The sequence below is a fragment of the Rhodanobacter ginsengiterrae genome (genome assembly GCF_050026815.1).
GTDB lineage: Bacteria > Pseudomonadota > Gammaproteobacteria > Xanthomonadales > Rhodanobacteraceae > Rhodanobacter > Rhodanobacter ginsengiterrae.
In genome coordinates this window covers 1-41,330 of record NZ_JALBWO010000039.1, presented here as the reverse complement: position 1 = coordinate 41,330, position 41,330 = coordinate 1, and the positions used below count along the sequence as shown (strand labels likewise).

General features: G+C 66.9%; 30 protein-coding genes. 16 read left to right on the top strand and 14 right to left on the bottom strand.

The genetic code is table 11. The features are described from left to right. Positions 1–303: 303 nt before the first annotated feature. Positions 304–1,515, bottom strand: coding sequence for a tyrosine--tRNA ligase (tyrS, locus tag ACQGNJ_RS02615; RefSeq protein WP_426687675.1), 1,212 nt, complete (start codon positions 1,513–1,515; stop codon positions 304–306). 181 nt (positions 1,516–1,696) lie between these two features. Between tyrS and ACQGNJ_RS02610 the strand changes: the two genes are divergently transcribed. Together ACQGNJ_RS02610 and ACQGNJ_RS02605 are read left to right on the top strand one after the other, a co-directional pair. Continuing rightward, the gene (locus tag ACQGNJ_RS02610) at positions 1,697–3,142 is read left to right on the top strand and encodes an OapA family protein (RefSeq protein ID WP_426687674.1); all 1,446 of its coding nucleotides are present in this window, start codon (positions 1,697–1,699) and stop codon (positions 3,140–3,142) included. 13 nt (positions 3,143–3,155) lie between these two features. After that, a complete protein-coding gene (locus ACQGNJ_RS02605) occupies positions 3,156–4,289 on the top strand; it encodes an anhydro-N-acetylmuramic acid kinase (RefSeq protein ID WP_426687673.1) in 1,134 nt (377 codons plus the stop codon). Here ACQGNJ_RS02605 and ACQGNJ_RS02600 read toward each other — a convergent pair. The 3 genes from ACQGNJ_RS02600 to ACQGNJ_RS02590 form a co-directional block, all read right to left on the bottom strand. Further along, the gene (locus ACQGNJ_RS02600) at positions 4,259–4,570 is read right to left on the bottom strand and encodes a hypothetical protein (RefSeq protein ID WP_426687672.1); all 312 of its coding nucleotides are present in this window, start codon (positions 4,568–4,570) and stop codon (positions 4,259–4,261) included. The genes ACQGNJ_RS02605 and ACQGNJ_RS02600 overlap by 31 nt on opposite strands. Positions 4,571–4,723: 153 nt before the next feature. Further along, entirely contained in the window at positions 4,724–6,034 is a 1,311-nt protein-coding gene (locus ACQGNJ_RS02595; RefSeq protein ID WP_426687671.1) for an AmpG family muropeptide MFS transporter, read from the bottom strand. Next, a complete protein-coding gene (locus ACQGNJ_RS02590; RefSeq protein WP_426687670.1) occupies positions 6,024–6,794 on the bottom strand; it encodes an exodeoxyribonuclease III in 771 nt (256 codons plus the stop codon). The genes ACQGNJ_RS02595 and ACQGNJ_RS02590 overlap by 11 nt, the downstream gene beginning before the upstream one ends. A 222-nt stretch (positions 6,795–7,016) precedes the next feature. On the opposite strand from ACQGNJ_RS02590, the gene pyrE reads away from it, so the two are divergent. Beyond that, positions 7,017–7,664, top strand: coding sequence for an orotate phosphoribosyltransferase (gene pyrE / locus ACQGNJ_RS02585; protein WP_426687669.1), 648 nt, complete (start codon positions 7,017–7,019; stop codon positions 7,662–7,664). 127 nt (positions 7,665–7,791) lie between these two features. After that, positions 7,792–8,439, top strand: coding sequence for a DUF4124 domain-containing protein (locus ACQGNJ_RS02580; RefSeq protein ID WP_426687668.1), 648 nt, complete (start codon positions 7,792–7,794; stop codon positions 8,437–8,439). A 109-nt stretch (positions 8,440–8,548) separates the two neighbouring features. On the opposite strand, the gene ACQGNJ_RS02575 is transcribed toward ACQGNJ_RS02580, so the two are convergent. The 3 genes from ACQGNJ_RS02575 to coaBC all read right to left on the bottom strand — a co-directional run bounded on the left by ACQGNJ_RS02575 (position 8,549) and on the right by coaBC (position 12,610). Then, the gene (locus ACQGNJ_RS02575; protein WP_426687667.1) at positions 8,549–10,888 is read right to left on the bottom strand and encodes a phosphomannomutase/phosphoglucomutase; all 2,340 of its coding nucleotides are present in this window, start codon (positions 10,886–10,888) and stop codon (positions 8,549–8,551) included. Between the two features lie 61 nt (positions 10,889–10,949). Next, positions 10,950–11,408 carry a dUTP diphosphatase gene (gene dut, locus ACQGNJ_RS02570; protein ID WP_426687666.1) on the bottom strand — a complete coding sequence of 153 codons (459 nt, stop codon included), beginning with the start codon at positions 11,406–11,408 and terminating at the stop codon, positions 10,950–10,952. Then, on the bottom strand, positions 11,405–12,610 hold the full coding sequence (gene coaBC / locus ACQGNJ_RS02565; protein WP_426687665.1) for a bifunctional phosphopantothenoylcysteine decarboxylase/phosphopantothenate--cysteine ligase CoaBC: 1,206 nt from the start codon (positions 12,608–12,610) through the stop codon (positions 11,405–11,407). Before coaBC ends, dut begins: the two co-directional genes overlap by 4 nt. A gap of 98 nt (positions 12,611–12,708) precedes the next feature. Here coaBC and radC point away from each other — a divergent pair, with 98 nt between their 5' ends. The 4 genes from radC (at position 12,709) to ACQGNJ_RS02545 (ending at position 17,069) form a co-directional block, all read left to right on the top strand. Continuing rightward, on the top strand, positions 12,709–13,380 hold the full coding sequence (gene radC / locus ACQGNJ_RS02560) for a RadC family protein (RefSeq protein ID WP_426687664.1): 672 nt from the start codon (positions 12,709–12,711) through the stop codon (positions 13,378–13,380). Positions 13,381–13,892: 512 nt separating this feature from the next. Further along, complete coding sequence (argS, locus tag ACQGNJ_RS02555) at positions 13,893–15,581, top strand: arginine--tRNA ligase (RefSeq protein WP_426687663.1); 1,689 nt, start codon at positions 13,893–13,895, stop codon at positions 15,579–15,581. Beyond that, positions 15,581–16,282, top strand: a complete 702-nt coding sequence (locus ACQGNJ_RS02550) for an SPOR domain-containing protein (protein WP_426687662.1) — start codon at positions 15,581–15,583, stop codon at positions 16,280–16,282. Before argS ends, ACQGNJ_RS02550 begins: the two co-directional genes overlap by 1 nt. A gap of 31 nt (positions 16,283–16,313) precedes the next feature. Next, positions 16,314–17,069 carry an SDR family NAD(P)-dependent oxidoreductase gene (locus ACQGNJ_RS02545; RefSeq protein WP_426687661.1) on the top strand — a complete coding sequence of 252 codons (756 nt, stop codon included), beginning with the start codon at positions 16,314–16,316 and terminating at the stop codon, positions 17,067–17,069. A 90-nt stretch (positions 17,070–17,159) separates the two neighbouring features. On the opposite strand, the gene ACQGNJ_RS02540 is transcribed toward ACQGNJ_RS02545, so the two are convergent. Beyond that, positions 17,160–17,948 (bottom strand): 3-hydroxybutyrate dehydrogenase, encoded by a 789-nt coding sequence (locus tag ACQGNJ_RS02540; protein WP_426687660.1) that lies wholly within the window; start codon positions 17,946–17,948, stop codon positions 17,160–17,162. A gap of 110 nt (positions 17,949–18,058) precedes the next feature. Beyond that, a complete protein-coding gene (gene speA, locus ACQGNJ_RS02535) occupies positions 18,059–19,948 on the bottom strand; it encodes an arginine decarboxylase (RefSeq protein ID WP_426687659.1) in 1,890 nt (629 codons plus the stop codon). A gap of 281 nt (positions 19,949–20,229) precedes the next feature. On the opposite strand from speA, the gene speE reads away from it, so the two are divergent. Then, positions 20,230–21,099 carry a polyamine aminopropyltransferase gene (gene speE / locus ACQGNJ_RS02530; RefSeq protein ID WP_426687658.1) on the top strand — a complete coding sequence of 290 codons (870 nt, stop codon included), beginning with the start codon at positions 20,230–20,232 and terminating at the stop codon, positions 21,097–21,099. A 90-nt stretch (positions 21,100–21,189) separates the two neighbouring features. Here the strand turns inward: speE and ACQGNJ_RS02525 are convergent, their stop codons facing one another. Further along, positions 21,190–21,384 (bottom strand): antitermination protein NusB, encoded by a 195-nt coding sequence (locus tag ACQGNJ_RS02525; RefSeq protein WP_426687657.1) that lies wholly within the window; start codon positions 21,382–21,384, stop codon positions 21,190–21,192. Between the two features lie 159 nt (positions 21,385–21,543). Between ACQGNJ_RS02525 and ACQGNJ_RS02520 the strand changes: the two genes are divergently transcribed. The 4 genes from ACQGNJ_RS02520 (at position 21,544) to ACQGNJ_RS02505 (ending at position 25,880) form a co-directional block, all read left to right on the top strand. Further along, a complete protein-coding gene (locus ACQGNJ_RS02520) occupies positions 21,544–22,575 on the top strand; it encodes a hypothetical protein (protein ID WP_426687656.1) in 1,032 nt (343 codons plus the stop codon). A 149-nt stretch (positions 22,576–22,724) separates the two neighbouring features. Next, complete coding sequence (locus ACQGNJ_RS02515; protein ID WP_426687655.1) at positions 22,725–23,357, top strand: nucleotide-binding protein; 633 nt, start codon at positions 22,725–22,727, stop codon at positions 23,355–23,357. 58 nt (positions 23,358–23,415) lie between these two features. Then, positions 23,416–23,889: a SixA phosphatase family protein gene (locus ACQGNJ_RS02510; RefSeq protein ID WP_426687654.1), complete on the top strand. Its 474-nt coding sequence runs from the start codon at positions 23,416–23,418 to the stop codon at positions 23,887–23,889. 116 nt (positions 23,890–24,005) lie between these two features. Beyond that, on the top strand, positions 24,006–25,880 hold the full coding sequence (locus ACQGNJ_RS02505) for a phospholipase D-like domain-containing protein (RefSeq protein ID WP_426687653.1): 1,875 nt from the start codon (positions 24,006–24,008) through the stop codon (positions 25,878–25,880). A 91-nt stretch (positions 25,881–25,971) separates the two neighbouring features. Here ACQGNJ_RS02505 and ACQGNJ_RS02500 read toward each other — a convergent pair whose 3' ends face one another. After that, entirely contained in the window at positions 25,972–26,511 is a 540-nt protein-coding gene (locus ACQGNJ_RS02500; protein ID WP_426687652.1) for an energy transducer TonB, read from the bottom strand. Between the two features lie 15 nt (positions 26,512–26,526). Further along, entirely contained in the window at positions 26,527–27,813 is a 1,287-nt protein-coding gene (locus ACQGNJ_RS02495) for an acetyl-CoA C-acetyltransferase (protein ID WP_426687651.1), read from the bottom strand. 217 nt (positions 27,814–28,030) lie between these two features. Here ACQGNJ_RS02495 and ACQGNJ_RS02490 point away from each other — a divergent pair, with 217 nt between their 5' ends. Next, the gene (locus ACQGNJ_RS02490) at positions 28,031–29,173 is read left to right on the top strand and encodes a hypothetical protein (protein WP_426687650.1); all 1,143 of its coding nucleotides are present in this window, start codon (positions 28,031–28,033) and stop codon (positions 29,171–29,173) included. Positions 29,174–29,294: 121 nt separating this feature from the next. Then, on the top strand, positions 29,295–31,802 hold the full coding sequence (locus ACQGNJ_RS02485) for a sensor domain-containing protein (protein WP_426687649.1): 2,508 nt from the start codon (positions 29,295–29,297) through the stop codon (positions 31,800–31,802). Positions 31,803–31,850: 48 nt separating this feature from the next. Here ACQGNJ_RS02485 and ACQGNJ_RS02480 read toward each other — a convergent pair whose 3' ends face one another. Beyond that, entirely contained in the window at positions 31,851–32,324 is a 474-nt protein-coding gene (locus ACQGNJ_RS02480) for a GNAT family N-acetyltransferase (RefSeq protein ID WP_426687648.1), read from the bottom strand. A gap of 156 nt (positions 32,325–32,480) precedes the next feature. Between ACQGNJ_RS02480 and ACQGNJ_RS02475 the strand changes: the two genes are divergently transcribed. Beyond that, entirely contained in the window at positions 32,481–41,123 is an 8,643-nt protein-coding gene (locus ACQGNJ_RS02475) for a glycoside hydrolase family 94 protein (protein ID WP_426687677.1), read from the top strand. Between the two features lie 28 nt (positions 41,124–41,151). Here ACQGNJ_RS02475 and ACQGNJ_RS02470 read toward each other — a convergent pair. Further along, a partial coding sequence (locus tag ACQGNJ_RS02470; protein ID WP_426687676.1) for a tyrosine-type recombinase/integrase occupies positions 41,152–41,330 on the bottom strand: 179 nt, incomplete at its 5' end.

Genomic DNA, 41,330 nt, shown 5'->3' with positions numbered 1-41,330 from the left:
TGTCAAAGATCGTTCGCTTGCATCCCGTTTCCGGTTTGCGCCCCAAGACGTTTCGTCCTAGGTGAGCCGCCCATTCTACATCGCTTTTCCCTACCGTCAACACCCTCGGTGACGCTTTTTTCGAGGTCCCGGCGGTCCGTCTTGCGACGTCTGGGCGACTGCGGGCCGCGAATAATACGACGTGGGCGTGTTTTGGCAAGGGCTTGTGTAGAGAAATTTCACGAAACAAGCGCAAGTTGTTGTCAAGGATGGCAATTTTTCTTCAATGCCGCCCTGCCATCAGCGCCTCAACCAGGCCTGTGATCACTGCGGATCGAGCTTTATCCGCGCGAAGTTGCGCTTGCCGACCTGGAGTACGCCCTCAAAGCCGGCGTGAAATACCCGTTGCGCGTCTTCCACCACTTCGGCATCGATGCGCACGGCACGTTCCTTCAGCTTGCGGCTAGCCTCGGAGTTGCTGGCGGTCAGTCCCGCTGCGGTGAGCAGCGCAGCCAGGCGCAGCCCCTCTGGCGAAACGGACAGACATGTCTGCGGCAACAAGGAGGTATCGCCCTCGCCGCGCACCACGGCATGCCAGCCGGCAACCGCCCGCTCGGCGGCCTCCCCACCGTGGAAGCGTTCGGCCAGTTCCCGCGCCAGCCGCAGCTTGGCATCTCGCGGGTTGAGTGTCCCGCTGGCCACTTCGCTCTTCATCGATGTCAGCTCGTCCAGCGCCACATCGAAGCTCAGCAGCTCAAACCAGCGCCACATCAGGTCGTCGCCGATCCTCATGGTTTTGGTGACGATGTCGATGGCCGGCTCGTTGATGCCGATGTAATTGCCCAGGGATTTGGACATCTTGTTGACGCCATCCAGCCCTTCGAGCAGCGGCATGGTCAGCACGATCTGCGGCGGCTGGCCGTGATGCTCCTGCAGCGCCCGTCCCATCAACAGATTGAATTTCTGATCCGTACCGCCGAGCTCCACGTCAGCCCGCAGGGCGACCGAGTCATAGCCCTGGACTAGCGGATACAGGAATTCGTGGATCGCGATCGGCTGCTGCGCCGCATAGCGCCTGGTGAAGTCGTCACGCTCAAGCATGCGCGCCACGGTGTGCTGGGCTGCCAGCCGGATCATGTCGGCGGCGCTCATCTGGCCGAACCACTCCGAATTGAAGCGCAGCTCGGTCTTTTCCCGGTCCAGCACCTTGTAGACCTGTTCGGCATAGGTCTCGGCGTTGGCCAGAACGTCCTCGCGGGTCAGCGGTTTGCGCGTGACGTTCTTGCCGGTCGGATCGCCGATCATCCCGGTGAAGTCGCCAATCAGGAAGATCACCTGGTGGCCGAGGTCCTGGAACTGCCGCATCTTGTTCAGCAGCACCGTATGTCCGAGGTGCAGATCCGGCGCGGTCGGGTCGAAACCCGCCTTGATTCGCAACGCACGACCGCTCTTGAGGCGCTCGGCCAGGTCTTCCCGCTTGATGATCTCGTCGGCGCCACGCGCGATGGTGGCCAGCGCCTGCTCAAGCTCGCTCATGAAGAATTTTCTCTGTGTTGATGGAAATGGGCGGCGGCCGACAATGTGACCGTGCCGTCAACGTTAATTGTGTGTTAACAAGGAATGTGTTGCAAACCCTTGATGGAAAAGGCGTTGACGCCCTTTGCACATGACCGTTATGGTACGTCCAGTTCGTACTTTGTAACGTGGGCGATACAGCATGGCAGAAGAAAAGCAGGGGGCGCGGCAAACCCGCAAGCAGGCGATCTGCCGCAAGGCACAGCGTCGACACTCCAACTTCTACGAACGCTGTGCCCATTGGTCGTTCAATCGTTCGGGCGAGATCGAGCCGATCCGCTGGCATCGCGAACGGCTGGTACTGGCCGGCACCGCCTTGCTGATCACCGTGTTGTCCGGCTTCATCATGCCGGCCTGGGCCAGCGCGATGCGGCCCGCACCCACTCCAGAAATCCATTCGCTGCTTCCGCTGGCCTTGCCCAAGGTGGCAGCGGCCAGCATCACCACGCCGACCGTGGATGACTGGCAGGTGGTACGCGTGCAGCCGGGCCAGACGCTCTCTGACATCTTCAATGCGCGCGGCCTCGGCATGACCGATCTGCAGCGCGTCCTGGACGCCGCCGGCACGGCGAAGTCCGCGTTGCACAGCATCCGTCCGGGTCAGGAATTCGACTTTCTGCTCGGCAGTGACGGCAGCCTGAAGGGTTTCCGGTTCGACCAGGACCAGGCCAGCCGCGCGATCATCCGTCTTGATGGCGCACAGCCCACGCTGGCGATCCAGCAGCGTGACATGGACCTGCGCGAACAGGTTGCGCACGGCGTCATCCGCAGCAGCCTGTACGCTGCCGGCGATCAGGCGGGCATGGACGCGGCGATGGTCGGCAAGCTTGCCGACCTGTTCAAGTACGACATCGATTTCGTGCAGGACCTGCGCGAAGGCGACAGCTTCACCGTGATTTACGACGACATCTATCGCGATGGCGTGCGTTACGGCCAGGGCAACATCATCGCGGCCGAATTCGTCAACCAGGGCAAGCGCTACACTGCCTATCGCTTCAAGAAGGGTGATGGCAGTTACGGCTGGTACAGCGAGGACGGCCGGCCGATCCAGAAGTCATTCCTGCGCATCCCGGTCGATTTCACCCGGATCTCGTCCACCTTCAGCACGGCGCGCCTGCATCCGATCCTCGGCCGCATGCGTGCGCACAAGGGCGTCGACTATGCCGCGCCCAGCGGCACGCCAATTCACGCCGCCGGCGACGGCGTGATCAAGTATCACGGCTGGGAGCGCGGCTACGGCAACTTCGTGGTCATCCAGCACGACAAGACCATCAGTACCGCCTACGGCCACATGTCGCGCTTCGTGAAAGGCCAGCATGTGGGCGAGCGGGTGCGGCAGGGCGAGGTGATCGGCTTCGTCGGCATGACCGGGCTGGCCACTGGCCCGCATCTGCACTATGAGTTCCGCGTCAACGGCCAGCAGCGCAATCCGCAGACGGTGACCCTGCCCAAGCCGGAACCGCTACCCGCCGCGCAGATGGCGCGGTTCAAGGCCGAAGTGGTCAAGCCGCAGTTGGCGCGCCTTACCGAGCTGGACAGCCGCATCAAGCTGGCGCGCGCCAGCGCACCCGCCAATCACGACAACTGAGCGGCCACAGCCCGTGGGTGACGATGCCTCGGCAACCTACCTCGGACTGATCTCCGGTACCAGCGCGGACAGCATCGATAGTGTGCTGGTCAGCTTCCATCGTGGAGTGCCGCGCTTGCTGGCCAGCCATTCGCATCCGTGGCCGACTGCGTTGCGCGAGCGGATGCTGACGCTGGCGCAAGGTGAGTCCGCCCTCGAACTGGACGCTCTGGGACGGCTGGATGTGGAGATCGGCCACGGCTTTGCCGACGCCGCACTGGATCTGCTCGAACAAAGCGGCACGCCGGCGGCGGCGGTCCGCGCGATCGGCTCACACGGGCAGACCCTGCGTCATCGCCCCACCGGCCGATATCCGTTCACCCTGCAACTGGGGGATCCCAGCATCATCGCCGAGCGCTGCGGCATCGAGGTGGTGGCCGACTTCCGTCGCGCCGACGTGGCCGCCGGCGGGCAGGGCGCGCCGTTGCTGCCCGCGCTGCACGCCATGTTGCTGGCCCAGCCGGGCCGCACGCGGGTCGTGCTGAATCTCGGCGGCATCGCCAACATCACCGTACTGGGTGCCGATGGCAGCGTGCTTGGCTTCGATACCGGCCCTGCCAACGGCCTGCTCGATGCCTGGTGTCTGCGCCAGCGCGGCGAATCGTTCGATCGCGATGGGGCGTATGCCGCCAGCGGACGACACGACGAAGACCTGCTCAACGAATTGCTCGGCGACACTTACTTCGCGCTGGCGCCACCGAAGAGCACGGGGCGTGAGTACTTCCACCTTGGCTGGCTGGCAACCCATTCGCGGCTGGCGGCACTGGTACCGGCCGACATTCAGGCGACCTTGCTGGAATTGACGGCGCGCAGCGTAGCCATGGCCATCGCGCAGCATGCACCCGACGCCCAGGAAGTGCTGGCCTGTGGCGGCGGCGTGCACAACGGCAGGCTGATGCAACGGCTGGCCGAAGTGCTCGCCCCCAGCACGCTGTTGAGCACATCGCGTTATGGCGTCGACCCCGACTTCCTCGAAGCGACCGCCTTCGCGTGGCTGGCGCGCCAGCGCCTGCTGGGACTGCCGGGCAACCTCCCTTCGGTGACCGGTGCCCGTGGACCACGAGTACTGGGCGCGGTTTATTCCGCGCCGACGGCAGGTTCGTCGTAACGAATCCGCTCCGGCGCCAACTGGGTCGGCCGCGTACGCGCCAACGCGCGCAAGGCTTCCTGGAACACCCCTTGCTCGGCGTCTTCCCAGTGCCCGTCGAGCGTACCGAAGGTATCCGGATCGCGCTGGCTTTCGCTGAATTGGTGGGCAGCCGAAATGCCCAGCCCACTGCGCAATGCCTGCAGCATCACGTCATTGATGGAACAGTGGCGGTGTTTGGCCAACGCCCTGATGCGCTCGGTGAGCAGGCTGTCGACATGCTGCAAGATCAGGTCCGGCACAAGCGTCACTCCATGTTACACATGCCCTGTGTGGCCGATGTTGGCACGGCTCTGGCGCGACGCGCTGTGCTGACGCCCGAATCCGTGGACTAATTCGCAGTTGCCTTGTGCGCGGTGTCGCGCCGGGACGTCTGCCGACGCAATCTTCAGCCGCTAACGCTCGCTGGTCAGCCGTACGCGTTCGACGCCGCGAAAATATCGCCACAGCCACGCAAACAACATCATCGACGGCAGCACCGCCAGCACGGTGATCACGAAGTAGCCGCCGTATCCCGTCGCTGTGGCAATGCCTCCGGCGAAAAAGCCAAGCAGCTTGCCGGGCAGGTTGACCAGCGAACTGAGCAACGCGTATTGGGTTGCCGTGTGCTGCCGATTGACCAGTGACGACAGGAACGCCACGGTCGGCGGCCCCAGCATGCCCAGGGTCAGGTTTTCGCCGGAGATCACCAGGGTCAGCACCAGCAGGTTGCCCGGATGGGCGATCAGCAGCAGGTAGAGCAGATTGCTGCAGCCACACAGCACGATGGTGACGCCCAACGGGCGCCAGGCACCCCAGCGTGCCACCGCAGCGCCGCCGAGAAACACGCCGACAATACCGATCCAGATGCCGTAGATCTTGGTGATCGTGCCGATCTCGGTCTTGGAGAAGCCCATGTCGCGGTAGAACGGGCTCATGATGCCGCCGATGGTCGCCTGCTCCGGCATCTTGAACAGCAGCAGGAACAGCAAAGTGACCAGGGCCAGCACCCAGCCGTAGCGACGGAAGAAGTCGGCGAACGGGTCGATCACGCTTTCGCGCATCGCATCACGCCAGCGCGCTGCCCGCACGCGCAACACGTCGGGTTCGCGCGCCATCAGCGTGGTCGCCACTGGCACCGCCATCGCCAACGCCATCAGCGCGTACACCGTGCGCCACGACAGGTGGTCAGCCAGGATCAGCGCCACCGCGCCGGCCAATAGCAAGCCGATCCGGTAACCCAGCGAATAGGTCGCCACCAGCGCACCCTGTGCCTCGATCGGCGCGATTTCGATCCGGTAGGCATCCACCGCGATGTCCTGGGTCGCGCCGAAGAATGCCACCACCAGCGTGGCCACCACGAACGGAACCAACTGGACCGGGGTAAGCAATGCCATCGCCAGCAACCCGACCACCACGCCAAGCTGCGCGAACAGCAACCAGCCACGACGCTGACCGAGCCGCGCGAAGCCGGGAATCCGACCGTGGTCGAGCAGAGGCGCCCAGACAAACTTGAACGCGTAGGTCATGCCGGCGCTGGCGATCATCGTGATGTCGGCCAGCTTGATGCCATTTTCCTTCAGCCAGTAGGCCAGAGTGCCGGCCACCAACAGGAACGGCAATCCCGAGGAGAAGCCGAACAGGAACATCGTCCACGCCGCCGGCTGGGCAAAAGCACGCCATACCGATGGTTTGGCCGGACGTGCCGGCGCGGACTCAGTCGGCATAGTCGACGATGTAAGGCGCGTGGTCGGAGAAGCGTTCGTCGCGATAGATCGAACACGCCTTCAGGCGTTCGCGCAGCGACGGCGTGACCACCTGGTAGTCGATCCGCCAACCCACATTGTTCGCACGCGCCTGACCGCGGTTCGACCACCAGGTGTATTCGACGGCGTCCGGCTTGATCGCGCGGAAGCTGTCGACCCAGCCGCGCTGCTGGAACAGCAGATCAAGCCATGCGCGCTCTTCCGGCAGGCAGCCGGAGTTCTTCTGGTTGGACGACCAGTTCTTGATGTCGTTCTTCGTGTGCACGATGTTCCAGTCGCCGCAGATCACGTAGTCACGACCGCTCTTCAGCCATGCATCGAAGATCGGCGTGATCCACTCCATCGCCCGGAACTTGAACTGCTGGCGCTCGTCGCCGGAAGAACCCGAGGGGAAGTACAGCGACACCACGCTGAGGTTGCCGAAGCGGGCCTCGATGTAGCGGCCTTCGTTGTCGAATTCGTCCCAGCCCAGTTCAGTCAGCACCTGGTCGGGCTCGCGCCGGGCGTAGATCGCCACGCCGCTGTAGCCTTTCTTGCTGGTCGCATCGCGGTAGAAGCAATGATGACCGTCGGGGCGGAACATCGGGTCGCTCAACTGCTCTTCCTGCGCCTTGGTTTCCTGCAGGCAGACCACGTCCGGGTCCTGAGTACGCAACCAGTCGAACACGCCCTTGGTCGCGGCCGAGCGGATACCGTTGGCATTGAGGCTGATGATGCGCATGGATGCTCCCGAAGCGAATGAGCCATCATAACAATCATGCATGCCGACCCTGCCATCCGCGTTGCCCGGCCGATGCCGTCGGTGCACCGCGCGCCGTTGACCGTGACCCGCCGGAATGCGGCGGCTTCACCGTCGACGCCGCGCGGTACCATTGCGGCCGCTCCGGGCCACGGCATCCGTGGTGCCGCGAGCTGCCCTGAACCCGACTTGCGCGAGATGACCATGCACGCTTATCAACGCGACTTCATCGAACTGGCCTTGCAGCGCGACGTGCTGCGCTTTGGCGAGTTCACCCTGAAGTCCGGGCGGCTCAGCCCATATTTCTTCAACATGGGCCGGATGGATTCCGGCGCCGCACTGGCCCGGCTCGGCCGCGCCTATGCCGCCGCCCTGGTGCAGGCCGACATCGGCGTGGACATGTTGTTCGGACCGGCCTACAAGGGCATCGCGCTGGCCGCCGCCACCGCCATCGCGCTGGCCGAGCAGCACCAGCGCGACCTGCCCTGGGCCTACAACCGCAAGGAAGCCAAGGCACATGGCGAGGGAGGCATGCTGGTGGGTGCACCGCTCAAGGGCCGCGTGCTGATCGTCGACGACGTGATGACCGCCGGTACCGCGGTGCGCGAATCGCTGGAACTGATCCACGCCCACGGCGCCACACCCGCCGGAGTGTTGATTGCGCTGGACCGGCAGGAACGCGGCCTGGGCGAACGTTCGGCCGCCCAGGAAGTTGCCGCCGATCATGGCATTCCGGTCATTGCGATCACCTGTCTCGATGACGTGCTCGCCTATGCCGGCGAGCATCCGCAGTTCGCCGCCGAGCACGCGCGGCTGCTCGCCTACCGCGAGCGCTACGGGGTTCAGCCCTGAGTTCACACACCGCCGATAGACTGCCGCGACACCGATCACAACAGCCGCGCTTGCCCCGGCATCCTGCCCGGGCACCGGCTATCCAGTGCGGTGGCCACGGCTATACTGGCCGGCAAGAGGGAAATCCATGCGCAAACCATTGCTCATCATTGCTGCGATCGTTCTTGGCGCGAGCCTGACGGCGCACGCCCAGAACAACGGCAGTCTTCGCTACAAGTGGCACGACGGCCAGGGGCTGGCGCATTTCAGCGACAGCCTCACCGCCGAGGCGATGAAATATGGCTATGAGCTGGTCAACGACCGCGGCATGGTGGTGCAGCGCGTATCGCGCCAGCTGAATGCGCAGGAGCGCGCCGCCGCCAACAAGCTGGCCGCCGAACAAGCCGCGAAAGACCGCGTCATCCAGGATCGCGCGAACGCCGACGCACAGATGCTGGCGGCCTATCCGGATGAAGAGTCCTATCAGATCTCGCTGCAGCAGGGGCTGGACACCATCGACCAGCAGATCCACACCACCCAGATCAATCTGCGCAGCCAGGAAAAAGCACTGACCGATCTGCTCAGCCGTGCCGCCGACATCGAGAACGGCAAGGACACCGTGCCGAAATTCCTGGCCGACAGCATCGCCAAACAGCGCAATGTGGTGGCCGAGCTGCGTCAAACCATGCAGCGCCAACAGGCGCTGCGCGCGCAATCCGTGCAGCAGCAGACCCAGTTGATGGCCCATTACCGCGAGGTCAAGGCGGCGCAGGACAAGCAGCGGTCAGCCGAGTAGGGCACCCCGTCTTGCGATCGTTTCAGGTGCCACCGCGATGCCTGGCTGCACGCACGGCACCGCCGCCATCCCCCGTCCCGTCGCTGCGGGATGAGCAGGGTTTGTCGAGCTAGAACGGCAGCTTCAGCTTGAGGTCCACCGCCAGCAGCTGCTGGCGGAACACCTGCTGGATGCGGGCAAGCGCCGCGGCGTTGTCCGCCTCGAAGCGCAGCACCAGCACCGGCGTGGTGTTGGACGCACGCACCAGACCCCAGCCGTCGGGCCAGTCCGCGCGCACGCCATCGATCGTGATCAGCGAGGCATCCTCGAAGTTCGCCTGCTGACGCAGTTTGTCCATGAACCGGTACTGCTCGCCCTCGGCCAGCTCGACCTTCAGTTCCGGCGTCGACACGCTCTTGGGCAAGGTGGCGAAGATCTGCTCCGGACTGCGCCCCTGCAGGTCGCCGGCAAGGATCTCCAGCAGCCGCGCAGCCGCATAGATGCCATCGTCGAAGCCGTACCAGCGCTCCTTGAAGAAGAAGTGCCCGCTCATCTCGCCTGCCAGCTCCGCGCCGGTCTCGCGCATCTTGGCCTTGATCAGCGAATGCCCGGTACGCCACATCAGCGGACTGCCACCGGCATCGAGCACCTGACCCTTCAGATGGCTGGTGCACTTCACGTCGTAGATGATCGTGGCGCCGGGCTGGCGCGACAGCACATCACGCGCGAACAGCATCAGCAGACGATCGGGATAGATGATCTCGCCTGCCTGCGTCACCACGCCGAGGCGGTCGCCATCACCATCGAACGCGATGCCCAGGTCGGCGCCGGTTTGCCGCACGGCAAGGATGAGATCTTCCAGATTGGCCGGCTCGGAAGGGTCCGGATGATGGTTCGGAAAGCTGCCATCGACGTCGCAATACAGAGGAATCACGTCGCAACCCACGCCTTCCAGTACCTGCGGTGCGATCGCGCCGGGAATGCCGTTGCCGCAATCGACCACGATCTTCAAGCGACGTTCGGCGAGCACGTCGGAGACGATCTTCTCGATGTAATCCGGCGCCACGTCGACCTGGCGCAGGCCGCCGGCGCCACCGCTGGTGAGTGCCCCACTGGCGATGCGCTGGTACAGGTCCTGGATCGCACCCTCGGACAGGGTCTCGCCGCCCACCACGATCTTGAAGCCGTTGTAGTCGGGCGGGTTGTGGCTGCCGGTGACGGCAACGCCGCAACCGGTGTTGAAGCGGTAGGCGGCGTAGTACACCAGCGGGGTCGGCACGGCGCCCACGTCGATCACATCGATGCCCGCCTCGCGCAAGCCATCGGCGAGGGCACCGGCCAGCTCCGGCCCGGATAGCCGACCGTCACGGCCGACCACGATCTCGCGCAAGCCCTTTTCGCCCATCAGCGTGCCGATCGACTGGCCAAGCACATGCGCCACCTCCGCACTCAGCGTCTTGCCCACCACGCCACGGACGTCATAGGCGCGGAAAATGCCGGGATCCACGCGGGTCGAGGCGCTGACCGGGGGCGCCGATGGCGCCGGCGGCGGCGCGGACGGTGGGCGAACCCGTGCCGCCACATCCGACGCAGTTGGTAGGGCCGAGACCAGCGGCAAGTCATCCACCGGCTCCGCCACCGCCACTTGCTGGCGGCGCAGGCGCAGCCAGCAGAGGTAGCCGCCGCCGCCCAGTCCGATCAGGGCGAGCAGGGCGCTCAATACGGTGGAGCGCGGCAACACGATGAACGCGCGGGGAAGGCCTGCGCCCACGCTGAACGCGCTGCCGGCGACCGGCTTGCCGGCCGTCTCGATTTCAGCCGAGGCTGAGCCATTGGAAAAAAGTTGTATGTAGCCGCTGTCGTCGCCCTGGCGCAGCTCGAGTCGACCGCCAGCGGGAGAGATCGCGTCGAAGCGCCGCTTCATCGGCGCGAACGGCAATTCAACCCAGGCCCAGGCCTGGGTCTGCTGCGGCAATCCCAGCGGAATCACCAGGCTCAGGCGGCGGTCGCCGCCGCCGTAGGAAACACTCTGCGCTGGCGGCAGGCCATCGGCACTTTGCGCCGCCATCAACTGGGCGGCCTTGGCATAGCCGAACTCGCGATAGTTCGCGCGCAACACTTCGGCCAGGTCACCGCTGTACAGCTCAAGCTTCTTCGCCTGCGGCAATTGCTGGCGCAACGCGGCGGCCGATTGCGCCGGGTCGCTCATCAACGTCGTCGGGTCCACCCCGGCCAACACCTTTTCAACCGAATGGCGCTGGTTGGCGATCTCTGCGGACATCGCCTTCACCGCCTGCTCCTGGGCCTGGTGGACACGGTCGATCGCACTGCCCTCGTCGGCAATCAGCCAGGTCTGCCAGGTACAAAACAGGCCGATCAGCAGAAGCACGGTGGCACCGGCAAGCGGCAACAATGTCGACCAGTCGACCCTGAAGTTGCTGAAGCGCTCTTTCGCGATGTTCAACGCCATATTCCGCCCCTGCGGCTGAAGCTGCAAAGCGGGTTCGATGTTCTCGAACCGGCTCGTCGGTCTATCGGGTGCCGGTCGAACCGAACCCGCCGTCGCCACGCTGGCTGGGTGCGAACTCGGTGACGATGTTCAGTCGCGCCTGCGCCACCGGCACCAGCAGCAACTGCGCAATGCGGTCACCTACGGCGATGGTGTACGACTCACGACCGCGATTCCAGCACGAAATCATCAAGGGTCCCTGATAATCGGCATCAATCACCCCGACCAGGTTGCCCATCACCAGCCCATGTTTGTGGCCCAGACCCGAGCGCGGCACGATCAGCGCGCACCAGTTCGGGTCGTCGATGTGGATCGCGATGCCGCTGGGCACCAGTGCGCTGTCACCCGGCGCCAACGTCAGCGGCTCGTCCAGCGCAGCGCGCAGGTCCATGCCCGCGCTGCCGGACGTGGCCGCCTGCGGCAACGGAATGCTGTCGCCCAGACGCGGGTCGAGGATCTTCATCGCCACATCGATGTTCATGCGCGAGTGGCCCGATAGCGCTCTGCCACCCGGGCGATCAACTGCCGCGCCAGCTCCGCCTTCGCCGCCCGCGGCAACTCGACCGAACCGTCGGACCAGTAAAGTGTCAACGCGTTGTCGGCCGCCTCGAAACCGAGACCGCCGCCCACCTGATTCGCCGCAATCATGTCCAGCCCCTTGTGGCGCAGCTTGCCCTGCGCATACGTGGACACATCATGCGTCTCGGCGGCAAATCCGACCAGGAACGGGTGCGCGGTTTGCGTCGAAAGGCTGGCCAGGATGTCGGGGTTTTCGCCGAGATGCAGCACCAGCTCGCCGCCGTCGCGCTTCTTCAGCTTCTGCGCGGAGACCGCCTGCGGGCGATAGTCGCCGACCGCCGCCGCGCCGATATAGATATTCGCCTGCGCTGCGGCCTCCAGCACTGCCGCATGCATCTGCGCCGCGCTGCGCACGTCGACGCGTCGGCTGACCCCCCTCGGTGTGGCCAGACTGACCGGCCCGGCCACCAGGGTCACCTCGGCCCCCGCTTCGATCGCTGCCGCGGCAACGGCGAAGCCCATCTTCCCCGAGCTGCGGTTGCCGATGAAGCGCACCGGGTCGATGTCCTCGTAGGTCGGCCCGGCACTCACCACCACCTTGAGCCCGGCCATGGAGCGATCCCCGAACGAGGCGGCCAGCGCATCGCGCAATTCGTGCGGTTCCAGCATGCGACCGCTGCCGACGTCGCCACAGGCCTGATCGCCCACCGCCGGTCCCAGCAGTTGTGCGCCGTGCTGGCGCAGGGTGGCGATATTGGCCTGCACCGCCGGATGCGCCCACATTTGCTGGTTCATCGCCGGCGCCAGGTACAGCGGCGCGGCGCTGGCCAGGCACAGCGTGGTCAGCAGGTCGTCGGCCATGCCGTGTGCCAGCCGCGCCAGCAGGTCCGCACTGGCTGGCGCCACCAGAATGCGTTCCGCCCAGCGGGCCAGTTCGATATGACCCATCGCCGCCTCCGCCTGGGCGTCCCACAAGCTCACCCGCACCGCCTGGCCGGACAGCGCCTGGAAGGTGGTGGGGCTGACGAAGTGGGTCGCACCCTCGGTCATCACCACGCGGACCTCGGCATCGAGGTCGCGCAGGCGACGAACCAGCTCGCAGGATTTGTAGGCTGCGATGCCGCCGGACACTCCCAGCAGGATGCGACGTTGGGCAAGACTCATATGTAAGGCGGGCCTGACAGACGGGCAGAGGCCTAGCTTACCGGATTCACCCCCGCCCACCGCTGCCTGGTTCGGAGTCGCTCCGGCAAGTTCATCGCATGAGTATCCGCGACTGGCCCGAGGGTGAACGTCCCCGCGAAAAACTGCTGGCGCGCGGCAGTGCGGCACTGTCCGACGCCGAACTGCTGGCGGTGTTGCTGGGCAGCGGCAGTCGCGGCAAGGACGCCCTGGCGCTGGGCCGTGAGTTGCTCGCCAACGCCGGCAGCCTGGGCACGCTGCTGGCGCGCCCGGAACAGCAGATCCGTGCTGGCGGGCTGGGTCCGGCCAAGCGCGCGCGCATCGCCGCGGCGCTGGAACTGGCCCGGCGCAGCCTGGCTGAACAGCTGCGGGACAAGCCGAGCCTGGGCAATCCGCGCGACAGCGGCGACTACCTGCGTGCCCGCCTGCGCCATCTGCCGTACGAGGTATTCGGCTGCCTCTATCTGGACAATCGCCACCGCGTGCTGGCCTTCGAGGAGTTGTTCCGCGGGACCGTCGACGGCGCCAGCGTGCATCCCCGCGAGGTGGTCCGCGCCTGCCTGCAGCACAACGCCTGCGCGGTGATCTTCGCCCACAACCATCCTTCCGGCGTGGCCGAACCCAGCGCCGCCGACCGGGCGATCACCCATGAGCTGCGCGACGCCTTGCAACTGGTTGGCGTGCGGGTGCTCGACCACCTCGTCATCGGCAGTGGCGAGCCGGTCTCGATGGCCGCCCGCGGCCTGATCTGAAGCCCGCCCGGGCGCTGCCGCCGACCCACAAAAAGACGGCGTGGCACAAGCCACGCCGTTAGGCCGATTGGGGGAGAAGGAGAGAGCGGCGTCTCCGTTTGCCAGGATCTGGAGGGGAGGTCATCTCATGGCCAGGCTAGTGTCGCAGCGCCGCATGACAAACCGGAGACACTTCACCCGATCAAAGGTGCCGCCAAGTTGTCGAAACTTATGCACAAAACGGTGACATGGGCCTCTGGCAGGCACGCCCTCATTACCACCTGAACTTCTTCACTCAAACTACTGAAATATTTCAATAATTTCTTTTGTCAGCGATATGGATGGCGGCCAACGGCAAACAGCGGGCCGCGGCGAGCCGCTTTCCCCACAGACTTATCCACAAGCATGCACGCCGCGCCGCAACAAGCGCGGACGCTTGCCCGCGCACGGCGGCTGCCAGCCCATACGGGCGCGTTTCGGCGGCATGGCGGTCTGTTAGGATTGGCGGTTCCATCACGAAACCGACTCCACACGTGAAAGAACAGCTGCGCGAACTGGTGCTGCAGGCGATCAAGTCCCTGCAAGCCGATGCCACCCTGCCGACCGACCTCGACCTGCCAGGCTTCGTGATCGAACGCGCGCGCAGCCGGGAACACGGCGATTTCGCCTGCAATGCGGCGATGCTGCTGGCCAAGCCGGCGCGCGCCAAGCCACGCGAACTGGCGGAGAAACTGGTCGCTGCACTGCCGGCCAATGCGCTGGTGGACAAGGTGGAGATCGCCGGCCCTGGCTTCATCAATTTTTTCCTGACCGCCGGCGCCTGTCACGCCGAAGTGCGCCGGGTCATGGACGAGGGGGATGCCTACGGGCGCAACGCCAGTGGCGCGGGCAAGACCGTCGGCGTGGAGTTCGTCTCGGCCAACCCGACCGGCCCGCTGCACGTGGGCCACGGCCGCGCCGCCGCCATCGGCGACTGCCTCAGCCGCCTGCTCGATGCCACTGGCTGGAACGTCAAGCGCGAGTTCTACTACAACGACGCTGGCGTGCAGATCGCGAACCTGGCAATTTCAGTCCAGGCGCGTGCCCGCGGCGTCACCCCCGAGGACAGCAGCTGGCCCGAGAACGGCTACCGCGGTGACTACATCGCCGACGTGGCGCGCGCCTACCTTGATCGCGAAGCGGTGGTCGCCGACGGCGAAACGGTGGTCGGCGCCGGCGATGTGGACGATATCGATGCGATCCGCCATTTCGCCGTGGCCAGCCTGCGCCGCGAGCAGGATCTGGATCTGCAGGCGTTCGGCGTCGGCTTCGACACGTATTTCCTGGAATCGTCGCTGTACAGCGACGGCAAGGTTGAGGAGACCGTGCGCGAGCTGGTCGCGCACGGTCACACCTATGAGGAAGGCGGCGCGCTGTGGCTGCGCAGCACCGATTTTGGTGACGACAAGGACCGCGTGATGCGCAAGTCCGATGGCACCTACACCTACTTCCTGCCCGACGTGGCCTATCACCTGAGCAAGTGGCAGCGCGGCTACCAGCGCGCGATCACCGAGCTGGGTTCGGACCACCACGGTTCGCTGGCGCGGGTGAGGGCCGGCCTGCAGGCGCTCGACGTAGGCATTCCGCAGGGCTGGCCGGAATACGTGCTGCACCAGATGGTGACCGTGATGCGCGGCGGCGAGGAAGTGAAGATTTCCAAGCGCGCTGGCAGCTACGTCACCCTGCGCGACCTGATCGACGAGGTCGGCCGCGATGCCACCCGTTACTTCCTGATCTCGCGCAAGAGCGACTCGCAGCTGGTGTTCGACGTCGACCTGGCCCGTTCGCAGTCGAACGACAATCCTGTCTATTACATCCAGTACGCGCATGCGCGCGTGTGCAGCGTGCTGCGCCAGGCGCCGGAGAAGGGCTTCACCTTCGATCTTGCCGACGGCCTCACGAATCTGGCCCGGCTGGACAGCGAACACGAGCAGATCCTGCTGACCGAGTTGACCAAATACCCCGAACTGGTCGAGGCGGCCGCGGCCAATCTGGAGCCGCACCTGATCGCCAGTTGGCTGCGCGAACTGGCCAACGCGTTCCACACCTACTACAACTCGCACCAGTTCCTGGTCGAGGACGCCGCGTTGCGCAACGCGCGCCTCGCGCTGGTGGTGGCGACGCGGCAAGTGTTGAAGAATGGTCTGGATTTGCTGGGCCTGAGCGCCCCGGAGAAGATGTAATGGCAGCACGCAAGGGCAAGGGCCGACAGGCCGTGCGCAATGGCAGCAACGGTTTCCCCGGCTGGGGTTACGCGGTCATCGGCCTGCTCGCCGGCGCGATCCTGATGGCCGTGATGCTGCGCAGCAACCTGCTGACCAGCCTGCGCAAGGCCGACGGGCCGCAAGCCAACCCGCAAGCCACCGCCGAACATGGCAGTGCGCCGGGCGTGCTTGAATCGGGCAGCACCGAGGCTCCGCCGAAGAAGCCGCAGTTCGACTTCTATTCGGTGCTGTCGGAAAAGGAAGTGCGCATCCCCGATGCCGAGATCAGCGCGCAGGCGCGCGTGGAGCAGCAGCAAAAGCAACAGGCGGCGCAGCTTCAGGCGCAGCAGGCGGCGCAGGCAGCTGCCCCGACAAATGCACCGCAAGCTGTCACCCAGAACGTCACCGCCGCACCGGCCAGTACCGTCACGCAGCCCGGTGCCGGCAGCGGCTACCTGCTTCAGGTGGGCGCGTTCCCGAACGCCTCCGACGCCGAGACACTGAAGGCGAAACTGGCTCTGCAGGGCTTCGTCGCCAACGTGCAGTCGGTCAGCATCAGCGGGCAGACCTATCATCGGGTCCGGCTGGGGCCGTTCCGTTCGGCCACCGACCTGGAATCGACCAAGCAGCGCCTGGCCGGTGCCGGCATCAATGCGATCGCATTGAAAGAAGGTCGCTGAACCAGCTCCACCCTTTCAGGACGTTACCCGCATGAGCCTCAAGACCGCGTGGATCACCGGCGCCAGCTCCGGCTTTGGCGCCGCCGCCGTGGAACGCTTCGTGGCGGGCGGCTGGCGGGTGATCGCCAGTGGCCGCCGCGCCAGGCGACTGCAGCAACTGGTGGACCGGCATGGCGCCGAACGCGTGCACGCCACCGCGTTCGACATGCGCGATGAGACCGCCATGCGCAAGGCCCACGCCGAGCTGCCACCCGCATTCGCCGACGTCGACCTGCTGGTCAACAATGCCGGACTGGCACTGGGCACCGTACCGGCGCAGCAGGCCGATCTGTCGCAGTGGAGGCAGATGATCGACACCAACGTCACTGCCCTGGTGACGATGACCCACCTGCTGCTGCCGCAGTTGATCGAACGCCGCGGCGCGATCGTCAACATCAGCTCGATCGCCGCCAGCTATGCCTATCGCGGCGGCAATGTCTATGGCGCCAGCAAGGCCTTCGTCAGTCAGTTCTCGCAGAACCTGCGCACCGACCTGCATGGCACCGGCGTGCGGGTCAGTTCGATCGAACCTGGCATGGCCGAGACCGAGTTCACCCTGGTACGCACCGGCGGCGACCAGGCCGCGTCCGACAAGCTTTATGACGGCGCCCACCCGATCACCGCCGGTGACATTGCCGAGACGATCTGGTGGATCGCCAACCTGCCGCCGCACCTCAACGTCAATCGCATCGAGGTGATGCCGGTGAACCAGTCGGCCGCCGGACTGCAGGTGCACCGCGACTCGTAGGAGCGCACCCTGTGCGCGATGCTTTTTCTACGTGTCCGACGAAGGGCATCGCGCACAGGGTGCGCTCCTACAGTTTCGAGACAAGCCGTCTTATTGCATGAACCAGCCGTGGCTGACCACGATCGACTGACCAGTCAGTGCCGCCGACGGGAAGCTCGCCAGGTACAGCGCGGTCTGCGCGATGTCCTCGACGGTGGTGAAGGTGGCATCGACGGTGTCCTTCAACATCACGTTGCGGATCACCTCGTCTTCGCTGATGCCCAGCTCCTTCGCCTGCTCGGGAATCTGTTTCTCGACCAGCGGCGTGCGCACGAAGCCCGGACAGATCACGTGCGAGCGCACGTTGTGCGGCGCGCCCTCCTTGGCCAGCGTGCGGGCCAGTCCGAGCAGCCCGTGCTTGGCGGTGACATAGGCGGACTTCAGCTTCGACGCCTCATGCGAATGCACCGAACCCATGTAGATCACGATGCCACCGCGATCATCCTTGTACATGTGCTTCAGCGCGGCCTTGGTGGTGAGGAAACCGCCATCCAGATGGATCGCCAGCATCTTCTTCCAGTCGGCGAAGGCGAACTGATCGATCGGGTTGATGATCTGCACGCCGGCGTTGGAAATCAGGATGTCCAGCTGGCCGAACGCAGCGACCACCCTGTCGGTGCCGGCGTTGACCGCGTCTTCGCTGGTGACATCCATCGCCACGCCGATCGCCTTGCCGCCGGCCGCGTTGATTTCCGCGGCGACCTTGTCGGCGGCTTCCTGCTGGATATCGGCGATCGCCACGCTGGCGCCGTGCTGCGCGTACAACTGGGCAATCGCCTTGCCGAGGCCGCTGGCCGCGCCGGTGATCAGGGCGACCTTGCCGTTGAGACTTGTTGTCATGCGTTGCTCCTGTAGCGAGGTGATTTGCCTGCAGGAGCGCACCCTGTGCGCGATGCTCTTTCTCCCGGGTCCGGTAAAAAGCATCGCGCACAGGGTGCGCTCCTGCACGGTTATTCGATGTCTTCGGCCAGGTAGGTGTACGCGGTGAGGCCGCCATTGAGCGCGTCGTACAGCTGCACGGCTTCATCGCCAGTCACGCCGGCGCTGGCAATGCGTTCACGGTAACTCTGCCGCAATGCCTCCAGGTCGTAGCCGACGTAGTCGAGCATCAGGTCGGTGGTATCGCCACTGCGCTTGTGCGCAAACACGTAACCATCGCCGTCGACGCGCACGTTCACCGCATCGGTGTCGCCGAACAGGTTGTGGATGTCGCCCAGGGTCTCCTGGTAGGCACCGACCATGAAGATGCCGAGCCGGTAGCTCTCGCCGTCCTTCAAGGCGTGCAACGGCAGGCTCACGTCGACACCTTCGGCGTCCACGTAGTGATCGATGCGGCCGTCCGAATCGCAGGTCAGGTCGACGATCACGCCGCGCCGGGTCGGCTCCTCGTCGAGCCGCGCGATCGGCGCGATCGGAAAGATCTGGCCGATCGCCCACACGTCGGGAATCGATTCGAATACCGAGAAGTTGACGAAGTACTTGTCGACCAGCTTCTCGTCCAGCTCGTCGAGCGCAGCACGATGCGAGCGCTCGGCGGGCAACAGGCGGGTGCGAACGGCACTGGCGATCGCGTAATACATCTCGTCCAGCCGTGCACGGTCGGCCAGCGCCAGCTGGCCCAGCGCGTACAGGGTCTGGCCTTCGCTCAGGTGATGCTGGGCCTCGTGGAACAGTTCCAGCGCCGGGCGACGATCCAGCTCCGCGTATGTTTCGCGCAGGCGCCGCAGCACCGCCGGCTCGTCTGCGCAAGGCGGCGCAATGGCGCCGGTGGGCACCTGTTCAACCTCCGTCACGTTGACCACCAGCACGGCGTGGTGCGCGGTCATCGCGCGGCCGGCTTCAGTGAGGATGTGCGGTGCCTGCAATCCTTCGGCAAGCACCGCCTCGGCCAGCGACTGCACGATGGTCGAGGCGTACTGCTCGATCGAGTAGTTGATTGAGTTGTGACTGCGCGAACGCGAGCCTTCGTAGTCCACGCCCAGCCCGCCGCCGACGTCGACGATCTCCAGCGGCACGCCCATCCGCTTCAGTTCGACGAAGTAGCGGGTGGCCTCGCGCATGCCGTTGGCGATATCGCGCACGTTGGAGATCTGCGAGCCCATGTGGAAGTGCTGCAGCTTCAGCGTGTGCTTGAGGCCGGCCGCGTCGAGCCGCTCGATCAGGGTGAGCACCTGGTTCGGCGACAGGCCGAACTTGCCCTTGTCGCCACCAGTGTTCTGCCACTTGCCGGCACCGATCGAGGCCAGCCGCACGCGCACGCCAAGCAGCGGTTCCACACCCAGCGACTGCGCCTCGCTGAACACGTGATCCAGCTCGGACAGCTTCTCGATCACGATGTGCACGCGCAGGCCAAGCTGCTTGCCGATCAGCGCCAGGCGAATGTATTCGCGATCCTTGTAGCCGTTGCAGATCACGATGGAACCGGGCCGCGCCATCGCCAGCACCGCCATCAACTCCGGCTTGGAGCCGGCCTCCAGGCCGAAGCCATGGCTGCCGGCGGCGACCAGCTCGCCGGCCACGCCGCGCTGCTGGTTGACCTTGATCGGGTAGATCGCGGTGTAGCCGCCGGCATAGCCATGCTCGGCGATCGCCTGGGCGAACGCGCCCTGCAGGCGCGCCAGCCGGTCGGCCAGAATGTCGGGAAAACGCACCAGCAGCGGCAACCGCAGGCCTTCCGCGCGCGCGCGGTCCACGATCTGTGGCAGCGACAGCGCCGGGCCATGCACGCCGCGCGGGCGCATCACGATGTCGCCGGCGCCGTCCACGTCCACATAGCCATCGCCCCAGTGGGGTACGGCATAGGTGTGGCGCGCAGCGTCGGTGTTCCAATGGTTCGCCATGGTGAGAGATCTCCTCGATGGAAAAGGACGATGTCGTCGCAGCGGCGAGCCTTGACGTCTTGCTCAACGATGGAGCACGCGTCCGAGCGACCGGAAGCCTCGCACGCCGCGGGGCCGATCGGACTGGTCGGCCGCCGGCGCCTGGCGCGCGTGGCCGGCCGCCATTGTAATGGGCTGCTGTGACGATGGGGTGGCTGGCCGCCGCTGGCGGGACGTTGACGGCGGTTGTCGCTACAATGGGCAGTCTTGCTTCCCCACCCGGCACGTCAGGAACGTCCACCATGTCGCAGCAATCCACCTCGCATGAAACCAGCTGGTTCACCGAAGCCCATCAGGCATCTGGTTCCTCCATCGGTTTCCGCACCGAGCAGTTGCTGCACGCGGAGAAGACCCCGTTCCAGACCATCGAAATCCACAAGACCACCGACTGGGGCAACCTGATGGTGATCGATGGCTGCGTGATGCTGACCACTCGCGACAACTTCTTCTATCACGAGATGATGACCCACCCGGCGCTGTTCACCCATGCGCGCGCCAAGCGCGTGGTGATCATCGGCGGCGGCGATTGCGGCACGCTGCGCGAGGTGCTCAAGCACGAGGAAGTCGAGTCGGCCGTGCAGGTGGAAATCGACGAGCGCGTGACCCGGCTGGCCGAGCAGTACTTTCCCGAGCTGTGCGAGTCGAACAACGACCCGCGCGCCGAGCTGCTGTTCATCGACGGCATCAAGTACATGGCCGAAGCCGAGCCCGACTCGCTGGACCTGGTGATCGTCGACTCGACCGATCCGGTCGGTCCGGCCGAAGGCCTGTTCAACGCGGCGTTCTACACCAGCTGCTTCAAGGCGCTGCGTCACGGCGGCCTGCTGGTGCAGCAGAGCGAGTCGCCGCTGGCGCACATCGACCTGATCAAGTCGATGCGCTCGGCGATGCGCACCTGCGGCTTCAGCGCGGTGAAAACGTTGCCGTTCCCACAGCCGTGCTATCCCACCGGCTGGTGGAGCTGCACGATGGCGCGCAAGGGCGGCGACCTGTCCGGTTTCCGCGAACGCGGCGCTTCAGCCAAGAACTTTCCCACCCGCTATTACAACGCCGAAATCCACAAGGGCGCTCTGGCCCAGCCGGAATTCATGCGCGAGGCGCTGGGCGAATAGCCGGGATTTGAAATTCGGGATTCGGGAAAGCCGCAGGCTGCGATTCTTTCGAATCCCGAATCCCGAATCCCCAATCCCGAATCCCCGCACTCAAAACATCTTCGAGCGCACCTTCGGCAGCAACACCAGCAGCAAGGTCGCCAATGGGCCGCCCAGCAGAGACAGCAGGAACCACAGCAGCCCGCTGCGGTTCTTGCCTTGCGCCAGCGCGGCGTTGATCAGGGCAAGCGTGCCCCAGCCGACAAACCAGGGTGCGCCGTCGGCCCACGTCGACAGATGATTCACTAAGCGTCTCCCGAGGAAAGATCATGGGGGCGCGGCCCTGCGCCGGGGATATCCATCCTAACAAGCCTTGTGAAGGTGGCGCGTTTTCGTCGTCGGCCGGATCAGCCACGCTTAATCTGCGACAGGTATGCTGCACGCTTTGACTGCGGAAGCACGCCCATGCTGCACGGACTGCGTCACCTCGCCCTCGTTTGCTCCCTGTCATTGCTGGCCGCTCCGGCATTCGCCGCCAAGACCAGCCCGGCCGACAAGGCAAGCGCGCCCAGCGCGGCGGCGCAGGCCCGCGACAAGGCGCAGCTCGCCTTCCAGCGTGACCTGGTCAGCGTGCTGGCGCCGGGGGGCGATCCGATGCGACTGCTCGGTGCGGCCCTGCTGGCGCGACCGCTGTTCAACCAGCCGCCCAGCAACAGCTTTCACCGCCTGATCGAACGTGCCGCGCAGGCCGAAGGTGCAGGTGCGGCGATCAGCTGGGTGCAGCTGGCCGATTGCGACGGCGAGGCCGACAACTGCCCGAACAGCGCCGCGCTGGACAAGCTGCTGACGCAGGCTCCGGACAACGCCGCCATCTGGCTGGTCAAGCTGGGCGCCGATGCGCGTGGCATGAAGCAGGACGATGCCCGTGAAGACCTGGCCAAGGCCGCCGCGGCGAAGCTCTACGATGATTACAGCGGCGCCAGCCTGCAGGCGCTGGCCAGCTCGATCGGCGTACTGCCGCCGCCGGCCGACATCCTGGATCCAGCTCACCCGGGCGGCGCCGTGGGCGCGCAGACCGTGCTGGTGTTCGGACTCGCCGACAGCCAGCCACAGCCAAGCCTGCCGCTGGTGGCCAAGCTCTGCGAGAACGCTGGCAAGGACGCCTCGATCAAGTCCGACTGCCTGGCCCTGGGCAAGACCCTGGAGTGGGGCTCCAGTCCTCTGGCCCGCTCGCTCGGCCTGCATCTGCGCGAAGTGCTGGCCGACGATCCAGCCGCCCAGCTGGAAGCGAAGAACGCCCGTCGCACGCTGATCTGGCAGGTGCAGAGCTTCACCCAGTTGCTGGCGCGCGCGCCGGACGATGCGGCACTGGCACAGCAGCTGCTGGCCCTGGCGCGCAAGGGCGGCACCCAGATGAGCCTGCAACTGGCGGCGCTGCGCGAAAACCATGTCCCGGTGGATCCGCCGGCCGACTGGCAGCCGCGCAAGGCCGAATAACCGCGAGCGAGAGCGCGCGCTGCCCGGCGCCTGCCGCGGTCGGCCGCGCGCCCGCCTCCCACGGCCCTCCCGTCACCTCGCGTTCCGGGATTCCCCTTTCCCGCCCCGCCCGGTAGGCTGGGATCACCTTCCGTGGCAAGGGTGATCCGATGCTTACGACGCTGGTGGCAAGCAGCAAGGGTGGTTGCGGCAAGAGCACACTGGTGACGCAGCTGGCGTCGCACTGGGCACAGGCGGGGCAACACACCGCCATCGTCGACGCTGACCGGCAACACTCCAGTTTCCACTGGGCCGAGCTGCGACCGGACAATGTCCCTGGCGTGCTGGCACTGGAAGGCGGCCGACGCGGCCTGCAGCGGGTGCCGCCGGATACCGGGCAACTGCTGATCGATACCCCGGCCGGCTCCGGCGAACGCGAACTCGAACCTTATCTGGAGCTGGCCAACGTGCTGCTGGTGCCGGTGCTGCCGTCCTCGTTCGACCTCGACGCCACGCTGCGCTTTCTCGACGAATTGCGCTCGATCAACCGGATCCATCGCGGCAAGCTGCCGGTGGCGCTGGTCGCCAACCGGCTCAAGCCATGGACCCATGCCAGCCAGGATGCGGTCGCCCGGCTGGCCGAGCAGTCACCGTTCCCGATCGCCGCGCAACTGCGCGACAGCCAGGCCTATGTGCTGCTCGCCGGCCTCGGCAAGGGCATCTTCGATTACCAGTCCGAACAGGTACGCAGCCACCAGCAGGACTGGAAAGCCCTGCTGCGCTGGATCAAGCGCCAGCCATGAAGCGCGCCTGCCCATCCAGCTTCCCGCGCGCCTCGCGCAACCACCGCCGGAGTTCCCCATGCACGAACTGATCCTGTTGCGCCATGCCGAAGCGGTGCCGATAGAAACCAGCGGCGACGACCAGCAACGCCCCTTGAGCCGCCGCGGCGAACAGGAGGCCCAGGCCGCCGGGCTGTGGCTGGCCGCCCACAAGCTGCGTCCGGATCGGGTGCTGTGCTCGCCCACCCGGCGCACCGACGAAACCACCCGCCTGGCGCTGGCCGCCATCGACAATGCGCCGGTGCCGCAACAGGCGGTCGAGATCTACGACGCCTCGCCCGGCGAACTGCTGGCCTTGCTCGATCAGCACAACGATGCCGGCACCGTGCTGCTGGTCGGCCACAATCCCGGCATCGAGCGGCTGGTCGCCCTGCTGGTCGAGGGTCGCTCCGACGAATTCCGCGGCATGCCGCCCGGCGCGCTGGCCGTGTTGCATCTGAACGGCGCGCTGGAGCCGGGCAACGCGCGGCTGGATGCCTTCTGGTCGCCCTGACGACCTGCTCGCGCTGACTTGTCCGGATCATCGCCGGGCATCGTACGAATCCGATCTGCCAACGCCTGCGGCCGTGTCCTCACGGCTGCGGCATGCGCAGCACGTATGATTCATCCATGACTTTCCTGCGTCGGCTCACTCTCCCGCTACTGCTCGCGCTGCTGCTGCTGCAGGGCTGCACGGTCTCCCGCGGGCAGATCCGCCGCGCCGATGCGGTGGTCGCCGCCACCACCAATCGCAGCAGCAGCTGCGATCAGCCCGACCACTGCGCCACGCCTTCACCGCTGCTGGCCGCCGCGGCGGCAGCCCTCGCGGCGTCGACGCCGGACCAACCGGTCCACGTGGTCACCCTGCTCGACGACAGCGAACCGGCGCTGGCCGCGCGGGTCAACCTGATCCGCGCCGCGCGCCAGTCGATCGACGTGCAAACCTACATCTGGGACCAGGACGACGCCGGCCAGTTGATGCTCGACGAACTGGTGCGCGCCGCGCGCCGCGGCGTGCAGGTGCGCATCCTGGCCGACCAGCTGTTTTCGTTTGGCAACGTCGACCTGCTCGACCGACTGGCCAGGATCAGCCCGAACCTCCAGGTACGGCTATACAACCCCACTTTCCACAAGGCGCGCACCCAGCCGCTGGAGTTCGCCGCGGGCGTGCTGTGCTGTTTCATGCAGTTCAACCAGCGCATGCACAACAAGCTGATCCTGGTGGATGACCTGATCGGCATCACCGGTGGCCGCAACTATCAGGATCGCTACTTCAACTGGGACGATGACTTCGACTACGTCGACCGCGACGTGATGGTCGGCGGCCCGGCGGCGCGCGAGATGGCGGCCAGTTTCACCTTGTTCTGGAACCATCCGCGCGCATCACCGCTGACTCACCTGCGTGACGTCAACCAGCGCATCCTCGGCGACAGTGCCGCGCCCACCTGGCCCGCGCCCGTCTACCGGCGTCCGCAGCGGGTGGCCCAGTTGCAGCAGGCGGCCGAGGACCCGGCGTGGCTGCAGGCGTGGCTGATCGATCCGAGCTTGCGCGTGGGCAAGGTGGATTTCTTCAGCGACCTGCCGGCCAAGACCGACAAGCCGGACAAGCGGCGTGCGCTCGACTTCACCCGCCACATCATGCGCATGGTCAGCGAGGCGAAGCGCGAGGTGCTGCTGCAGACGCCGTACCTGGTGATGAGCAAACGCGCGCAGCACATCTTTCGCGTGCTGCATCGCCGGCCCGAGCCGCCGCGGGTGATCGTCTCGACCAATTCGCTGGCTTCCACCGATGCATTCGCGGTGTATGCGATGTCCTACAAGCATCGCAAGCGCTATCTCACCAAGTTCGGCTTCGAGATCCACGAGCTCAAGCCGCACGCCCCCAGCGCTGCGGTGGACAACGAACTGGCCAATCTGGACAGCGGCGATGGCGTCCTGCCACTGGACATCGTGAGCCCGGCCAGTCCCGCGCGAGCGCGCTTCCACCTGCTCGGCAGCCGTGGCAGCAACAACCGGCCGGCGCCGCTGGAAAGCGCGGGCCGGCGCTTCGGCCTGCATGCAAAGTCGATCGTGGTCGATGACTCGTTTGCGATGGTCGGCTCGCACAATTTCGATCCGCGCTCGGATCACTACAACACCGAGGCGGGGGTGATCGTCTACGACCACGCGTTCGCCGACCAGCTGCGCCACAGCATCATGCGCAGCGTGCAGCCGGAGAACGCCTGGGTGGTCGCGCCGCGCGAATCGAAGGTGCCGGTGCTGACCGACATCAACCAGGCCATCGGCACGGTCTCCGAAAGCCTGCCGCTGTTCGATCTGTGGCCGTTCCGTTACGCCACCAGCTACGACCTCGAACCCGGCTGCCAGCCGATGCGTGCCACCGACCCCAACTTCTTCGCCTGCTACCAGCCGGTCGGCGACTTCCCCGACGTGGCGCTGTCGCCGAAGCTGATCATCACCCGCATGGTGACTGCCTTCGGCGTCGGGGTGAAAGGCGTGCTGTAGGAGCCCACCCTGTCAGGGCGATGCTTTTGCTCTGGGGAACAACGGGGAACGGGGACGGAAGATCATCGCCCACACGGCGGGCTGCCACCTGTCAGGGCACGCGGGCGACGCCGTCGCCCTGCGAAGAAAAGCGCATCGGCAATTCACCGCTGAAGCCGTCCGGATGATCCCCCGGTACCGCGAAGCGCCAGCCGCGCACGCTGCGCAGTGCGTGCTGGTCGAGCACGGGATCACCGCTGGACTGACTCAGGCTCGCGCCGGCCACCCGCCCGTCGACGTCGATGTCCACGTGCAGCACCACGCGGCCATCCAGGTGGCCGCGCAGCGTATCCCATGGCTGCGAGTTGTCCGACGGCGTGGCCACCGGCACCAGTTCCGGCGTCGCCGGGGCGACCGGCGGAGTCGGCTCGACGACGGCCGGGCGGTAACGCGGCCGGCGCGGCGTATGCGTCACATGAGTCGACGCGTGGATGGTGCGCGGCGTCACTCTGGCCGCAGTGTGTGCAGCGGCCAGATAGCGTTGCGGCGGTCCTGGCCAGATTTCGGTGAAACTGCTGAGCCAACCGGTGCCGACAATACCCAGACCAAGCAGCAGCAGGCTGAGGCCGCTGGTCACGCGCAGGCGCGGCACGTCAGGCAGCCGTGCTCACGGCCGCTCGAGAATCGCGGTCACGCCCATCCCGCCGGCGGTGCAGATCGAGATCAGGCCGCGGCCGGAACCCTTCTGTTCGAGCATCTTCGCCAAGGTGGCAACGATCCGCGCACCGGTGGCGGCGAACGGATGACCCACCGCCAGACTGGAACCGTGCACGTTGAGCCTGGCCGGATCGATCGCACCCAGCGGTGCATCCAGGCCCAGACGCTGCTTGCAGTAGTCAGCCGATTCCCACGCGCGCAGCGTGCACAGCACCTGTGCGGCGAAGGCCTCATGGATCTCGTAGTAATCGAAGTCCTGCAGGCTCAGCCCGTTGCGCGCCAGCATGCGCGGCACCGCGATGGTCGGCGCCATCAGCAGGCCCTCGCCGTGCACGAAGTCCACCGCGGCCACTTCCGCATCGCGCAGATACGCCTGCACGGTCAGGCCGCGCTGCGCCGCCCAGGCGTCGCTGCCCAGCAGCACGGCGGCGGCACCATCGGACAGGCCGGTGGAATTGCCGGCGGTGAGCGTGCCGTGGCCGGAACGCTTGTCGAACGCCGGCTTCAGCGAGGCCAGCTTTTCCATGCTCGAATCAGGTCGCAGGAATCCGTCGCGCTTGAGGCCGCGGAACGACACCAGCAGGTCGTCGAAGAAACCTTCGGCATAGGCGGCGGCCAGCTTGTGATGGCTGTCCAGCGCCAGCTGATCCTGCGCCTCGCGGCTGATCTGCCACTCGCGCGCCATCTGTTCGCAGTGGTCGCCCATCGACTTGCCGGTACGCGGCTCGGCCACGCCGGGGAAAGAAGGCTTCAGTTCGCCGAAGGAGAATCCGCGCAGCGCGGTTTTCAGCTTGTCCAGCGGCGTTTTCGCGCGATTCATCGCCAGCAGGCGCTTGCGCAGGCGGGTGCCGTAGACGATCGGCACGTCCGAGGTGGTGTCCGAGCCACCGGCGATGCCGGCCTCGATCTGCCCGGCGGCGATCTTGTTGGCGATGATGATGGTGTTGTCCAGCGAGGTGCCACAGGCACGCGCCGTGGTGATGCCCGGCGTGGTCGGCGCCAGCCCCGAACTGAGCAGCGCCTCGCGCGCCAGGTTCCAGTCGGAGGCGTGCTTGATCACCGCGCCCATCGCCACTTCGCCCAGCTCCACGCCATGCAGGCCGAAGCGCTCCACCAGTGCCCCAAGCACCTTCACCGACATCCCGAAGTTGCCGACGTCGGCATAGGCCGTGTTGTTGCGGCAGAACGGAATGCGTACACCGCCGATGATGCCGACGCGCTTTTGCGGGTTTTCCATGCTCGAAACTGTCCGACAACCAAGTCCGTCAAGGCTAACCCGCCATGCCGTGCGGCGAAAGCCCAGAACACCCGGGGAGGTGCTGCTCCGTTCAGCACCGACATCACGCCAGCACCCATTTCGATGGGCCGGGGCCGGCTCTGTCTGCCCACATCTGAACGGGTCGGCGCATCGTCACTGGTAGAATTGCGCTCTTTGTCTGTTGGATCTCAATCCCGTGGAAGCGCAAACGCTGCTCGCCCTGCCTGTCGTGCTGGCCCTGGAACCGGTCGCGGGCGAGCCGCCGGCACGCTGCACGCTCACCCGCGACGAGGCCGCCGAGCTGGCCACGCTGGTGGCCAGCGATCTGCACACGCTGGTGCCGCAGGTGGATGCGGCCCGACTCGCGCTGGCCGGCGCCTTGTTCGATCAGGTGGAACTGCTGCGCCCCGGTTTCCCGGTGTGGAGCACGCTCGACGAACTGGCCCGGCGCGTGCCCCGTGGGCACCTGCAGAACGTGGTGGCGTTCGGCAGTCACGACGGCCACATGCCGGCGCAGCCGCTGGAGCCTTCGGCGCTGTATGCGGGCGGCCCGATGCGGCTGTTGCCGATCAGCCTGCTGGCGCCGGAGGCGTTGGCCGAGGCGCTGTCCGAACAACTGGAGATCCAGCTGGTCGGCCGCGGCGAGGCCGGCACGCTCACCGCCGACTGGCTGATGCGCACGCTCGGCATCCGCCTGGAACATGTGCGCTACCTGAGCCGCAACGATCTGCTCGCACTGACCTGCGTGCAATACGAGCACGTCAACCTGGCGCCGCTGTGGTCACTGCTGGAGACCGCGTTGCTGACCCCGCAGCGCGAAGAATCCGCGCTGAGCGCGCGCGGTCTGGCGCTGCGCTACGCCGACGGCAAGGTGTTCGCGCAGTCGCCGTCGCAATGGTTGGCCGGGCAGGGCGGCGAGCTCGCCCAGCGCGCGCATGGACTGGCCGGCATCGTGTTCGAGTTGCGCCAGTATGCGGCGCTGCTGCAGGCCCATCAGCTGCCGATCGAGCTGCAGGCCACGCCGGCACTGACCGTCGAGCACGCCGAGGGCTATCTGCTGGAGACCCTGGCCGCCGCGGACTCCTGCTACGACCCACCGGCGTTGTTCGCGCACGAGGCGCCGGGGCTGGGCGTGGTGGCGATCACGGTCGCGCAGCGCGGCGAACAGGGTCAGTCGCGGGCACTGGCGCATGCGTGGCCGCTGCAGCCGCAGGCACTGGGCCGCCTGCTCGCCCTGCTGGCCGACCGCTACGGCGGCACCGGCGACCTGCATGCGCTGGGCCGGATCGTGCTCGACGAGCACGGCAGGCTGGGTGCACCGGCGACGATCCTGCACTAGCCGGCGGCTTTTCAACGGCCTGCGGCGATCGGCCGGGGCCGGCGCGAGCATCTGGGCAAACGCGGGAACTCGGCGCATGATGGTGGCGCGCCGCAGGGGGCGCCACCTTGATGGAAGCGCGATGCGGCCGCCCAAGTCTGCCGAGGTACTGCCTTCGCTCGCCAAGCGGCCGGACTGGTCGGAAAAGGTGCTGCACGGCACCCCGGTCCTGCTGGCCTACCTCGATCACGAGCAGCGCTTCCGCTACGCCAACGAGACCCATCGCAGCTGGCTGGGCCTCGACCCGCAGCGGCTGATCGGCAGGTGCCTGCTCGAGGTGGTCGGCGAACGCAACCATCAGCTGGCCGGGCCGGCGCTGGCCCAGGCCTATGCCGGCGCGCCCGCCAGCTACGAGGGCGAACTGTTCAACGGCAACGAGCGCCGCTATGCGCACGGCAACTTCCAGCCGGACTTCGATCAGGACGGCCATGTCTGTGGCGTCTTCACCGCGCTGATCGACATCACCGAACGGCGCACCCTGGAATTGCAGCTGCACGAAAGCGAGCAACGCTTCTTCAGCGCGTTCCAGCATGCCGCGATCGGCATGGCGCTGACCCATCCGGACGGCCAGTTCCTGCGCGTCAACGCGGCGGTCTGCCAGATGCTCGGCTATTCGGAGCAGGAGCTCCTGCAGCAGGACATCGCCCGGCTCAGCCATCCCGAGGACGTGACCGCGGACGAAGCGCTGATGGCCCAGCTGCTGGCCGGCGAGCGCGATTCCTACCAGCTGGAGAAGCGCAACTTCCACAAGGATGGCCACGTGGTGCACATCCTGCTCAGCGTGTCGCTGGTGCGCGACGCGGCTGGTGCGCCGCTGTACTTCGTGTCGCAGGTGCAGGACATCAGCCAGCGCAAGGCCTTCGAGGACGCGCTGCACCGCGAGCGCGAGCTGGCCGAAGTGACCCTGCGCTCGATCGGCGACGCGGTGATCACCACCGATCCCGAGGTCTGCGTCACCTCGCTGAACCCGATCGCCGAGGCGATGACCGGCTGGAGCAGTGCCGAGGCCGGCGGTCGGCCGATCGAGGAAATCTTCCAGCTGTTCGACGCGGAGGGTGGCCACGTGGTGGCCAACCCGTTGCGCGCGGCGATCGAGCAGAACGCCATCGTCGACCTGGCCGGCAAGACGCTGCTGCGCCATCGGCACGGCTTCGACACGCCGGTGGAGGATTCCTCGGCACCGATCCACGACCATGCCGGCAACGTGATCGGTGGCGTGCTGGTGTTCCACGACGTCAGCGAAAACCGCGCGCTGGCACTGAAGATGATCCACCTGACCCAGCACGACACGCTGACCGGGCTGCCCAACCGCAGCCAGCTGCCCGGCCATGTCAACCGGGCGATCGACAGCGCCAGCCGGCGGCGGCAGCGTGCCGCCGTGCTCTACATCGACATCGACAATTTCAAGCAGGTCAACGAGCTGGTCGGGCATAGCGCCGGCGACCAGGTGCTGCGCTCGTTCATCAGCCAGCTGCAGCGCTGCCTGCCCGGCGACGAACTGCTCAGCCGCTATGGCGGCGACGAGTTCGTGGTGGTGCTGCCGCATATCGACAGTGCCGGCGAGGCAGCCAGCCTGTGCCTGGACCTGATCACCCACGGCGAGCAGACGCGCATCGCCGGCATGCCGACGCTGGCGTTGCATCTGAGCATCGGCATCAGCGTGTATCCGGACGACGCGACCACCGCCGACGAGCTGCTGCAGCACGCCGAAACGGCGCTGGTGGCGGCCAAGGCGCAAGGCCAGCACGGCTATCGGTTCTTCACCGCGTCGATGAACGAACGCGCGCGCGCACAGCGGCGGATCGAAACGGGCTTGCGCGAGGCGTTGTCGCGCAACGAGTTGAAACTGCATTACCAGCCGAAGGTGGATGCCCACAGCGGACGCATCGTCGGCGCCGAGGCCTTGCTGCGCTGGCAGGTCAACGGGCGCGACCTGTACAAGCCTGACCAGTTCATCCCGGTGGCCGAGGACTGCGGCGTGATCCTGTCGATCGGCGCCTGGGTGCTGCGCCAGGCCTGCCGCCAGGCACGCATGTGGCAGCAGGGCGGACACGAGCTGCCGATTTCGGTGAACGTATCGCCGCTGCAGTTCCAGCATGCGGATTTCTTCAACTGGCTGGACGACGTGCTGGAAGAGACCGGTCTGGCGGCGAACATGCTCGAACTGGAACTGACCGAACGCATGGTGATGTCCGGTGGCGAGGCAACCACCGGCCTGCTGCAGCGGATCAAGCAGCGCGGCGTGCGTCTTTCACTGGACGATTTCGGCACCGGCTATTGCAGCCTGTCCTACCTGAAGCACTTTCCGATCGACGCGCTGAAGATCGATCGGGTGTTCGTGCGCGACATCATCGGTGATCGGGATACCGCCACCATCACCAGCTCGATCATCGCGATGGCGCGCAGCCTCAACAAGGATGTGATCGCCGAAGGCGTGGAAACCCGCGAGCAGGGCAGCTTCCTGCGTCATGCCGGCTGCTCGCAGCTGCAAGGCTTCCTGTACGGCGTGCCGATGCCGGCGGTGGAATTCCAGAAGCTGCTGGCCGCATCCGCCGAGCCGCAAGCACGCATGCAAAGCCCGCATGGCTGACGCCGCCGGGGCTGGCGATGGGCCGCACGCCATGCACGCTCCGCGCAGCTAGCCCGCGCTGCCCGGCAGCGCCATCTCGTACATGAAGTAGTGGCAGCGCTGCATGCCCAAGCCTGCATAGGTTGCCTGGGCGTGGCGGTTTTCGGTTTCCACATACAGCCGCAGGCCGACCGCGCCGGCGGCCGCGGCGCGCCGCTCGACCTCGGCATACAGCGCCCGGAACACCCCGCCGCGACGTGCCGCCGGCACCACGTAGACGCTCTGGATCCACCAGAAGTCGCCGCAGCGCCAGTCGCTCCATTCGCGCGTCACCAGCAGGCTGCCGATCGCATCGCCGTCACGTTCGGCCATCAGGTAGAAGCCGCGCTGCGGCTGCTCGAACACGCCGCGGACACCGCGTGTCAGGATCACCGGATCGAGCTTCTTCTGTTCGGTCTCCCACGCCATGGCCGCATTCCACGCGACCAGGTCGGCAAGGTCGGCGGGATCGGCGGGATCGGCGGCGCGAATCTGCAGTGGCACGGCATGACTCCGGTGAAGGGAAGCGTCCATCGTAGCGTGCATGCCCTTCACATGGCGGCGCGTAGCCTCGTGGCCGGCGCTGGCGGCGGCGAGTCGCCGCACCAGGCCAGATTCGCCGGGGCACATCGCCCGCCGGCAGCCACCAGGAAGTCCTCGTTGAATATCGGCAATTTCCTCGACCTGCTCAAACTGCGTCGGTTGAATGCGTTCCGGCGGCGGCGCGCCGCGGCGCGCACCCGGCCCGAGCAGGAACCGGCCTTGCGCGCCGAACTGTTCAGCGCCGAGCAGATGGAGCGCCACGGCCGTGCGCTGGCCGGCCAGCACCGGCTCAGCTCGCGGCGCAATGCCGATTTGCTGCTGGCGCGGCTGGCCGACAACGAGGCGGTGCTGGCGCATGCCTGCGAGCGCCTGACCCACGCCACCCGCAAGCAGCTGCGGATCACTCCGGCCGGCGAATGGCTGCTGGACAATTTCTACCTGGTCGAGGAACAGATCCGGATCGCCCGGCGGCATCTGCCGAAGGGTTACAGCCGCGAGTTGTCGCGGCTGGCACAAGGCCCGTCGGCCGGCCTGCCGCGGGTCTACGACATCGCGCTGGAGATCATTTCGCACGGCGACGGCCGGGTCGACACGCACAGCCTGCAGCGCTTCGTGCAGGCCTACCAGGATGTCGCGCCGCTGAAGCTGGGCGAACTGTGGGCGATCCCGATCATGCTGCGGCTGGCGCTGATCGAGAACCTGCGCCGGGTGGCCGCACGCGTGATGGCCGACTGGCGCTATCGCGGCCGGGCCGCGCGCTGGGCCGACAGCCTGATCGCCACCATCGAACGCGACCCCAACTCGGTGGTGCTGGTGGTCGCCGACATGGCGCGCTCGGATCCGCCAATGAACGGCCCGTTCGTGGCCGAAATGGCCCGTCGGCTGCAGGGCCAGAGCCCCGCGCTGGTGCTGCCGCTGAACTGGATCGAGCAGCGTCTGGCCAGCTCGGGGCAGAGCATCGAGCATCTGGTGCAGGTGGAGGCCCAGCAGCAGGCGACCAACCAGGTCAGCATCAGCAACAGCATTGGCAGCCTGCGCACGCTGGCGGCGATCGACTGGCGCGATTTCACCGAACAATGCAGCCTGGTCGAACGCAGCCTGCGCGGCGACCCGGCCGGCATTTACGCGGCGATGGATTTTGCCACCCGCGATCGCTACCGCCACGTCGTCGAAGCCATCGCACGCCACCACCGCCTGTCCGAAGTGGTGGTGGCCGAAGCCGCGGTCGCGCTGAGCGCCGCGGCGCTCGCCAACGGCGACGACAATCCGCTGGCGCAACACGTCGGCTATTACCTGGTCGATCGGGGACGGCCCCAGCTCGAACGTCACCTCGGCATCCGGCCGCGCGTCGGCGTGGCGCTGCAACGGGCATTCGACCGCGCGCCACTGCCGATCTACCTGGGCCTGCTGGCGGTATTGACCTTCGCGTTCGCGCAACCACTGGTAGCTGCCGCGGCGCACCAGCAGCTGCCGCTGTGGGCGCTGCTGGCGCTGGCCATTCCCGCCACCATCCTGGCCAGCCAGCTCGGCCTGAGCCTGCTCAACTGGCTCGCCACCTTGTCGATCGCGCCGCAGCAGCTGGCGCGGATGGACTATTCGAGCGGCATCCCTGCCAGTGCACGCGCCCTGGTTGCGATCCCCAGCCTGTTCTCCAGCGTGGAAGACGTCGAAGCATTGGTCGAGGCACTGGAGGTGCGCTTCCTCGGCAACCGCGACGAACACCTGCACTTCGCCCTGCTCACCGATTTTTCCGACGCCGACCGCGAGACGCTGCCCGGCGACGAGGCCCTGCTGCGCCTGGCGCAGCGGCGCATCGAGGCGCTCAACGACCGCTACGCCAGCGCCGCGGCCGACCGCTTCTTCCTGTTCCATCGACCGCGTCGCTGGAACCCCGCCGAACAGTGCTGGATGGGTTATGAGCGCAAGCGCGGCAAGCTGGCCGACCTCAACAGCCTGCTGCGCGCCGGTGACAGCGCGGCGTTCATGCTGGTCGTGGGCGACATCGCCGGCCTGCCGCCGGTGCAGTACGTGATCACCCTGGACACCGACACCGAACTGCCGCGCGATGCGGCGCAGGCCTTCGTCGGCACGATCGATCACCCGCTCAATCGCGCCGTGTACGACCCCGAGCTGCGCCGCGTGGTCAGCGGCTACGCGATCCTGCAGCCGCGCGTGGGGATCAGCCTGCCCAGCACCGCACGCTCGCGCTATGCGCAACTGTACGGCAGCGACGCCGGCATCGATCCGTATACGCAGATGGTTTCGGACGTCTATCAGGACGTGTTCGGCGAAGGCTCGTTCATCGGCAAGGGCATCTACGCCGTGGATGCCTTCGAACGCACGCTGGATGGGCGCTTCCCGGAAAACCGCATCCTCAGCCACGACCTGGTCGAAGGCTGCCACGCGCGCTCGGGCCTGCTCAGCGATACCCAGCTGTTCGAGACCTACCCGTCGCACTACAGCGCCGACGTCAAGCGTCGCCATCGCTGGATCCGCGGCGACTGGCAGCTGCTGCCCTGGCTGCTGCCGTGGGCGCCGACCGCGCACGACGGCTGGCAGCGCAACGCACTGACCGCGCTGTCGCGCTGGAAGATCCTGGACAACCTGCGCCGCAGCCTGGTGCCGGCCGCGCTGCTGGTGTTGCTGCTGGCTGGCTGGCTGGCGATCTCGCCCGCGCTGTCGTGGACGCTGGCGGTGCTGGCGATGGTGCTGGTGCCGCCGCTGTTGTCGGCACTGCTGGACCTGGTGCAGAAGCCACGCGACGTGCAGCTGGACCAGCACCTGCGCGCCGGCCTGCACGACGGCCTGCAGCATTTCGTGCGGATGGGCCTTGGCCTGGCCTGGCTGCCGCACGAGGCGCAATACCATCTCGACGCGATCGTGCGCACGCTGTGGCGGATGGCAGTCAGCCACCGCAACCTGCTGCAGTGGCAAACCTCCAGCGAGGTCGAGCGGCGCAGCAGCAACGCCGCGTCGGCGATGTGGCGGCTGATGTGGATCGGTCCGGCGCTGGCGCTGCTGACCGCCGCGGCGTTGGCGCTGCAGCGTCCGTTGATGCTGTGGCTGGCCGCGCCCCTGCTGCTGCTGTGGCTGGTCTCGCCCGCGCTGGCATGGTGGATCAGCCAGCCGCGCCGCGACGATGCGTTCGTGCCCGATGCGCAGCAGCAGCGTTTCCTGCGCACGCTGGCGCGGCAGACGTGGGCATTTTTCGATGTGCATGTGAATGCCGACGAGCACTGGCTGCCGCCGGACAACCTGCAGGAACAACCCGGCCCGACGGTCGCCCATCGCACCTCGCCGACCAATATCGGCATGGCCCTGCTGGCCGGCCTGGCCGCGCACGACTTCGGTTTCATCGGCAGCGCGCGGCTGCTCGAGCGCACCCGGCTGACCCTGGCCACCCTGCAGAAGATGCCGCGCCATCGCGGTCATTTCTACAACTGGTACGACACGCAAAACCTGCAGCCGCTGGCACCGCTGTACGTGTCGGCGGTGGACAGCGGCAACCTCGCCGGTCACCTGCTCACGCTGTATCCGGGCCTGCTCGAACTGATCGACACGCCGGTCTTCACGCCCTCGCTGCTGCAAGGCCTGCTCGACACCGTCGACCTGTTGCACGACGCGCTGGATCGGGGCGGCAGCGACGCGCTGGATCCGCTGCGCCAGGCCCTGGTCGCGGCCCTCGCCACCCCGCCATCGACCTGCAGCGATGTCCGCGCCGTGCTGGCCCGCGTGCGCGACCTGGCGCTGGCGCTGGCCCATTCGAGCCGCGCCGACGCCGACGGCGAAGCCCGCTTCTGGCTGGACACCTTGTGCGCGCAGGCCAGCGAACTGCACACGGATGCCGTGCTGCTGGCGCTGGACCCGCTCGCCGACGAACCGGTGGGCTTCAGCGGCATTCCCACCCTGCGCCAGCTGGCGCGGATCGAGCCGCTGTGCTGGCCCGACCACGCCGATGCCGAAGGCGTGCGCGCGCGCGCCGCGGCGCGAATCGCGCTGATCGAGCAGCTGGCCCATCAGGCCGACGAACTGGCGCAGATGGACTACCGTTTTCTCTACGATGGCACGCGCGACCTGCTGGCGATCGGCTACAACGTCGACCAGCATCGCCTGGACGCCGGCTATTACGACCTGCTGGCGTCGGAAGCGCGGCTGGCCAGTTTCGTCGGCATCGCGCAGGGCCAGTTGCCGAAGGACAACTGGTTCGCGCTGGGCCGGCTGCTGACCACGGTGGGCGGCGAGCCGGTGCTGCTGTCGTGGACCGGCTCGATGTTCGAATACCTGATGCCGACCCTGGTGATGCCCGGCTTCGAAGGCACCTTGCTCGACCAGACCTGCCGCGCCGCGGTGGCCCGGCAGATCGAATACGGCAACCAGCTGGGCATTCCGTGGGGCGTGTCCGAATCGGGCTACAACACGCTGGATGCGCACTTCACCTATCAATACCGCGCCTTCGGCGTGCCCGGCCTGGGCCTGAAGCGCGGGCTCGGTGACGACGTGGTGATCGCGCCGTATGCCAGCGCACTGGCGATGATGGTGGCCCCCGCCGCGGCCACCCGAAACCTGCAGCGGCTGGCCGATGCCGGCGCGCGCAGTCGCTACGGCCTGTACGAAGCGATCGACTACACGCCGGCCCGGCTGCCGGTGGGGCAGGATGCGGCGATCGTGCGGCAGTTCATGGCGCACCACCAGGGCATGACCCTGCTGGCGCTGGACTACGCATTGCTGGACCGGCCGATGCAGCGGCGCTTCGAATCGCATCCGCAATTCCAGGCGAGCAGCCTGCTGCTGCAGGAACGCGTGCCGAAGACCGCCGCCGAATACCTGCATGCCACCGGCTTCCCGGAACTGGGTGGCGACAGCCGCGCGACCGAAGGGCGCCTGCGCGTGTTCACCGACCCGGACCGCGCGCTGCCCGCGGTGCAGCTGCTGTCGAACGGCCGCTACCACGTGATGCTGAGCAGTGCCGGTGGCGGCTACAGCCGCCGCGGCGAGCTGGCGCTGACGCGCTGGCACGAGGACATCACGCGCGATAACTGGGGCGCCTACTGTTACCTGCGCGACGTCGGCAGCAACAGCTGCTGGTCCACCGCCTACCAGCCCACCAACCAGCCGACCGAGCTGTTCGAGGCGATCTTCTCCGAGTCGCGCGCCGAGTTCCGCGTGCGCGAGCGCGAGTTCGACGCGCATACCGAGATCGTGGTGTCGCCCGAAGACGACATCGAACTGCGCCGCACCCATCTGACCAACCGCGGTCGCACGCGACGCACGATCGAGCTGACCAGCTACGTCGAAGTGGTGCTGGCGCCAGCGATCGCCGATGCGCTGCATCCGGCCTTCAGCAAGCTGTTCGTGCAGACCGAACTGGTTCCCGAGCTGCAGGCGATCGTCTGCACGCGGCGCCCGCGCGCCGCCGACGAACAGATGCCGTGGATGTTCCACCTGCTGGCGGTGCACGACGCCGACATCGACGCGATCTCCTACGAGACCGATCGGGCCCGCTTCATCGGCCGCGGCCGCAGCACGGCCAATCCGCAGGTGCTCGATTCGGAGCAGGTGCAGTTGTCCAACAGCGACGGCTCGGTGCTCGATCCGATCATGGCGATCCGCTGCCGGATCACCCTGGACCCCGACCAGACCGCGATCATCGACTTCGTCAGCGGCATCGCCGAGCAACGCGAAGGCTGCCTGAAACTGATCGGCAAGTATCGCGACCGGCACCTGGCCGATCGCGTGTTCGACCTGGCCTGGACGCACAGCCAGGTATTGCTGCGCCAGCTCAACGCCAGCCTGGCTGATGCGCAGCTGTACGAGCACATGGCCACCAGCATCCTGTACCCGAACGACAGCCTGCGCGCCGCGCCGGCCGTGCTGCGCGCCAACCGGCGCGGCCAGTCGGGCCTGTGGGGACAATCCATTTCCGGCGACCTGCCGATCGTGCTGCTGCAGATCGCCAGCCCGTCGCGGATCGAACTGGTGCGCCAGCTGGTGCAGGCCCACGCGTACTGGCGCTTGAAGGGACTGGCGGTGGACCTGGTGATCTGGAACGAGGATCGCGCCGGCTACCGGCAGGAACTGCAGGACCAGATCATGGGGCTGATCGCATCGGGCAGCGAGGCCAGCCTGCTCGACCGTCCCGGCGGCATCTTCGTGCGTCCGTCGCAGCAGCTTTCCAGCGAGGACCGCGCGGTGATGCTGGCCAGTGCGCGGCTGATCCTCGGCGATGCGCGCGGCAGCCTGGCCGAGCAGATCGGCCGCCGGCAGGCACAGTCGCATGCGCCGCGTTTCGAAGCCTCGCGCGCCACGCGCGCAGCGAGCGGCGGCCAGGCGCCAGTAGCCGACACCACCGCGGCGCTGCAACTGGCCAACCCGCACGGCGGCTTCAGCGCCGACGGGCGCGAGTACGTCATCGTGCAGCAGCCGGGCCAACCCACGCCGGCACCCTGGTGCAACGTGCTGGCCAACCCGCACTTCGGCACGGTGATCTCCGAAAGCGGCAGCGCCTATACCTGGGGCGAGAATGCCCACGAGTTCCGGCTGACCCCGTGGCACAACGATCCGGTCAGCGACGGCAGCGGCGAGGCGCTGTACCTGCGCGACGAGGAAACCGGGCAGGTGTGGTCGCCGACGCCATTGCCACGCCGGGGCAGCGGCAGTTACACCACGCGTCACGGTTTCGGCTACAGCGTGTTCGAACACGTCGAGGGTGGCATCCATTCCGAGTTGTGGGTCTACGTGGCGCTGGATGCGTCGGTGAAGTTCTCGGTGCTGAAACTGCGCAACGACTCCGGCCAGCCACGTCGGCTCAGCGTCACCGCCTACGTGGAGTGGCTGCTTGGCGACCTGCGCGAAAAGACCGCGATGCACGTGGTCACCGAATCGGACCCGGCCAGCGGCGCGCTGTTCGCCCGCAACGCCTACAACACCGAGTTTCCGAACCGGGTGGCCTTCCTCGACGTGGAGGACGCGGCGCGCAGCATCGACGGCGACCGCAGCGAGTTCCTCGGCCGCAACGGCAGCATGCATGCGCCCGCAGCGCTGGCGCGTACACATCTGTCCGGCCGGCTGGGCGCGGGGCTGGATCCGTGCGCCGCCTTGCAGTCGCATGTCGCGCTGGAAGCTGGTGGCGAGCGCCAGCTGATCTTCCGGCTCGGGCTTGGCCGTGATGCCGCCGACGCCCGGGCGCTGGTGCAGCGCTTCCGCGGCAACGGCAGTGCCGTCGACGCGCTGGACAAGGTGCGCGCGCACTGGGCGCGTACGCTGGGTGCGGTGCAGGTGCGCACGCCGGAGCCGGCACTGGACGTGCTCGCCAACGGCTGGCTGCTGTACCAGACCATCGCCTGCCGCATCTGGGCGCGCAGCGGCTACTACCAGTCCGGCGGCGCGTTCGGTTTCCGCGACCAGCTGCAGGATTCGATGGCCACCCTGCACGCGGCGCCCGAACTGGCGCGCGCGCAGCTGCTGTTGTGTGCCGCGCACCAGTTCGTCGAGGGCGACGTGCAGCACTGGTGGCATCCGCCGCTGGACCGCGGCGTGCGCACCACCTGTTCCGACGACTACCTGTGGCTGCCGCTGGCCACCGCCCGCTACGTGCTGGCCACCGGCGACCGCGGCGTGCTCGACGAAATGGTCGGCTACCTGGATGGCCGGGCGCTGCAACCCGGCGAAGAATCGTATTACGACCTGCCGCAACCCGCCGGGCTGCGCGAAACGCTGTACCAGCACTGCGTGCGCGCGATCAACCACAGCCTGGGCCGGCGCGGCGCGCACGGTCTGCCGCTGATCGGCGGCGGCGACTGGAACGACGGCATGAACCGGGTCGGTGAAGCCGGCCGTGGCGAAAGCATCTGGCTGGGCTTCTTCTCCGGCGACGTGCTGACCCGCTTCGCCGAGCTGGCGCGACTGCACGGCGATGACACATTCGCGCAACGCTGCGCCAGCGCCGTCAGCCAGCTGCACCTGGCGCTGGAACAGCATGGCTGGGATGGCGCCTGGTATCGGCGCGCCTACTTCGACGATGGCACGCCGCTGGGTTCGTCCGGCAGCGAGGAATGCCGCATCGACTCGATCGCACAGAGCTGGTCGGTGCTGTCGGGCATGGCCCCGGCCCAGCGACGACAGCAGGCGATGGACTCGCTCGATCAACACCTGGTGCGGCGCGACGCCGGCCTGGTCCAGCTGCTCGATCCGCCATTCGACACCTCCGCCGTCGACCCGGGTTACATCAAGGGCTACCTGCCGGGCGTGCGCGAGAACGGCGGGCAATACACGCACGCGGCGATCTGGGCCACGATGGCGTTCGCCGAACTCGGCGACAGCGCCCGCGCGTGGGAACTGCTGCGCATGATCAACCCGGTCAACCACGGCATCGACGCCGCGTCGGTGGACGTCTACAAGGTCGAGCCCTACGTGGTCAGCGCCGACGTCTACGCGGTCGCCCCGCACATCGGCCGCGGCGGCTGGAGCTGGTATACCGGCTCCGCCGGCTGGATGTACCGGCTGATCGTCGAATCCCTGCTCGGCCTGCAGCTGGAAGCCGGCCACCTGCGCTTCGCGCCGGTGCTGCCGCCGGACTGGGATGGCTTCCGCATGGACTATCGCCATCGCGACACGCTCTATCGCATCGACCTGCGGCAAAGCGATGCGGGAACGGCGCCCGCCGTGTGGCTGGACGGCGAAGAGCAACCAGACGGTCGCATTCCCCTGCTCGATGACGGCGTGCAGCATGCGGTGGAGCTCAACTGGCCCCAGCCAGGGTGACCCTGAGGCGCCCGGCCTGCACGCCGGCTCAGCGATCCAGCGGACTCAACACACCGTGTCCGCCGCGGTTGAGCACGTGGGTGTAGATCTGCGTGGTGGCCACGTCCTTGTGGCCGAGCAGTTCCTGGATCGTGCGGATGTCCTGCCCGGCCTCCAGCAAGTGGGTGGCAAAGGAATGCCGCAAGGTGTGACAGGTGGCGGGCTTGA

What these genes read in the sequence shown, in the direction of transcription:
- ACQGNJ_RS02495 (WP_426687651.1), bottom strand. Translation starts at nt 27,813, where the DNA reads ATGGAAAACCCGCAAAAGCGCGTCGGCATCATCGGCGGTGTACGCATT.
- ACQGNJ_RS02515 (WP_426687655.1), top strand. Translation starts at nt 22,725, where the DNA reads ATGCTTACGACGCTGGTGGCAAGCAGCAAGGGTGGTTGCGGCAAGAGC.
- tyrS (WP_426687675.1), bottom strand. Translation starts at nt 1,515, where the DNA reads ATGAGCGAGCTTGAGCAGGCGCTGGCCACCATCGCGCGTGGCGCCGAC.
- radC (WP_426687664.1), top strand. Translation starts at nt 12,709, where the DNA reads ATGAGTATCCGCGACTGGCCCGAGGGTGAACGTCCCCGCGAAAAACTG.
- ACQGNJ_RS02520 (WP_426687656.1), top strand. Translation starts at nt 21,544, where the DNA reads ATGCTGCACGGACTGCGTCACCTCGCCCTCGTTTGCTCCCTGTCATTG.
- ACQGNJ_RS02580 (WP_426687668.1), top strand. Translation starts at nt 7,792, where the DNA reads ATGCGCAAACCATTGCTCATCATTGCTGCGATCGTTCTTGGCGCGAGC.
- ACQGNJ_RS02510 (WP_426687654.1), top strand. Translation starts at nt 23,416, where the DNA reads ATGCACGAACTGATCCTGTTGCGCCATGCCGAAGCGGTGCCGATAGAA.
- ACQGNJ_RS02610 (WP_426687674.1), top strand. Translation starts at nt 1,697, where the DNA reads ATGGCAGAAGAAAAGCAGGGGGCGCGGCAAACCCGCAAGCAGGCGATC.
- coaBC (WP_426687665.1), bottom strand. Translation starts at nt 12,610, where the DNA reads ATGAGTCTTGCCCAACGTCGCATCCTGCTGGGAGTGTCCGGCGGCATC.
- ACQGNJ_RS02540 (WP_426687660.1), bottom strand. Translation starts at nt 17,948, where the DNA reads ATGACAACAAGTCTCAACGGCAAGGTCGCCCTGATCACCGGCGCGGCC.
- speA (WP_426687659.1), bottom strand. Translation starts at nt 19,948, where the DNA reads ATGGCGAACCATTGGAACACCGACGCTGCGCGCCACACCTATGCCGTA.
- ACQGNJ_RS02550 (WP_426687662.1), top strand. Translation starts at nt 15,581, where the DNA reads ATGGCAGCACGCAAGGGCAAGGGCCGACAGGCCGTGCGCAATGGCAGC.
- speE (WP_426687658.1), top strand. Translation starts at nt 20,230, where the DNA reads ATGTCGCAGCAATCCACCTCGCATGAAACCAGCTGGTTCACCGAAGCC.
- ACQGNJ_RS02575 (WP_426687667.1), bottom strand. Translation starts at nt 10,888, where the DNA reads ATGGCGTTGAACATCGCGAAAGAGCGCTTCAGCAACTTCAGGGTCGAC.
- ACQGNJ_RS02595 (WP_426687671.1), bottom strand. Translation starts at nt 6,034, where the DNA reads ATGCCGACTGAGTCCGCGCCGGCACGTCCGGCCAAACCATCGGTATGG.
- dut (WP_426687666.1), bottom strand. Translation starts at nt 11,408, where the DNA reads ATGAACATCGATGTGGCGATGAAGATCCTCGACCCGCGTCTGGGCGAC.
- ACQGNJ_RS02545 (WP_426687661.1), top strand. Translation starts at nt 16,314, where the DNA reads ATGAGCCTCAAGACCGCGTGGATCACCGGCGCCAGCTCCGGCTTTGGC.
- ACQGNJ_RS02505 (WP_426687653.1), top strand. Translation starts at nt 24,006, where the DNA reads ATGACTTTCCTGCGTCGGCTCACTCTCCCGCTACTGCTCGCGCTGCTG.
- ACQGNJ_RS02590 (WP_426687670.1), bottom strand. Translation starts at nt 6,794, where the DNA reads ATGCGCATCATCAGCCTCAATGCCAACGGTATCCGCTCGGCCGCGACC.
- ACQGNJ_RS02485 (WP_426687649.1), top strand. Translation starts at nt 29,295, where the DNA reads ATGCGGCCGCCCAAGTCTGCCGAGGTACTGCCTTCGCTCGCCAAGCGG.
- pyrE (WP_426687669.1), top strand. Translation starts at nt 7,017, where the DNA reads ATGCACGCTTATCAACGCGACTTCATCGAACTGGCCTTGCAGCGCGAC.